The following is a 55,717-nucleotide window of genomic DNA, read 5'->3' as shown; positions in this document are numbered from 1 at the left end:
GGCCTTTACCGGCGAAGCGGCTTTCCGGCAGCTGGTATTGCTCAACGTCATCCTGATTCCGCTGTCGTTCTTCCTGAACGTCAGCCGTGTCGAGCAAGCGCTGCTGATCGCCGTGTGCTTGCTGGCCTTGATCGTCGAATTGCTCAATTCGGCGGTGGAAGCGGCCATCGACCGAATTTCCCTTGAGCGGCATCCGCTGTCGAAGAACGCCAAGGACATGGGCAGCGCCGCGCAATTCGTGGCGTTGACCATGATTGGCCTGGTGTGGGCATTGATTCTGCTTTAAGCGATTGTCGGCAACACGATCTCGTCGCTGCGCTGCACCCCGGCGGTGAACGCGCGGCACAGATCGAGGAACTCACGCATCGCTGAGGTCTGGTATTTCTGTTTGTGCCAGATGAAGTAGAACTGCCGCGCCAGGTCCAGGTCCGGTGTTTCCACCGGCACCAGGCTGCCGCGACGGAATGCGTCCCGCAGCGCCAGGCGCGAAATGCAGCCAATCCCCAGACCCGATTCCACCGCGCGCTTGATCGCTTCAGTGTGTTCAAGCTCCAGGCGGATGTTCAGCGAACTTCGGTGATGACGCATGGCCTGATCAAATGTCAGTCGCGTGCCCGAACCTTGCTCACGCAAAATCCAGGCTTCATGGCTCAGCTCATCCATGGTTGCGGTGCCGCGTAGCGCCAATGGATGCTGCGGTGCGCAAAACACCACCAGCTCATCTTCGACCCAGCTCTGCACTTCGATGTCCGGGTGGCTGCAATCGCCTTCAATCAGACCCAGATCAATTTCGTAGTGGGCAACTTGTTGCACGATATTGGCAGTGTTCTGCACATGCAGCTTCACCTGGCTTTCCGGGTGGCGCTGCATGAAGCTGCCGATCAGCAACGTCGCCAGGTAATTGCCGATGGTCAGGGTCGCGCCCACGGCCAATGAACCAAAACCGGATTTGCCGTTGAGCAGGTCTTCGATCTCCTTGGCCTGGTCAAGCAGGGCCACTGCTTGCGGCAACAGCTGTTTGCCGAGGGCGTTGAGGCTCAGCCGTTTACCGGCACGGTCGAATAACTGGCAGCTGCACTGGCGCTCCAGTTCGGTGATGGAAGTGCTCGCCGCCGATTGCGAGAGGTTGAGCAGGCCCGCAGCACGGGATACGCTTTCCTGCTGGGCGACGGCGACGAATACTTGAAGTTGACGGAGAGTAAATCGCATATCGATATAACCGATAACCCTTATCTTAATAATCCATTTAACAGATATTGTTACTGCTATTAGAATGCGATGCAATTGCGCACCGCATCTTTAGCAGCGCATGCGCAGACCAATCTCCAGGAGTCCCACGTACATGAGCAACATGAACCACGAGCGTGTCCTCAGTGTTCATCACTGGAACGACACTCTGTTCAGCTTCAAGTGCACCCGTGATCCGGGGCTGCGCTTCGAGAACGGTCAGTTCGTGATGATCGGCCTGCAACAGCCCAACGGCCGCCCGCTTATGCGCGCTTACTCGATTGCCAGCCCGAACTGGGAAGAGCATCTCGAGTTCTTCAGCATCAAGGTGCCTGATGGTCCGCTGACTTCCCAGTTGCAGCACCTGAAGGAAGGCGACGAAATCATCATCAGCAAGAAGCCTACCGGCACGCTGGTGCTCGATGACCTGAAGCCTGGCAAACATTTGTACCTGCTCAGCACCGGCACCGGTCTGGCGCCGTTCATGAGCGTCATCCAGGACCCGGAAACCTACGAGCGTTTCGAAAAAGTGATCCTGTGCCACGGCGTACGTTACGTCAACGAAGTCGCTTACCGCGAGTTCATCACCGAGCACCTGCCGCAGAACGAGTTCTTCGGTGACGCGCTGCGTGACAAGTTGATCTACTACCCGACCGTGACCCGCGAGCCGTTCGAGAACGAAGGTCGCCTGACTGACCTGATGCGCAGCGGCAAGCTGTTCAGCGACATCGGTCTGCCGCCGATCAACCCGCAGGACGACCGCGCGATGCTGTGCGGCAGCCCGAGCATGCTCGACGAGACCAGCGAAGTGTTGAACAGCTTCGGCCTGAAAGTCTCGCCGCGGATGCGCGAGCCGGGTGACTACCTGATCGAGCGTGCGTTCGTCGAGAAGTAATAAGCGGCGAAACTGAAAAGCCCGCGTTGCCTTAAGGCAGCGCGGGCTTTTTTGCTTCCCTGTAGGAGCTGCCGAAGGCTGCGATCTTTTGATCTTGCTCTAGATCTATAAATCGCGACTGAAGATTAAAGTCAAAAGATCGCAGCCTGCGGCAGCTCCTACGTGTTGGCTACGGGGATGATTTCGAGAACGCGGATCAGCTCCGGCGTCGGGTAGTGCCAGCGCACATCGACATCCCAGAACTGCGCGCCGTACTCCCGTTCCGGCGCGGGCGTCTGGTACGCCGGGCGCGGATCTTGTGCCAGGCATTGCTCGATCAATTCGACCAAGGGCTCTTCCAGGCGCTGAGCGTGCCCGTGAGCCTGTTGCAGTGCGGCATCCGTCCACTGCACGGCAATCAGCTGCGGCGCGGCGCTGGCGATGCTGTTGGAGGCGCTGTCGATGATGTCGGCGTAAGGCACGTAGGGTTTGATGTCGATAATCGGCGTACCGTCCAACAAGTCGATGCCGGATATCCACAGGCGATTGGCTTCGACCTTGTCCAGTTTGACCACTGACTGGCCAATACCATTCGGGCGATGGGTTGCGCGGGTGGCAAACACGCCCATGGATTTGTTGCCGCCCAGGCGAGGCGGGCGGACTTTGAGGCGTGGTTTTTCTTCCAGCGCCTGATGAAACAGGAACAGCAGCCAGACATGGCTGACCTGCTCCAGCCCTTGCACCGCATCGCCCTGATCGAATGGCGCCACCAGTTCCAGAACACCGCGCGCGGCCGGAGCCAATTGCGGTTGGCGCGGGATGGCGAACTTCTCCTTGAAACAGGAGCGCACGAAGCCGATGGGGGAAACGCTGTAGGTCATGGTTTGAAGTCGAGGCGGAATCAGGTAGGGCATGATGCCGCAAAGATCAAAAGATCGCAGCCTTCGGCAGCTCCTACAGAGGAATTCGTTCGGTGTAGGAGCTGCCGCAGGCTGCGATCTTTTAAAGGCTGAACCCACCATCCAGCGGAATGACATTCCCGGTCATGTACGCTCCAGCCGTACTCGCCAGGCTGATCGCCAGCGCCGCCATTTCTTCCTCGCGCCCCCAGCGCTTCATCGGGATCAACGCCGTATCCTCGGCCAATGCCTGTTCATCATTGCCGATGTGCTGAGTCATCTTGCTGGGAAAGCGCCCCGGTGCGATGACGTTGACGTTGATGTGCTGGGTCACCAGTTCCCGCGCCAGGATTCGCGACAGTTGATGCAATGCCGCTTTGCTCGGCCCGTAGGCATACGCCTGCTCGCCGAACGATGAAATCCCTGCGACCGAACCGATGTTGATGATCCGCGCCGGATTCGCTTCGGAACCCGCTTTGCGCAGCAGCGGCAGGAATTGCTGGATGCAGTTGAACACCGACGTCACGTTGAGCTGCATGACCTTTTCCCAACCCTTGATCGGGTAGCTCTCCAGTGGCGCGCCCCACGTGGTGCCGGCGTTGTTCACCAGAATGTCGAGATGGCTGATTTGCTCACCAAGTCGTGTGGCCAATTGCAGCACGCCTTCTTCGGTGGCGAGGTTGGCCGCCACGCCGTGGCAGCGTCCGAACGCACCGAGTTCATCAGCCGTTTGCTGGCAGGCTTCGGCATCGCGGGCGCAGACGTAAACGGTGGCGCCGGCCTCGACGTAGGCCTTGGCGATCATTTTGCCGATGCCGCGGGTGCCGCCGGTCACCAGAGCGGTGCGGCCTTGCAGAGAAAAGTAAGGGTGCATGACGAGTCCTGAGAACTGAGGGTCTATACACCCTAGTCGTCAGCCGCCAGAAGCGGAGCCACTATTTTTGAGCGGAATGAGAGGCCATATGGCCAGGCCTTGAGCTGCGCGTTTGCAGCCCAAGGAAGGCGCGGGGCTTACTGCGGACGCACGCGCAGGGTCAGGCCCTTGAGGAAATTACGCAGCAACTGGTCACCGCACGGGCGGTAGTTGGTGTGGCCGAACTTGCGGAAAAGTGCGCTCAGCTCAGGCTTGGACACCGGGAACTCGGCAGCCTTGAGGATCGCGTGCATGTCGTCCTCCTTGAGTTCGAAGGCCACGCGCAGTTTTTTCAGGATGATGTTGTTGGTCACCGGCACTTCGATCGGCTGCGGTGGACGGCTTTCGTCCTTGCCGCGCTTGAAGATCACCAGGCCATCGAGGAAATGCGCCATGACTTCGTCGGGGCAGCGCACGAAGCCTTCCTCGTCTTCCTCTTTCTTGTCGAGGTAGGTCAGCAGGTCTTCGAGTTTCACATCCATGCCACCGAGCTTGATGATCTCGATGACTTTCTTGTCGCTGATGTCGAGCATGTAGCGCACGCTGCGCAGTACGTCGTTATGAATCATGTGGGCAGTCCTGATATTCAGCTGTGGGCGTCGCGGCCAGGCGCGACGCCGAAATGTGTGGCGGCGTGAAAAGCCTTAGAACTTTTCTTTGCCGGACATGTAGCGCCATTGCCCCACGGGCACTTTGCCGATGGACACGCCGCCGATGCGGATGCGGCGGATGCCCACGACCTTCAGGCCGACGGCCTGGCAGAACAGGGCGAGGATGCCCGGCTGCGGGTTCTTCATGGCGAAGCGCAGGCGGTTTTCGTTCTGCCAGCTGGCCTTGACCGGCGGCAGTTCCTTACCTTTGTAGGTCAGGCCGTGCTGCAGGCGGTTGAGGCCGTGTTCGACCATGTTGCCTTCGACTTCGACCACGTATTCCTGCTCGATCTTGTTGGAGTCGGCAGTGAGCTTGCGCAGGATCTTCCAGTCCTGGGTGAACACCAGCAAACCGCTGGCATTGGCTTGCAAGTCAGTGCTGGCGGTCAGGCGCTGGAAGTGGCCCTTGAGCGGACGTTTGCCGTAACGGTGTTCTTCGCTCAGGGTTTCGGCGGTGATGGTCGCCATGGCGGTGTCCGCGTCCATGCCGGCGGGCACGTTGAACAGGATGGTCACCGGTTCCGGCGCAGTGGCCTTGGCCTCTGGATCCAGCTCGACTTTTTGCGCGTCGACCTTGAACTGCGGCTCGTCGATGACTTCGCCGTCCACGGTGACCCAGCCGCCCTCGATGAACAGCTCAGCCTCCCGACGGGAGCAGCCGACGAGTTCGATGAGGCGTTTGGAGAGACGAATCGGGTCAGTCATGACAGGGCCGTAACAAAAAAGGGGTGGGCATTGTACCTGCCTGGCGCCGGTTAAGCCCGGTTCCATTTCAATGCGCTTGCATTTCCTGTGGGAGCTGGCTTGCCAGCGATTGCATCACCTTGGCGGATCAGGATGGACCGCAGCGTCTGCATCGATGGCAAGCCAGCTCCCACAGGGTTCAGTGTTAGGTCAGCCGTGCTGTGAAAGTGTCTGGTTCTGGCGCATCCGCATGTGCAACAACGGATACGGCTGCCCCATGCCGTCGACTTCCGAGCGGCCGATCACCTCAAAACCCAGCTTGAAATAAAACCCAAGGGCCTGAGGGTTCTGTTCGTTGACGTCCAGCTCATCGGCGTTGAGGTTTTCCATCGCGTAGCGCAGCAGTTTCTTGCCCAGTCCCTGGCCGCGATGTGCCGGGTCGATGAAGAGCATTTCGATCTTGCCCGCCGCGACCCCGGCGAATCCGGTAATGCGCTGGCTGGAATCCTTGGTGCAGATCAGCATCACCGCGTCCAGATAGCGGGTCAGCACCAGGTTCTTCAGCAGTTCGATGTAGCTGTCCGGCAGGAAATCGTGGGTGGCGCGGACCGAGGCCTCCCAGACCTGGGTCAATTCTTCGTAATCACTTTGTTTCGGTGTGTGGATGACCGAATGTTGGCGCATGCCCGCCTGCTCCTTATTTTTGCAACCGGTTATAGAAGATGAGAATCCGTTCCTCACCAAACGATAGCCGTAAAAAAGCCCCGCATCTCGTAAAAAAGAGCGGGGCTTTGGTATTCAGCGCAATTCCTGTAGGAGCTGTCGAGTGACACGAGGCTGCGATCTTTTTTCAAGATCAAAAGATCGCAGCCTTCGGCAGCTCCTACAGTCGCTTGCGCGTCAGATCTGTTCAGCCCACAGGTCGTATTCGTCGGCGTCGGTCACTTTGCACCAGACTTTGTCGCCGGGCTTCAGGTTGCTGCCGTTGTCGATGAATACGTTGCCGTCGATTTCCGGGGCATCGAAGAAGCAGCGGCCAACCGCGCCTTGCTCGTCGACTTCATCGACCAGCACTTCGATTTCACGGCCGATGCGCATTTGCAGGCGCGCCGAGCTGATGGCCTGCTGGTGCGCCATGAAGCGGTCCCAACGGTCCTGCTTGACGTCATCCGGAACAACTTCCAGATCCAGGTCGTTGGCCGGAGCACCATCTACCGGCGAGTACTGGAAGCAGCCGACGCGGTCGAGCTGGGCTTCGGTCAGCCAGTTCAGAAGGTACTGGAAGTCCTCTTCGGTTTCGCCGGGGAAGCCGACGATGAAGGTCGAACGGATGATCAGGTCCGGGCAGATCTCGCGCCAGTTCTTGATGCGCGCCAGGGTTTTGTCTTCGAACGCCGGGCGTTTCATCGACTTCAGCACTTTCGGGCTGGCGTGCTGGAACGGGATGTCCAGGTACGGCAGGATCTTGCCGGCGGCCATCAGCGGGATCAGCTCGTCGACGTGCGGGTACGGGTAAACGTAGTGCAGGCGAACCCAGACGCCGAGGGTGCTCAGGGCTTCGCAGAGTTCGGTCATGCGGGTTTTCACCGGCGCGCCGTTCCAGAAACCGGTGCGGTATTTCACGTCGACGCCGTAGGCGCTGGTGTCTTGCGAAATCACCAGCAGCTCTTTGACGCCGGACTTGACCAGGCGCTGCGCCTCGTCGAGAACGTCGCCCACTGGGCGGCTGACCAGTTTGCCGCGCATCGACGGGATGATGCAGAAGCTGCAGCTGTGGTTGCAGCCTTCGGAAATCTTCAGGTAGGCGTAGTGGCGCGGGGTCAGCTTGATCCCTTGTGGCGGCACCAGGTCGATCAGCGGGTTGTGGTCTTTACGCGGCGGCACGACTTCGTGCACGGCGTTGACCACTTGCTCGTACTGCTGCGGGCCGGTCACGGCCAGCACGCTCGGGTGTACGTTGCGGATGTTGCCTTCTTCGACGCCCATGCAGCCGGTCACGATGACCTTGCCGTTTTCCTTGATGGCTTCGCCAATCACTTCCAGGGATTCAGCCTTGGCCGAGTCGATGAAACCGCAGGTGTTGACCACCACGACATCGGCGTCCTGATAAGTGGACACGACGTCATAGCCTTCCATGCGCAGCTGGGTAAGGATGCGCTCGGAGTCGACCAGAGCTTTCGGGCAACCCAGGGATACGAAGCCAACCTTTGGATTGGCTGGCGCAGGAGTGGTGGACATGTCTAACCTCGGTATTTTGTGACGCCGCTTGCCGGGGTGGGCAAAACCGACGGACGGGCGCTTGAACTGCGCCTCTGATCAAAAAGTGCGCAATTCTAGCGATGAGACGTTCACTTGACCAGCTTTATGCAGGGAAATGCGACGAGTGCTGCGCTATGCTTCGCGCCGTTGGGCTTTACCGATTTTTTACAGTCAACAAAACGTCTGTAACGTGAAGTAAAACAGCGCATGCTGCGTGACAAAGCATAGTGCTTCGTTTGAAGAAGCCGGTCTGGGAATCAGGAGTGTTGGATGGGTCAGGCAAGTAGTCAGGCTGAGGGAGCCGGTCATTCGGCGGCCAAGCCGATCGGCATGCTGGTCGCGGCGGTCGGGGTGGTTTATGGCGATATCGGCACCAGTCCGTTGTACACCCTAAAAGAAGTGTTCTCCGGCGGTTACGGTGTGCCGGTCAACCATGACGGCGTGTTGGGAATTCTGGCGCTGATCTTCTGGTCGCTGATTTGGGTCGTCTCGATCAAGTACATGATGTTCGTGCTGCGTGCCGACAACCAGGGCGAAGGCGGCATCATGGCCTTGACTGCGTTGGCGCGGCGAGCGGCGGCAGGGCATGCCAAGCTGCGCGGCTTTCTGGTGGTTTGCGGGTTGATCGGTGCGGCGCTGTTCTATGGCGACAGCATGATCACCCCGGCGATTTCCGTGTTGTCGGCAATTGAAGGCTTGGGGCTGGCGTTCGACGGCATCGACCATTGGGTGGTGCCACTGTCGTTGATCGTGCTGGTGGCGTTGTTTCTCATCCAGCGTCATGGCACCGCGCGCATCGGCATTCTGTTCGGACCGATCATGGTGACCTGGTTTGTGGTGCTGGGGGCATTGGGTGTCTACGGCATCATTCAGCACCCGGAAGTGCTGCAAGCGATGAACCCGGTGTGGGGCGTGCGTTTCTTCATCGTTCATCCCGGCATGGGCGTGGCAATCCTTGGCGCAGTGGTACTGGCGTTGACCGGTGCTGAAGCGCTGTACGCCGACATGGGCCACTTCGGCCGCAAGCCGATCGCGCGCGCCTGGTTCATCCTGGTGCTGCCGGCGCTGGTGCTGAACTACTTCGGCCAGGGCGCATTGCTGCTCGGTGATCCGGAAGCTGCGCGCAACCCTTTCTATCTGCTTGCGCCGAGCTGGGCGTTGATCCCGCTGGTAGGCCTGTCGACCCTGGCGACGGTAATTGCTTCGCAAGCGGTGATTTCCGGCGCGTTCTCCCTGACGCGTCAGGCGATTCAGCTCGGCTACATTCCGCGCATGCACATCCAGCACACCTCCAGCGCCGAACAGGGCCAGATCTACATCGGTGCGGTGAACTGGTCGCTGATGGTCGGCGTAGTGCTGTTGGTGCTTGGCTTCGAATCTTCCGGTGCCCTGGCCTCGGCCTACGGCGTGGCGGTGACGGGGACCATGCTGATGACCAGCATTCTGGTGTCGGCGGTGATCCTGCTTCTGTGGAAATGGCCGCCGGTCCTTGTGGTGCCGGTGTTGCTGGGGTTCCTGTTGGTCGACGGTTTGTACTTCGCCGCCAACGTGCCGAAAATCGTTCAGGGCGGTGCGTTCCCGGTGATTGCGGGTCTGGCCCTGTTTGTATTGATGACAACCTGGAAGCGCGGCAAACAGTTGCTGGTGGATCGTATCGATGAAGGTGGTCTGCCGCTGGAGATTTTCATCAGCAGTATCGCCGTGCAACCGCCGCATCGGGTCCAGGGCACCGCCGTGTTCTTGACGGCGCGCCCGGATGCCGTGCCCCATGCGCTGTTGCACAACCTGCTGCACAACCAGGTGCTACACGAGCAAGTGGTGTTGCTGACGGTGGTCTACGAAGACATTCCGCGGGTGCCACCGTCACGGCGCTTCGAAGTGGACTCCTACGGCGAAGGCTTCTTCCGGGTCATCCTGCACTTTGGTTTCACCGACGAGCCGGACGTACCGAAAGCGCTGAAGCTGTGCCACCTTCAGGAGCTGGACTTCAGCCCGATGCGAACCACCTACTTCCTCAGTCGCGAAACGGTCATCGCCTCCAAGCTCGAAGGCATGTCGCGCTGGCGTGAGGCGCTGTTCGCCTTCATGTTGCAGAACGCCAACGGCAACCTGCGCTTCTTCAACCTGCCGTTGAACCGGGTGATTGAGTTGGGGACGCAGGTGGAGATGTAAGCCTCCAACAAAAAGCCCCCGCAACCTAACGGCTGCGGGGGCTTTTTGCAGGTGCGGCTCAGATCACTCCTGAGCTTCGGTTTCCTGCGCCTGACGCTTCTCGATCACGCCCACCAGCCGCTGTGCCAGCGCCGGGTAGTTCTCATCGAAGTGGTGGCCGCCAGGCAGTTTGATGACTTCGCCGACGGCGCTCTTGTCGGTGCAGCCGCTTTCGTCGACTTCTTCTTCACCGTAGATGCACACCACTTTGGCGGCAGGTAGCTTGGCCATTTCCGGGCCGGTGGCGGCTTCTTTGCCGGCGTTGCCGAGCCAGCCTTCGACTTCGATTTCGAAGCTGCCGGTGCGGGCGAAGGCCAGCAGGATGATTGCGTCGACGCGATTCTGTTCCGATTCGGCCAGGCGGTTGTAGATCGCTGGCAGTACGTCGGCACCGAACGAGTAACCGGTCAGGATGAAGCGCTTGGTGCCCCATTTCTGCCGGTAATGCTGCATCAGTTCGGCGAGGTCCAGGGCGCTTTGCTCGGGACTCTTGTGTTGCCAGTAGTAGCGCAGGGTGTCGATGCCGACCACTGGATAGCCGATTTTCGCCATCTCGCCCGCAACATCGCGGTCGAGATCGCGCCAGCCGCCATCACCGGACAGGAACAGAGTCACGGTGTCCTTGGCCTGACCGGCGGGCACTTCGACCACTGGAATCTGCAGGCCGCCCGCAGCTTTGTCACCGCCGACGAGGATTTTGCGCAGTTCGTTGTTCAGGACTTGCGGCAGGTTGATGTCGTAGTCGCTGATGCTGGTTTCGGCGTTGGGCTGATCGCGCACGAAGCCGGCGCTGGTGTCATCCGGGTTGTCGTTCCACGCCACCAGCCAATGGCCGTGTGCGGCGCTTTTCGGCAGCAGGTGAGTGCAACCACCGGGTTTCTCCAGGGCCAGGTCCACCGAAACGGCCTGTGCCTTGTCGTTCTTCTGTTCCGACAACCAGCGCCAGGCCAGCACGGCGCCCGGGCCGATGCCGCTGACCAGCGTGGCCGGGCCTTTCAGTTCGCGCAGACCTGCTTGCAGGGCGCGACTTTGCAGCAGGCAGTCCTTGGGCAGGATCACCTGGACGATTTGCGCCGAAGCGCTGCGGCTCAGGGTGCTGAGTTGCTTGTCATTGAGCTTCTGGTCGTCGTTGACCGCCACCAGCACCTGAGCCTTCGGCGTGGTGCCGGGAATGACGCGGGTCATGGCGGCGCCATCGGCCGGGGTGAGCTGTTCGAGAGTCGGTTCCGGTGCCGGGCGTTTGAGGTACCAGAAACCGCCGCCGAGAATCACGGCCAGCACAATCAGTGCGGCCAGGATGTACTTCAGGGAGCGTTGAATCATCAGCGTTTCACCAATCCAGTCAAGCCGCCCGCGATCAGGGCAGCAGTGTCGGCCAGGGCAACCAGCGGATCGAGTCCGGCGGGCACGGCCATATAACGGGGTTCCCAGTCAGGCTGGAACTTGTCTTTGAAGCGGCGCAAGCCTTGGAAGTTGTAGAGCTGCTCACCACGGCGGAATACCATCGAACCCAAGCGCTGGGTCAGCGGTGCGCCGCGACGGGGTTGCAACCCCGACAACGGCACCATGCCCAGGCTGAAGCGCGCGTATCCGTGACTCTTATAATGTTGAATCAGGCCGACCATCATGAACTCCATGGTCAGCTTGGGGGCGTCCGGGTGCGCACGCATCAGGTCGAGGCTGGCCAAGTCATGGCCGTAGGTCTCGAGCAGGTTGGCGAACGCCACCGGGCGCCCTTCGAAACGGATCACCGCAATGCGGAAATGCTTGAGGTAATCATCACTGAAGCGGCCGAGGGAGAAGCCTTTCTCGCGCACGTTCTTGCCGGTCAGCCAGGCGTCGGAAATCACCTTGAGCTCATCCATCGGCGCCTGGCCCGGCTCATGGATCTCCAGCGACAAACCATCGCGGGTGCCACGGTTCCAGGTGTAGCGCAGGTCTTTCATCTCTTTGCCCTTGGCTTCGAGATCAAAACGCTTGAGGTCGACCCGGGCTTCTTCACCGAGCTTGATCGCGGTCAGGCCGATGTCCATGTAGTACGGCAGGTTCTCCGCGCGCACTTGATAGAACACTGGGCGGGCGTGATGGATGTCGCACAGGTCGCGGAACTGCCAGATCATTTCCGCTCGTTGCTGGCCCGGCCCGATCGGGTCATACAGCGCCACCAGACTGCGTCCACGGCGGGCGTACATCAGGAACGCTTCGTCGTTGGGGTGAAACAGCAACGCCTTGTCACCGGTCAGGGCCAGGCCGCCGTCCGGTTGTGCCGACGCCATGAGGATCTTGCTGGCGCGTTCCAGTTCATCGGGTGTTGGCAGGTGGATCACCGGGCGTGCGGTGCGCAGCAGCCAGGTCAGGGACACCACCACCAGCAACACGGCGGCGCCGAGCAGCGAGCGCAAGCCACGTGGGGCGTCGGCGTCGAGGGTGAACTGCCACCAGAGTTGATGGCTGTACGGCACGTCCTGATAGGCGAACAGCAGCAGCCACATTGAGGCGCCGAGTACGCACAGGCTCGCCACCAGGTACAGCGGCGAGAACGGCAATTCAGTCAGGCGGCTGGGGCGATAGAACGAACGCCGGAAGACCCCGAGCAGGCTCGCCGTCAGCACCATCAGGCTGGCTTCTTCCCAGTCGAACCCCTTGAGCAAGGAGAGCAGGGCGCCGACCAGCAACAGAATGGTGGTCAGCATCCACGCCGCCGACAGTCGCCGACGCAGGCCCTGGGCCAGCAACAGGCAAAGCACGCCGACCAAACTGGCACCAAAGTGCGAAGCGTCGACCAGACGGTGCGGGATCAGGAAGCCGATGTGTTCCAGACGGGTGTCGATTTCCGGGGTGGCTCCGGAGAACAGCAGCACCACGCCCGACAGGAATACCAGCACCGCGAGGATCGGCGCGGCGAGGCCGGAGGCTGCGCGCAGGGTCTGGCGGGTCTGAAACAGGCGCTGCCCTTCGTTGATCAGCAGCAGCAGGCAAGCCACCAGCATCGGCAGCACCACATATATCAGGCGATAGAGCAGCAGCGCGGCCGCCAGGGGCGCAGCGCCGAGCTTGTCGGAGAAGGCTGCGAGCAAAATCGCTTCGAACACCCCGACACCGCCCGGCACATGGCTGAGCACGCCGGCGGCCAGCGCCAACAGGTAAACCAGCAGGAATGCACCGAAGGGCGGCGCTTCCGGCAGCAACAGATAGAGCACGGCGGCGGCGGCTGCCACGTCCAGCGCGGTAATCACCAGTTGCAGGAAGGTCAGGCGGCGACCGGGCAGGCGCAGAGTGCGACGGCCGATTCTGACCAGCAGGTTGTCGGCGTAAGGTTGCTCCGGCAGGCGCCGACGGTAAATGCCGATGGCTACGACGGAAAACAGTACCAGCACGGCGCCCGCAACGGTGCCCAGCAAGGTTTCGGAAAGACCCAGGGCGGCAGAGGCGGCTGGCAGGTTGCTGAGCGTGGCGAGAGCGGCGAGCGGCGGCAAGGCGCAGCCGAGCGAAAGGCTGGCGAACAGCGTCATGTGGGCGACTTCAGTGGCCCCCAACCCATGGCGTGCATATAGACGGTAGCGAACCGAGCCGCCCGACAGCATCGAAAGGCCGATGGCATTGCCGATGGCAAAAGCGGTGAACCCGCCTAGCGCCAGAGTTCGCGGTGCCAGGGTTACGCCGGCGTAGCGACTGGCCGACCATTCGTAACCCAGCAGGATGATGAAACCCACGACGGTCGCGCCGAACGCACCGAGCAAGGCCGGTTTGGGGACTTCGAGGATCGAGTCGTGCAGAGCGTCCAGATCGAGCTCGCTCAGCAGGTGACGACAGGCAATCAGCGCGATCGCAAACAACAGCAGCGTGATCGCCAGTCCGATGGGCTGACGGTATTTGCTGACGCGATCAAGCAAGCGCAACCGCTCGGCCTTGATCGGTTGTGTTGCTGTGACGGTGTCTTGTGAATCAGACGAGTTGGCGCGCATCAATCACCTCTTGGATTGTGCGCGACAGGATGGAGGTATCCAGCCAAGTTACCAATCCCTGTAGAAAAAAATAATCACAAATATTAACGCCAATCACCGGCGGTCGGTGATTGCACATCATCAGTCGAAGAGGGCTGAGTCTGCGATTGAGCATAGACTGAACTCGGCGCATTGGTGACCCCCAACGGCTCACCACACGGTGACAGATCATTGTTGCGAAAGGACTTTTTCAACAGATACAAAAAAGGCCACTCTTTCGAGTAGCCTTTTTTGATGTTTGGTTGCGGGAGCCGGATTTGAACCGACGACCTTCGGGTTATGAGCCCGACGAGCTACCAGACTGCTCCATCCCGCGTCTGTGTGGCGGCATTCTATAGAGATACGCCGGGGTGTCAACCGTTAAAACCGAACTAGGTCAAATAAACGTATAAGCGCGGCAAACGGTCGCAGGGTCGGCCTAAGTTTCGGAATCTGAACGAATTCTCATTTCGGCAGTGCGGACTCATGAAGTCGTGTTCTGCAAAACAGACGCGCACAAAAAAGGCCACTCTTTCGAGTAGCCTTTTTTGATGTTTGGTTGCGGGAGCCGGATTTGAACCGACGACCTTCGGGTTATGAGCCCGACGAGCTACCAGACTGCTCCATCCCGCGTCTGTGTGTCGGCATTCTACAGAGGATCGACGGGGTGTCAACCGCCAATCTCGGTAAAACCTCTTCAGGTTCAATCGCTTAGGTCTTCGGCCACAGGATGGATTAGCCTGAGAGGCAGGCGTAGCAAGGCTTCTGGCTCTATTAGCGCCTGCTGTGCGATTGAAAAAATAAATTCAGCGTGGTTTTCCTACAGCGGGAAAAGAACATTCACACTACTGGTGCTATATACAGGTGTCAGTGAGATACTGCTTTTCTGACACGGCATGCCGCCATTTCTTCTTCCTTAAACTGCTTTGATATGACCCAGCGAAAAATCATCCACGTCGATTGCGACTGTTTCTACGCCGCCATCGAAATGCGTGACGATCCGAGCCTCGCCGGCAAACCACTGGCGGTAGGCGGCTCGGCGGATCGGCGCGGGGTGATTGCTACCTGCAATTATGAGGCGCGGGCCTATGGCGTACGTTCGGCCATGTCATCCGGTCATGCGTTGAAGCTGTGCCCGGATCTGACCATCGTCAGGCCGCGCATGGATGCCTATAGAGAAGCGTCGAAGGAAATTCATACGATCTTTCGTGATTACACCGATATCATCGAGCCGCTTTCCCTCGACGAGGCCTACCTCGATGTGTCGGACTGCGCGCATTTCGGCGGTAGCGCTACGCGCATCGCCCAGGACATCCGTCGCCGGGTGTCGAATCAGCTGCACATCACCGTTTCAGCCGGCGTGGCGCCGAACAAGTTTCTCGCCAAGATCGCCAGCGACTGGAAAAAACCCAATGGTCTGTTCGTCATTACACCGGATCAGGTCGAGGATTTCGTCAGTGGTCTGCCGGTCAGCAAGCTTCACGGGGTCGGCAAAGTCACCGCTGACAAGCTGGGCAAATTGGGCATCGTCGACTGTGCGCAATTGCGCGAGTGGGACAAGTTGGCGCTGGTGCGCGAATTCGGCAGCTTTGGTGAGCGAATGTGGAGCCTGGCCCGTGGGATCGATGACCGCCAGGTGCATAACGACAGTCGCCGGCAGTCGATCAGTGTCGAAAATACATTCGATGTCGATCTGCCGGATCTGCGCAGTTGCCTGGATAAGCTGCCGGAATTGCTGGAAACCCTCAAAACCCGCATGGCACGAATCGATAGCAGCTATCGACCGGGCAAGCCGTTCGTCAAAGTGAAGTTTCATGATTTCACCCAGACCACGCTGGAGCAGGCCGGAGCAGGGCGGGATTTGGGCAGTTATCAGCTATTGCTGACCCAGGCGTTCAATCGTGGGGGCAAACCGGTGCGATTGTTGGGGGTGGGGGTCAGGCTGGAGGATTTGCGGGGCGGGTTTGAGCAGATGGAGTTGTTTGAGCGTTGATGATTAAAAGCAAAAGATCGTCCGAACGCGGCCCGAGCCTCCGGCAGCTCTAGGGGAATGCGTTCCTCTGTAGGAGCTGCCGAAGGCTGCGATCTTTTTAGGAGCTTAATTCGGTCCCGGATCCGCCACCAATCGCCCGGCATCCCTGGTCAAGGACTTGAGAAACTCGGTCTGCAGTTCAGGATCGTTGCGAGTCAGTTCGATCAGGCTCTGTTCCAGCTCGCTGGCTTCTTCCTCCAACCCCAATTCCGACAGGCGTTTGACCCGGTGCACCCACTGGCTCACTTCGTCGTCTTCGAGGTCGTCGTAAATCAGCCCATGGGCTTCGAGCAGTTTGCCGCGCAGGCTGCTGCTGAGTGCCAGGGATGAGTCGCTATGCACGTCGTCCTTGGCATCCTCGACATTGATCTGCAGCTTGCTCAGATGATTGAGGTCGTGTTCCGCGAACGGGCTGTCCAACAGGTTCAGGCGCAAGACGCCATTTTTGTCGGTGCTCAGTTCGAAGGTTTCCTTGCCGGCCTTGACCTCGACCGGACGCTCGCTCCACGGCAGGCTCGAGTATTCCGTGCGCTTGTCGCGCTGGACTTCGTCGATTCCGGCCAGGTTCTGCTGCGCACGACCGTTGGATTGTACGTTCATGAACGGGTTGAGCCCGGCAAAGCCGTAACTGAACCAGTCCTTGGTCACGCTATCCGGAAGATTGCCGAGGGCGAACACGTTGACCACGTTCGCACCGACACCACCGACCACCGCCACCGCACCCAGCGGGATCTCGTAGATCTCCCGCCAGGGTTGGTACGGCGTGTAGCGATCGTAATGGCGCGTGACTTCGAACTCGGTGACTTCGAAAGTCTTTTGCTCGTGGATTTTCACCCGGCGTTGCGGCAGCTCAAGCACCTTGGGCTCACCAACATCGATCTGCAGGCTGTGATCGAGCAGTTTGCGCTCGACACGTTCCTCGTGCTCGCTGCGTTGCGACATGTGATTGGCACAGCCGCTGACCAGCAGGGTGCCGCACAGGGCGGCACCACCGAGGCCTAAGGTGTTTCGCTTGAACATGACGTCTCTATCTGGTTTCAGCGGCGGATACGGGCCTGAAGGAAGGACAGTACGTCAGCGACCGGCAGCGCTTGCGGCTCGGCCTCGGTACGGCTCTTGTATTCCAGGTTGCCATCGGCGAGGCCGCGGTCGCTGACCACGATCCGGTGTGGAATGCCGATCAGCTCCATGTCCGCGAACTTGATGCCCGGGCTGGTTTTCTTGTCGCGGTCGTCCAGCAGCACTTCGAAGCCTGCTGCCGTCAGTTCGGCATACAGCTTGTCGGTGGCTTCGCGAACCAGGTCGGTTTCGTAGCGCAGCGGCACGAGGGCGATCTGGAACGGCGCCAGGGTGTCGCTCCAGATGATGCCTTTGTCGTCGTTGTTCTGTTCGATTGCAGCTGCAACCACGCGGGAAACGCCGATGCCGTAGCAGCCCATTTCCAGAGTGACCGGCTTGCCGTTCTCGCCCAGCACTTCGCACTTCATCGCCTTGCTGTACTTGTTGCCCAGCTGGAAGATGTGCCCGACTTCGATGCCGCGCTTGATTTCCAGGGTGCCCTTGCCGTCCGGGCTTGGGTCGCCGCTGACCACGTTACGCAGGTCGGCAACGGTCGGAACCGGCAAGTCGCGCTCCCAGTTCACGCCGAAGTAGTGCTTGTCGTCGATGTTGGCGCCGATGCCGAAGTCGCTCATCAGCTCGACGGAGCGGTCGATGATGATCGGCAGTGGCAGGTTCAACGGGCCGAGGGAACCGGCGCCCGCGCCAATGGCGTCACGCAGTTCGGCATCGCTGGCCATGACCAGCGGACTGGCCACGCCTGGCTGGTTCGCAGCCTTGATCTCGTTGAGCTCGTGGTCGCCACGGATGATCAGGGCAATCAACTTGCCTTCTTCCTCGGCATGCACGATCAGGGTCTTGATGGTCTTTTCAATCGGCAGATTGAATTTTTCCACCAGTGCGGCAATGGTTTTGGTGTCCGGAGTGTCGACCAGACGCAGCTCTTCGCTCGGTGCAGGACGCGAAGTCTCGCGTGGCACGGCTTCGGCTTTCTCGATGTTCGCCGCGTAGTCGGAACCGTTGCTGAAAACGATATCGTCTTCACCGGATTCGGCCAGCACGTGGAATTCGTGGGAACCGGCGCCACCGATGGAGCCGTTGTCAGCTTCCACTGGGCGGAACTTCAGGCCCAGACGGGTGAACACGTTGCAGTACGCCTGGTGCATGCGGTCGTAGGTGACCTGCAGCGAAGGCTGGTCAGCGTGGAACGAGTAGGCGTCCTTCATGATGAATTCACGGCCGCGCATCAAGCCGAAGCGTGGACGGATTTCATCACGGAATTTGGTCTGGATCTGGTATAGGTTGATCGGCAGCTGTTTGTAGCTGCTCAGCTCGTTACGCATCAGATCAGTGATGACTTCTTCGTGGGTCGGACCGGCGCAGAAATCGCGACCGTGGCGATCCTTGAAACGCAGCAGTTCAGGACCGTACTCTTCCCAGCGACCGGATTCCTGCCACAGTTCAGCCGGTTGAGTGCTCGGCATCAACACTTCGAGCGAGCCGGCGGCGTTCATTTCTTCGCGAACGACGGCTTCGACCTTGCGCATGACTCGCAAGCCCATCGGTAGCCAGGTGTACAGGCCCGAGGCGAGTTTGCGGATCATGCCGGCGCGCAGCATCAGCTGATGGCTGATCACGACCGCGTCGGAAGGCGTTTCTTTCTGTGTGGCGAGCAAAAATTGACTGGTGCGCATGGTTGGCCGTTATCGATTGCTGATGACGAGAAATGACGGAGCATTGTACGGGCGAGATCCGCTGTCGTACAGGCGTGCGGTCGGCGGTGTGGCAGGAGGGCGGGAATCGTTCCGTCCTCCGCGTTGTTTCCTACAGATGCTTCCTACGATTCTTCTGCGACCTGGGTCGGTACGGGTTCCGGCGTGGGAGTCGGACCTTCGCGGCGGCTCTCCTGGAACCAGTGCAAGGCGATCAGTACCAGTGTCGGAACACCCAGCAGCGCAGTGATCAGGAAGAAATTGTGATAACCGAATTTCTCCACCATGACCCCGGAGTAACCGCCGATCAGGCGTGGCAGCAAGAGCATGATCGAGCTGAGCAGGGCGTATTGGGTGGCGGAGAATTTGAGGTTGGTCAGGCTCGACAGGTAAGCCACGAACGCCGAGGTCGCCAAACCGGAACTGAAGTTGTCCAGGGAAATGGTCAGGATCAGCATGTTCAGGTTGGCGCCCATGTCGGCGAGCATCAGGAACAGGATATTGGTCGCTGCGGAGGCTACACCGCCGATGAACAGGATCGGCAAAATACCGAAGCGCACGATCAACAGGCCGCCCATGCCGGCGCCGACCAGGGTCATGATCAGGCCAAAAATTTTACTGACGCTGGCGATCTGGTCCTTGGTGAAACCCTGGTCGATGTAGAACACGTTGGCCATCACGCCCATGACCGTATCGGACATCCGATAGGTGGCGATCAGCCCGAGCAGCAGCAGCGCTTGCCAGCGATAACGCAGAATGAAGTCATTGATCGGGGTCAGCACGGGCGCCAGTCCGCGACGGCCCATGGCTGACAGACACAGGGCAGTGAGCGTGGTGTAGAGGATCGCTCGCAGGAAGGCTCGGTCCTGCAGCAGCAGGTCGAGCAGGCTCACGCCTTCGAACAGCACGCTGGCGAAGTCGGTGTTGTAGAGTTGGGTGAACATGGCCGGCACGGACACCAGCAATACGATCAGCACGAATACCGAGGCCAGTTGATGCACGAAGCTGTAGCGCCCGGCCTGCAATTGCGTGCGCAGCGGCACCGGCGGTTCGCGCATGAACAGGGAGGTCAGCAGCGCCGGGACCATCAGCACCCCGAACAGGATGTAAGTGCCGGCCCAGGCGGAATGCTTGTAGTTGAAACCGGTGGAGCCGAAGCCTTCGGCGAAGTACAGCGCGCCCGCCGTGGCCAGCAGCGCTGCGATTCGATAGCCGGACATGTAACTGGCGGCCAGCGCGGCCTGGCGATTGTCTTCGGCGATTTCCAGGCGATAGGCGTCTACGGCGATGTCTTGCGTCGCGGAGGCAAAAGCGACGACCACAGCGATGGCGATCAGCCAGGACAAATGCTTTTGCGGGTCGCAGAAACCCATGCCGATCAGGCCGAGGATCACCAGTGCCTGGGAAAGCACCAGCCAGGAGCGGCGTCGACCGAGCTTGCCGAGCAGCGGCAGGCGCCATTGGTCCAGCAACGGTGACCAGACCCATTTAAAGGCGTAGGCCAGACCGATCAGGCTCGCATAGCCGATGGTTTCGCGCGCCACACCGGCTTCACGCAACCAGACCGACAGTGTCGAGAACACCAGCATGTAGGGCAGGCCGGCAGCGAAACCCAGCAATAGCAGTACAAGCGTCGAGGGGCTGGCATAGGCAGCAAGCGCGGCGCGCCAGGTTTTACGGGGCATGGGCTGGAGTCTGCCTCAAGAAATACGGAAACAAAGCGCGCACTCTAACCGCTGTGCTCTACCGGGCGCCACCCATGGCGCTGAATATCAACACGATTATTCAGGATACTGATGCCCTCCATGCGCAATCGCGCGCGTTGTTCGTCCCCGGATGGGCTGCCAACTGGCAGGCTGATGCGCCCGCCGGCGCCGAGCACGCGGTGCCAAGGCAATTTGCTGTCGCCGGGCAGTTGGCTCAAGGTCCGACCTACCCAACGGGCGGCACGCCCCAGACCGGCCAGCTCTGCCAATTGACCATAACTCACCACTTTGCCTTCTGGCACTTGCGCCAGGGTCAGGTAGAGCGCCGTGCGTCGGATTTGTGCAGGGCTTTCTGGTTCAGCGTTGGGTTCGATCACGTGCCGTTCCTAAAACAAATGTGCCTGAAAAAATTCACAGTACCGTCCGTAGAGTAAATCCTGGATCGCCAGTTGAGAAATGAACTCAATAGAAATAGTCGGGTCAGTCCTTGCTAGGGCCTTATTCCTGCGGATAATGCCGACTTTTTTTCGCGAACCTGAGCCTGTATTTGCTTATGTTGTCCAGAACCCTGCTGTGCCTCGCTGTCGTCAGTGCTTCCACTCCCTTGCTCGCGGATACCGTCTGGTTGAAGAACGGTGACAAGTTGAGCGGCAAGATCATTCTGTTCGATGGCGGCAAGCTGTTGGTTCAGACCGAGTACGCCGGCGCCGTGCCGATCGATTGGAGCAAGGTGAAAACCCTGGAGAGCGATCAGCATCTCTTGGTCAAACAGGATGCCTATACCGGCGAAGTGGCCAAGTCGCTGCATGCGGCGGAGGATGGCAAGGTGACCCTGGCCAACGGTGACGCACCGAAAACCGTGGAGCTGGCGAGTATCCAGCAGATGCTCAAGCCCAAGCCGGTGGTCGAAGATCTAGTGTGGAAGGGCAACATCGACGCAGCACTGGATTACCAGCGCGCCGACAAGGACACCGACGATTACGACATCGACTTCAAGACCACTGCTCGCCATGGTCGTTGGCGGCACACGGCGGAAGGCGAGTACAACCGCGAGTTCCAGGATGATGTGGTCACCACGGACAACTGGCGAGCCGAGTATTCGCTTGACCGCTTCCTGACGGAAAAATGGTTTTGGCAGGGTCGCTTGGTCTATAAGCGTGACAAGGTCGAAGATCTGTCGCGTCAGCGCACGGTCGGTACCGGTCCGGGTTATCAGTTCTGGGATGACGAGTTGGGAGCGTTCTCCCTCGGCTCGCTGGTCAACCGCACGGATTATGAATTCGCCGACGGTAGCAAAGAGAACTTCTATTCCGTGGCCATGAAGTGGGATTACAACCGCTACCTGATTGGCAAGAAAGTCGAGTTCTTCACCAATGGCGAAGTGGGCAAGCCGCTGTCGGGCGTGGCCGAATATGCGTTGGATGCCGAGATGGGACTGCGCTATAAGGTGACGGATTGGGCTTCGCTCAATCTCAAGGCTGAACGCGACATCATCGACGGCACCGACGATGCTGATCTGGACAAGACTCGCTACACCGCTGGCTTTGGCGTGACCTGGTAAACGTCAAAAGATCGCAGCCTTCGGCAGCTCCTACAGGCGTACACATGACCTTGTAGGAGCTGCCGAAGGCTGCGATCTTTTTTGTTCGGGCAAAAACACTTGCCCACAAAAAAGCCCCGCTTTTGAGGGCGGGGCTTTTTACTAAAGCAAGTACAAGTTAGATAACTTGAACTTCTTCAGCTTGCATGCCTTTCTGACCGCGGGTAGCGATGAAAGAAACCTGTTGGCCTTCTTTCAGGCTTTTGAAGCCGTCGGATTGGATAGCTTTGAAGTGAACGAACAGGTCGTCACCGGATTGTGGAGTGATGAAGCCGAAGCCTTTTTCATCGTTGAACCACTTAACGGTACCGGTTTGGCGATTAGACATGGTGTAACTCCTTGAACAAAGATAACTGCGACTCAGGAAGAACCCTGGCCGAGACTGAGTGCAAAGAGCAGGAAAAATTCTTGTAGATGGTTGGATCGAAATTCAACATATCGTGTAGAGATTCTCAGTGACACAAGCAGCACAGTGGCGCCACCTTAACCCTTTTTCCGGGACGTGCCAATGCTTCTTGCGAAGGTTTCTCGGTTTTCATGATCGACGGTGCACCGTATTGCTTCAAAGCTGCGCAAATCCGGCAGTATCGTCGAGAATTGTGTCCGGCACTTTGAACCCGGCGGCGCGCCCCGGTAAGATGCCGGACAGATTTTTCCACCTCGCTATTCAGGACACCCGCCATGAGCATCAAATCGGACAAGTGGATTCGCCGCATGGCGCAAGAGCACGGCATGATCGACCCCTTCGTCGAGCGCCAGGTGCGTGGCAGCGACGATAGCCGTGTGATCTCCTACGGCGTGTCGAGCTACGGCTACGATGTACGTTGCACGAATCATTTCAAGGTGTTCACCAACATCAATTCGGCCATCGTCGACCCGAAAAACTTCGACGCCGGCAGCTTCGTCGATATCCACAGCGACGTGTGCATCATTCCGCCGAACTCCTTCGCCCTGGCCAGCACCGTTGAATACTTCCGTATTCCGCGCAATGTATTGACCATCTGCCTGGGTAAAAGCACCTACGCGCGTTGCGGCATCATCGTCAATGTCACCCCGCTTGAGCCTGAGTGGGAAGGCCACGTGACCCTGGAGTTTTCGAACACCACCAACCTGCCGGCGAAAATCTACGCCAACGAAGGCGTGGCGCAGATGCTGTTCCTTGAGTCTGACGAAGAATGTGAAGTGTCCTACAAGGACCGTGGCGGCAAGTATCAGGGCCAGCGTGGCGTGACTCTGCCGCGGACCTGAGTCAGCCGTCTGACAAACCGTGGGAATTCCTGAGCGAGCGTACACTCTATGGAGTGTACTGCTCCGATTCGCGCAAGGCGGATCGGGCCATCGCTCAGGAGTGCGTTATGAAGATCGATCCGCGAATAAGTGCCGAACTGGCAAGGCTTGAACCCAATCAAGTGGGCGTGCTGGCCTGGTCCTTGTTGGCGCAGCCCTCGGTCGTCCAGGCTGGCGGGATTCCCGGTCAACCCGACCCCGATACCCCGAACGAGCAACCTACCGAGCCTGGCGAGCCAACGTTGCCGGATGAGCCGCCTCCTGCCCCTGTCGCCTGAATCCTGCTCGTAACAAGGCCAGTGCCCCGAGGTCGTCGTCGATCTCGGGGCGTTGGCCTTGTTTGCGTTTTCCGTTTATCAAACGGTCGCCGTTTTCAGCTCTGATCCTGACTTCTCATATTCGGAAATAAGTGTGTTCGCCGCTGAAACCAATCGGCGGAATAGCCGTGTTTTCATTTCGGCCTTCCACACGCCCAAGGCCTTGTGAAGGCCTGCGCACAACAATATGAAAAAGGAATTTCAGGATGAGTACGAATCGAACAGGACGTTTGAGTGCCGATGTGATCGCTGCTAACGGGGCTGTAAAGTTTCAGGTGACGCAAGGGCTGTATTACTACGAACGCAATGGTCTGCACTGTATCGAGGCCAGTAACGGCGAAGGGAAAGAGTTTTACGTGTATCTGCCGGTCGAAATCCAAACTGGAATCTTCGGTTTGGGGCTGAGTGAACGGTCACCCATGATTATTCATGTGACAGATAGTTCTGAAGCGGAGCTGTATCGAGGCACGCTTGAGCTGACAGTGGGCGGGGATGCGCAATTTGCCGGCAGCTTCAGTGGGCTGGATGCCGATGGCGTGGAGGTGGAAAACGGCAGCTTCAGGCTGGAGAACTAAGTAAGTATCTGATCCTGAGCTGCCGCAGGCTGCGATCTTTTGATTTTTTCAAGATCAAAAGATCGCAGCCTGCGGCAGCTCCTACCAAGGCTTATTACTTCAGATTGCCGCTCAGGAATTGCTTCAACCGCTCACTCTTCGGATTACCCAACACGTCCTCTGGCGCACCCTCTTCCTCGACCAGGCCCTGATGCAGGAACAGCACCTGGCTCGACACTTTGCGTGCGAAGCTCATTTCGTGGGTAACCATGATCATGGTCCGGCCTTCTTCGGCCAGTCCCTGGATCACCTTGAGTACTTCACCCACCAGTTCCGGGTCGAGGGCCGACGTCGGTTCGTCGAACAGCATGACTTCCGGTTCCATGGCCAAGGCCCTGGCAATCGCCACACGCTGTTGCTGACCGCCGGAGAGGAACGCCGGGTACTGATCTGCCACTCGCGCCGGCAGGCCGACCTTGTCGAGGTAGCGGCGTGCACGGTCTTCGGCTTCCTGCTTGCTGCAACCCAGCACCCGGCGCGGGGCCATGGTGATGTTTTCCAGCACGGTCATGTGGCTCCACAGGTTGAAGTGCTGGAACACCATGGCCAGGCGGGTGCGGATTCGTTGCAATTCGTCGGGATCGGCGACGTGCATGCCGTGGCGATCCTTGACCATGCGGATCGCCTGGCCGTCGAGGCTCATGGCGCCGTCGTTGGGCTGTTCGAGAAAGTTGATGCAGCGCAGAAAGGTACTTTTACCCGAGCCGCTGGCGCCGATCAGGCTGATGACGTCGCCGGTGTTGGCCTTGAGCGAAACGCCTTTGAGCACCTCATGATCGCCATAGCTTTTATGCAGGCCTTCAATGGTCAGTTTGTACATGGAACAAGCATCCTCAAGGCGAAAGTAGGTAGCCGCTGCGATAGGCTTCGGCGCCCGCGACGTGGGCGATCACCATGCCAGCGGTGGCCATGCGGCGCAGCGAGCGGGCGTACATCAACCCGGCGGCGGTGCAATGGACAGGCGTGACACGGTCAAGGATCGGGTCGATGATTTCGGCGATCAGTTGCCCGGCTTCCAGGTATTCCCCTGGCAGTGCGGTGAACACCAACAGTCCGCCGACCGGCGTTGCTACGGGTTCAACACCGGCCAGCGGTGTAGCTGGGTAGGGCAGGTCGGGCAGTGGCGCCGGTTCGCCGGCAATCGCGCCGAAGTGAATCAGGTAGTCGATCAGCGCCTGGCTATCGAGACTGGCCAGCGGGTGATTGACGTCGCCTTGGCCGCGCAGTTCGACCGTCACCGAAAAACTCCCCGGTGGAATGTCGAAGTGTTCACCGAAGCGCTCTTTGAGCTGCCACCAGAGCAAGGTGAAGCATTCATCGAACGACTGACCGCCGGAATCAGTGGCCAGCAGGCTGGCCTCTGCGCCGATGTAGCGCGCCAGCGGCTCGACCTGTGGCCAGGCCTCGGGCGTGGTGTACAGGTGCGCGACGGCTTCGAAATCACAATGCAGGTCCAGCACCATGTCGGCATCGCAGGCCAGCCGTTGCAGGGTCAGGCGTTGGGATTGCAACTGGGTGCTGGCAGTCTGGCGGGCCAGTGCATTGCGCAGGCTGCTGCGGATGAGTTCGAGGTTGCGCTGCGAGTCGTCACCGAGTTGGCCTTCGATCTCGTTGCCGACCTCTTCGCTCAGGTCCACGAACCAGCGGTTGAAGTTCTGTCCGCTTTCCAGCTCATAGCGGCCCAGCGGCACGTCCATCAGCACTTGTTCGAGGCCCACGGGATTGGCCACCGGCACCAGGACGATTTCGCTGCGCAGGCGGCCGGCGGCTTCCAGCTCCGCCAGGCGCTGCTTGAGGTGCCAGGCCACCAGCATGCCGGGCATTTCATCGGCGTGCAGGGAAGCCTGGATGTAGATTTTGCCTTGGGCCGATGCAGGCCCGAAGTGGAAGCTGTGGATCTGTCGTGCTGTCCCCGGCAGCGGGGCCAGCAGGTCATGAATCTGGTGGCGCATTGCGAAAAATCCTAGTGGGTCGGCCCAAGGAAGGCTAGCCAGCGACGTTCGGCGAGACGGAACAGGCCGACCAACGCAAAGGTGACGGTCAGGTAGATCAGCGCGGCGATGCCGAACGACTGAAAGGTCAGGAAGGTCGCCGAGTTGGCGTCCCGAGCGACTTTCAGGATGTCCGGGATGGTCGCGGTGAACGCCACGGTGGTCGAGTGCAGCATCAGGATCACTTCGTTGCTGTAGTACGGCAACGAGCGACGCAGTGCCGAAGGCATGATCACGTAGGCATACAGCTTCCAGCCTGTCAGACCGTAGGCCTTGGCCGCTTCGACTTCACCATGGGCCATGCTGCGAATCGCCCCGGCGAAAATCTCCGTGGTGTAGGCGCAGGTGTTCAGGGCGAATGCGAGGATGGTGCAGTTCATCGCATCGCGGAAGAAACTGTCGAGCACCGGTTGCGCGCGCACGGCGGCCAGGCTGTAGATCCCGGTGTAGCAAATCAGCAACTGGATGTAGAGCGGCGTACCACGGAACAGGTAGGTGTAGAACTGCACCGGCCAGCGAATGTAGAAGTGCGGCGAAACACGGGCGATCGACAGCGGAATCGAGACGATGAAACCGATGAAGATCGACGCGCTGAGCAACCACATGGTCATGGCCAGACCGGTGATGTTCTGGCCGTCGGTGTAAAGGAAGGCTTTCCAGTATTCCTGCAGAAGTTCGATCATCGTACGGCCTCCCGGGTCCCGGCGGCGTAGCGGCGTTCGAGCCAGCGCAGAATGAAGTTGGAGGCACTGGTGATCAGCAGGTAGATCAGCGCAGCGAGCACCAGGAAGTAGAACAGCTGATAGCTGCTTTTACCGGCGTCCTGGGCAGCCTTGACCAGATCGGCGAGGCCGATGATCGACACCAGCGCAGTGGCCTTGAGCATGACCATCCAGTTGTTGCCGATACCTGGCAGGGCAAAGCGCATCATCTGCGGGAACACCACGATGCGGAACCGCTGACCGCGCTTGAGACCGTAAGCGGTGGCCGCTTCGACCTGGCCGCGAGGCACGGCGAGGATCGCGCCGCGGAAGGTTTCAGTGAAATACGCGCCGTAAATGAAGCCCAGGGTCAGGACCCCGGCGCTGAACGGGTTGATCTCGATGTATTCCCATTCCATGTAGTCGGTGAGCGACGTCAGCCAGGTTTGCAGGCTGTAGAAGATCAGCAGCATCAGCACCAGGTCCGGCACCCCGCGAATCAGCGTGGTGTAGCACTGGGCAACCAGGCGCAGCAGTTTGACTTTTGACAGTTTGGCACTGGCGCCGAGCAGGCCGAGCAACACGGCCACCAGCAGCGACATCGCCGATAATTTGATGGTCATCCAGGTGCCTTCCATCAGCAAAGGACCGAAGCCCTTGAGGCTGAAGGCTGAGAGCCCCAGATTTTGTAGGAGGTTTTCGAACATAAATCAGCAACCTGATCGGATGAAAAAAGCGCCCATCTCGCGATGGGCGCCGGGCATTATTTGCCGCTGTACAGATTCAGATCGCCAAAGTGTTTCTTCTGAATGGTGGCGTAGGTGCCATCATCGTGTAACGCTTTGATACCTTTATCCAAAAGTGCTTTCAGCTCGGTGTTACCTTTCTTAATACCGACCGCTGTTTTGGCTGGCAGCAGTTCGCTGTCGACCGGCTTGCTGATTTCGTAATCGGCGCCGTTTGGCGACTTCAGGAAGCCCAGTTCAGCTTGCAGCATGTCCTGGATGCCAGCGTCGAGACGGCCGGAAGTCAGGTCGGAATACACCTGGTCCTGGTTCTGATAGGCCTGGGTTTTCACGCCAGCCTTGTCCAGAACGGCTTTGGCATAGGCTTCCTGGATGGTGCCTTGCTCGTAGCCAACAGTTTTGCCTTTCAGCGAAGCGACGTCGGCGGTGATGCCGGAGCCTTTCTTGGACACGTAAGCGGTTGGGCCGGAGAACAGTTCGCCGGAGAAGTCGATGACTTTTTCGCGGGCCGGGGTGACGGTCATCGAGGAGATCACGCCGTCGAATTTATTGGCCTTGAGGCCAGGAATCATCCCGTCGAAATCGCTTTCGACCCATTTGCACTTGACCTTCAGCTCGGCACAGATTGCGTTACCCAGATCGATGTCGAAGCCCACCAGGCTGCCGTCGGCCGCTTTCGACTCGAACGGTGCGTAGGAAGGGTCAACGCCAAAACGCAATTCTTTGTATTCCTTTGCCATGGCGGAGCCAGCGGCCATGCACAACGCCAGTGCAGAAAGGGTCAGCAATGCTTTTTTCATTATTTATTCCCTAAAACCAATATGAGCGCTTGTGGCGCAGAATTATTGTTACTGGTAAGCGTAAGACCTAATGAAAGTAGCAATTTCCGAACCAGAGTGCCGAACAAGCGTTTAACAGGCATTCAGGAAATCGCCGGGATGGGATTAGTGCACGAAAACGGGCGCCGTGGAAGACCCGCACTCTTTTGGTTCTTCGGGAAGCCGATTACCCGAGCAGATCCTGCAGTGTTCCCAGATGGTCAGCCTCTTCGACCGCCTTGTCCTGGCGCCAACGCAGCATTCGCGGAAACCGCACCGCAATCCCGCTTTTATGCCGCTTGGACAGGGCAATGCCCTCGAAACCCAGTTCAAACACCAGGCTCGGTTTGACGCTGATCACCGGGCCGAATTTTTCGACGGTGGTTTTACGCACGATGCTGTCGACCTGACGCATTTCTTCATCGGTCAGTCCGGAATAGGCTTTGGCAAAGGGCACCAGTGTGCGCTCGCTGGCGTCGGGCGGGCCATCCCAGACCGCGAAGGTGTAATCGCTGAAAAGACTGGCCCTGCGCCCATGACCGCGCTGCGCATAGATCAGCACGGCGTCGACGCTGAACGGGTCGACTTTCCATTTCCACCAGACGCCCACATCCTTGGTTCGACCCACGCCGTAGAGTGCGTTGCGAGCCTTGAGCATCATGCCTTCGACGCCGAGCCGACGAGACGCTTCGCGCTGCCGGGCGAGATCGAACCAGTCCTCGCCGGTCAACAGTGGCGAAACCAGCAACGCCGGGTGATTGCAGTGGGCAATGAGCTGCTCCAGTTGCGCCCGCCGCTGCACTTGCGGCTGATTGCGCCAGTCCTCACCTGCCCACTCCAGCAAGTCGTAAGCGAGGATGACAACGGGAACGTCGCTGAGAATTTTCTTGCTGAGGGTTTTACGGCCGATCCGCTGCTGCAAGAGGGCGAAGGGCTGCACGGCGGGCGAGGTCGGCATTTGTGGATCGAAGGCGTCTTCGGTTTCCGGTGAAGCGCTTTTCCAGGCAACGATTTCGCCATCGATCACCGTGCCATCGGGCAGGCAACTGACCAGGTTCTGCAGTTCGGGAAACCGCTCGGTCACCAATTCTTCACCCCGTGACCAGACCCATAGTTGTCCGGCGCGCTTGACCACTTGGGCGCGGATGCCATCCCACTTCCATTCAACCTGCCAATGGCTGGCGGGGCCGAGCACCGCCTCGAATTGTTCGACCGGTTGCGACAGGGCATGGGCGAGAAAAAACGGATACGGCTGTCCGCCACGCTGGGCATGTTCGTCGTCCGATTCAGCGGCGATCAACTTCAAGTAGCTGGCGGCGCTCGGGCGGTTGGACAGGTCGGTGTAGCCCACCAGGCGCTGCGCCACGCGTTTGCTGTCCAGATGAGCCATGGATGCGAGCGCGCGGGTCACCAGCAGTTTGGAGACACCGACGCGAAAACTGCCGGTGATCAATTTGATGCAGAGCATCAGGCTGGTGCGGTCCAGTTGCGACCAGAGCCGGGGCAGTTGTTCGGCGAGTACCTCAGGGGATTCACCGCGCAACGGCAGCAACTTGTCTTCGATCCACGTCGCCAGACCGTCAGTGGACGCGTGGGGAGCATCGGGCAGTATCAGCGAAATGGTTTCCGCCAGATCGCCGACGGCTTGATAACTCTCTTCGAACAACCAAGGCGATAGCCCTGAATAGGCCACCGCCAAATCTTGCAAAACGCGCACCGGCACCAATTGCCGCGGTCGCCCCCCGGACAGGAAATACACCGCCCACGCGGCATCTTGCGGTGCGGCTTGCGCGAAGTAGCGTTGCATCGCCGCCAGTTTGGCGTTGCTTGAGGTCGTGGCATCGAGCTCGGCGTACAACTCGGCAAATGCCTTCATGGCAGCGTCTCGGCCGGCGCGGGTTCGGTGGTCGCCGGTTCTTCTTCGTCATCGCCGTATTCGGTATCGAAGGCCTGGGCGTCGAGACCTTGCTCGCGCAGGTGGCGTACCAGCACGGCGACAGAACCGTGGGTGACCATCACGCGTTCGGCTCCACTCTGTTCGATGGCCCACAGCAATCCAGGCCAGTCGGCGTGATCGGAGAGTACGAAGCCGCGATCCACACCGCGTCGCCGACGCGTGCCGCGCAGGCGCATCCAGCCGCTGGCGAAGCCGTCACTAAAATCGCCGAAGCGACGCATCCAGGTGCTGCCGCCGGCGGACGGCGGGGCGATGACCAGCGCTTTGCGCATTATCGGGTCGCTCTTTTTGACTTCGCCGGCGTAGATCGTGGGTGGCAGGTAAATGCCCGCTTCGCGGTAAACCCGGTTCAACGGCTCAATCGCGCCATGGGTGAGGATCGGGCCGAGGCTGGCGTCGATACCGTGGAGAATGCGCTGGGCTTTGCCGAAGGCGTAACACAACAGAACGCTGGTCTTATCTTCGGCCGCATTGGCTTGCCACCACTGATTGATCTCGGCGAAGACCTGCGCCTGGGGCGGCCAGCGATAAATCGGCAGGCCGAAGGTCGACTCGGTGATGAAGGTATCGCAACGCACCGGTTCAAACGGGGCGCAGGTGCCGTCAGCTTCGATTTTGTAATCGCCGGAAGCGACCCAGACTTCGCCGCCATGTTCCAGTCGCACCTGGGCCGAACCGAGGACGTGTCCGGCGGGATGAAAGCTCAGGGTGACGCCGTTGTGCATCAACCGCTCGCCATAGGGCAGCGTTTGCAGGTTGATGTCTTGGCCCAATCGCGCGCGCAGCACCCCTTCACCTGGGGCCGCCGCCAGATAGTGGCGGTTGCCGGTGCGCGCATGGTCGCCATGGGCGTGGGTAATGACCGCCCGTTCGACCGGTCGCCACGGATCGATGTAGAAATCGCCAGCGGGACAGTACAAGCCTTCGGGACGCGCGATGACAAGATCCATGGCATTGCCCAGTGGAGGGACTTGTTAGCTATGAGGTTGGCGCGGGGAGAGAAGTTCTATCGATTTTCCGAGATCAAAAAGCAAAAGATCGCAGCCTGCGGCAGCTCCTACACCGATCTCTGCAGGAGCTGCCGCAGGCTGCGATCTCTTGATCTTATTTGCCCGGTGTCAGGGTCAATCGTTTGGTTCCGTACACCTTGTCAAAGTTCTGTGGCTGCATCGGCAAGCTCTGGTACTGACCTTTAAGCCACGGATCGATGCTGTTCAGGTAGTTCGGGCTGGCCGGGTTGCCGGACTGGCCGGTGGCGTTCTGGCCCATCAGCGGTTCGGGCTGGCCGAAGTCGACGATAAAGCGCATGGCCGGTGCCAGCGTCGTATTGAAGTCCTGACCCCAAGCGAACGCGGCGGTATTGAGCGTGGTGTGATCGCCGCCGGCCGGCAGCGGGCCGCGTACGGTCTGGCCATTGGCGTTCTTCCATTCATAGCGATGCAATTTGCCCCACTGCCAGGCTTTGTGATCGCCACCCAACTGGCTGTCGCCGGCGGTAATTGCCGCTGCGAGGCTGCGAGCGAGGATCGCCGGTTTGTCTTCTTTCTGCGCGGTGCGTGCATCGTCCCAGAACGGACTGTCTTCGCGGCCTAGTAAGTGATCGGCCTGGGCGGCATAGGACAACTTGCCGTTGGCGACGAAGGCTTTCCAGGCCGGGCTGCTTTCCGGACCCAGTTCATCGAGGAAAATCTGCTTCATGCTTTCTTGCAGGAACAGCTCGTAGATCGCCGCGTCGGTGGAGGTCGGGGCCAGTTTGCCGTCGAACGCCATCAAGCGAGTCAACGCCTCGCGCGCCTTGCCACGATCCGCCACCGGCAGGGCTTCGATCGCCTGTTTGAGCGGCTGGGCCATGCCCGGAGCTTCGAACATTTTCTTCAGCTTGGCGGCGAAGGTCGTGGTCTGATCGTATTGCATGGCGATCAGGCTGCGGGTGTCGTGTTTGCCCACACCGGCCAGTTCGGCCAAGCGCTCGCCGCGCTCCGGGGCGGACCAGGAGTTGGACAGCTGCATGCCGTAGCCATGGGGAATGACCCGCTGGTTGGCGGTGCCGAGCCAGCCTTGCGCCGGGTCCTGATCGTAAGGGTGCAGCATCGGGTCGGCGTAACCGTCCCAATCGTAGCGATCTTCCCAGCCCGGCGAGGGCAGCAGGCCTTCGCCTTCGCGGCGATTCGGGTAGCGGCCGGTGACTTGCCAGCCGATGTTGCTGGCATCGGCAAACACCAGGTTCAAGGCGATGGCGCGGATCTCGCGGCTGGCGTCCGAGGCCTTCTCGACGCTCTGCGCACGGGACAGGTCGAAAAACGCATCAAGAGATTTGTCGTCAGTGAAGTTCGGTGTCTGCAACGCCAAACCGAAACCGCTGCCCTGTGCCAGGCCTTGGGCGCTGTTGAGCAATGGGCCATGGCGTGTTTCGTACACGGCTTCGCGAATCGGCCGCTGGCCTTTGACGAAATAGGTTTCGTTGCGCACGATCGCCGGCTGCCATTTGCCGTTGGTTTCGTAGGCGAGACCGTTGCCCTGGCGGCGGATTTTTTCCAGGAACAAATCCTGGTTGTCGCCCATGACGCTGGTCGTGCTCCACGCCACTTTGCCGTTGAATCCGCCCAGCACCATTGGCAACCCGGCGATGGTCACGCCGGAAGCTTGATACTTCGGCGCGCGAATCTGCACATAGGTGAACAACGACGGCACGCCCAGCGGGCCATGGCTGTCGCTGGCCAGCAGACTTTTACCGCTGCGGCTGCGTTGCGGGGCGATCGCCCAGTTGTTCGACGAAGTGGCGCCGAGCAGATTCAGGTCAGAGAGCTGGCCTGTGGCTTTGCTGATGTCAACCAGTCCCGGAATTTGTCCATTGAGCTTGATGCCTTGCAGCTTTTCGCTTTCGGCCAATGGCAATTTTTCGTCGGGAGCGGACGGCGTCAGCCACGGCAGCTTGTCGGTGGTGAGCGTTTGCGCGAGCACCAGCGCGGAAATCTCTTCCGGCAGGTTGGCGGACTGGCTGAAGTTCAGCAGGCAGAAAATCAGCGCCGAATCTTCCGGCTGCCAGTATTCAGGCTTATAGCCGCTGGCGGCGAGGTCCGCCGGCAACTTGTCGCGGTAGCGGAACAGGTAAGCGTTGACCCCGCGAGCATAAACTTCAAAGAAGCGCTTGAGACGCGGCGAAGACGCCTTGTACAGCTCACCGGCGCTTTTCTTCAGGTTGACGGCGCGCATGTAGCGGTCGGCGTCCAGCAGGTCCGCACCGTGCATTTCGGCCAGACGACCTTGGGCGAGCAAGCGCAGGGTGACCATTTGCGTGATGCGGTCGCTGGCGTGCACATAACCGAGGCTGAACAGCGCGTCGTGGAACGTGCTGCTTTCGATCAACGGCATGCCCATGGCATTGCGGCGCACCGAAACATTCTGCGCCAGACCCTTCAGCGGCTGTACACCGGAGGTCGGTGCAAGGGTGTCCTGGGCGTTGAAGCTCTGACAACCGGTCAGGCTCAAAACCCCCGCCACTGCTGCGGCAACGCCGAACCGGGGTAGAAAATGTGTAAGGGCTGGCGAGGCCATGGCAAAGCTCCTGCGGGGATAGCGTCAGTAAAGGCGCTACGTTAGTGAGCGGGAGGTGGGCGCGCAAGCGGGGTACAAGGTTATTTCAGGATTTGTCTGATAAGTTCAGCGACCAATGGTCAGGGAGATTCGTCGATATGCAGTTAACGGCAAACGCAACGCTGATCATCATCGATCAACAGAAAGGCATCCTTCACCCCAGGCTCGGCCGCCGGAACAACCCCGAGGCCGAGGAACGCATGCTGGAACTGCTGGGCCATTGGCGGCGCAACGGGCGGCCAATCGTTCATGTGCAACATCTGTCGCGATCGGAAGATTCAGTGTTCTGGCCGCAGCAGTCGGGCGTGGAGTTTCAGGAACGATTTCTGCCATTGTCGGGTGAACATCTGATTCAAAAACAGGTGCCGGATGCGTTTTGTTCGACGGGGCTGGAGGCTCTGTTGCGCGAGACGGGGATCGGGCAATTGATCATCGTTGGCGTGGCGACCCACAACTCGGTGGAATCCACGGCGCGTACGGCGGGCAATCTGGGGTTCGATGCCTGGGTAGTCGAGGATGCGTGCTTTACCTTCGACAAGGCCGACTTTTTCGGGCATGCCCGCTCAGCTGAAGAGGTGCACGGGATGTCGCTGGGGAATTTGCATGGGGAGTATGCGACGGTGGTCAGTAGTGCGACGATTTTGCAGGCAGGCTGAGAAACCTGTGGGAGCGAGCCTGCTCGCGATGGCGATTCAACCGGCGAAGAACCTCTTCGCCCGAAGCATCAAGCGCCGTGGCACTTCTTGAATTTCTTGCCGTTGCCGCATGGGCAAGGGTCGTTGCGGCCGACGTCTTTCAGGGCGTTGCGCACCGGTTCCTGGTGGGCGTGGCCGCAGTTCGGGCCGTGGACATGGCCATGGTCGTGATCATGGTGGTCATGATCGTGGTTGCAGTCAGGGCCATGGACATGGGGTTGCTGGGTCATCGGGGTTACTCCGGAATTAGATCGGCGGGGATTATCACGCCATTACGCGCCAGGTGCACGTAGTGAGCGATGAATAAACCGGTTTCCATCTCACCTTCCAGACGATAGGGAATGGCCTGCTCGGGGTTTTTCAGCTGTTTGACCAGATCCTTGACCTTGGGCCACAGATTAGTGCGGATCGGCACCCGGTAAGAACGGCTGGCCTTGGGGCCGATGGTAATCCAGTGTTCGTGCGCGCCATCGGCCAGCAGGATGCCGCCCAAGTGAATGCGATATTCCAGGCCGCGTACGGTCAGCTCGTTTTCGCTGCGGTTGTCGATGCGAAAGTGCAGGATGAAACGCTGCTCCAGCAGCTTGGCCCGCACCACCTCAACCCTGGCCAGATGCACCTCGGGGTCTGGCTCGTCATTGCTGAACCAGGACGCGCAGCCGCCGAGCGCCAGACAAAAGGCAAGCGTGAGCAGACATTGTGCGAGTCGCCGGGTGATCATGGTCGTTCCTCTCCCTTGAACCTGTAGCAGCTGCCGAAGGCTGCGTCCGGCTGCGAAGCAGTCGCGAAACCTGCATACACGATTCTCCTGAAACTCCACACTGTCCTGTTGGCGGGTGCTTCGCATTCGAACGCAGCCTTCGGCAGCTGCTACAGGGGGTCACCTCAACCGCCGAAATACCCCGAACAGCACTTCTTGAACTTCTGCCCGCTAGCACATGGGCAGGCGTCGTTGCGTCCGATGTCGAGTGCTACGGTGGGGTCGATGAAGTACCAGCGCCCGGCGTTCTGCACGAACGATGAACGTTCGCGATGACTGTGTTCCCCGCTGCCGTCGTGCCAGCGCGCGGTGAATGTCACGAAAGCGTGTTCCGGCTGGCCGCCGAGCACTTCCGAGTTTTCCACCTCAAGGCCGAGCCAGGTGCTTTGCGCGCTCCAGTCGCTGATCGATTGCCGATCGAGCCCGGCCTGCTGAGCGGGCAGGGTGGTCGCCACCAGGTAATCAATCAGGCCCAGCACATAAGCGCTGTAACGCGAACGCATCAGGGCTTGCGCGCAAGGGGCCGGGTGACCGGCATGGTAATGACCGCAGCAGGCGTCGAGCAGGGTGCCGCTGCCGCAAGGGCAAATGGATGTACTCATTGCGTTACCACCAATATTTCCCGAAGTTTTCCGGATTGGCCCAGAACCGTGAATTGAGCCAGTCGGGTACTTGTTTGTAGTCAAGCAGATCATAGGTGAACAGGGTCAGCACTTGATCATCACGCTGGAAGCGCTCACTGGCTTGCAGGGCCAGGGAGAAAAAATCCGTTTCCAGCCAGCCGCTGGCGGGCAAGTCCGCCAACACCGCTATTCGGCTGGCGTTGAGGTTGCGGATGCCGCCCAGCAAATTCAGACCGTCGCGTTTGGGCAAGTGTTCGAGGCAATCGACCACCAGCGCCAGGTCAAACCGGCGGGCCGCCAATTCGGCGGGCAACGGCCCGGGCGCCGCGTGCGCGATACAGCTGTCCGGGTGCGCGAGCTTGAAAGCTTCGAGCGCGGGGAACTCGCTGGCGCCGATCAGCAACAGGCGCGAAGGGGCGTAACGGTCCAGCAAAGCGGCCAGCGCCTGTTGCGGCGTACGCGAAGAAATACCTGCAATCATTGAAGATCCTCACTCAGATCTGCCAAGACTAGCCTGCCCGCCAGTTCGAGCCTAGAGCGGGTTTGCCGTAAAAGTGACGATCTCCCGTGAATACGGGATAAATCTGCAATGGCCTATTGCTGGCGGAGAACTAAACTCCGGTCTTTACTCCCTGAATCGGTTCTAAGCCGATCCTTCAGGAGAAAACTAGATGAGCATAGTTCGGACAGCATTACCCCTGGTTCTGCTAACCAGTGTGTTGACTGGTTGCGCAGGTTTGCAGAAAACCGACTGGCCGACCTGTGCGGCGGTCGGTGGTGTTGTAGGTGCGGGTCTCGGCGCGACCGAGAGTTCGTCGTGGGCAGGTTGGGGCGCACTGGTTGTCGGTGGTACTGCTGCCGCCTATTGCTGGGTTCACGGCGATGGCGACGAAGACGGCGATGGTGTGCCGGATAGCCGCGACAAGTGCCCGGGCACGCCTAGAGGCGTACAGGTCGATGCCGATGGTTGCCCACCACCAGCACCTGCTCCAGTGGTTGAAGAAGTTGTGGTAGTCAAGGAAGAAACCATCGTCATTCGTGATGTCCACTTCCAGTTCGATAAAGCTACATTGACCCAGGCAGACAAAGGCGTGCTCGACAAGATCGCCACTCGCCTGAAAGGGGAAGCACCTAACGCCCAACTGACGGTAACCGGTCACACCGACAGCGTGGGCAGTGATGCTTACAACCAGAAACTGTCGGATAAACGCGCCCACTCGGTGGTTGAATACCTGATCCAGGAAGGCGTGCCACGCAGCAGCTTCGTGTCTGTTACCGGTGCCGGTGAAAGCCAGCCGGTTGCCGACAACAAAACCGCTGACGGCCGCGCGATGAACCGTCGCACCGAAATCAAAATCAACCGCTAGGTCCCTCGCATCCGCGGCTTGTGCAGTCGCGGATGCGGGTCTTTACTCCTGTGTAACCGGCATTGGCCGGTGACACAGGAGCTTTCAACATGACCAATCTCACACGGACCGTCTTGCCGGTTCTGCTGCTTGGCAGCCTGTTGACCGGTTGCGCTACTCACAGTGATGGCACTGCCCCCCTCAATCAACGTACCTGGCCGATTTGCAGCCTCATTGGCGGACTGGTCGGTGGAGGTCTGGGCGCTATCGAAAGTGCCGGTTGGGCGGCCGGTGGAGCGGCGCTCGGTATCTTGACCGGTGGTTTGATCTGTTACGCCCAGGATGGCGATGAAGATGGCGATGGCGTTTTCGACCGCCGTGATCGCTGCCCCGACACTCCGGCCAATACGCCTGTGGAACATCACGGTTGCCCGCTGCCGCAATACCCGGCCAGCGTGAAACCTGCCGAACCGGTTGCGCCTGAAGTCATCACGTTGAGCAATGACGTGTTTTTTGGCTTCGATAAATCGGACCTGACCCCGACCGCGCAAAGCGAGCTCGATGCGATCATGAGCAAGTTGCTGGACGCCAACGTGGTGAGCATCAAAGTGATCGGGCATACCGACAGCGTGGGTGCGGATACTTACAACCAGGCCCTGTCGGAACGTCGCGCCAACAGCGTTGCCGAGTACCTGCTGAGCCAAGGCGTGGCGCCGAGCAAACTCACCAGCGAAGGCAAAGGTGAAAGTCAGCCGGTGGCCGACAACGAAACCGAAGAAGGTCGCGCAAAAAACCGTCGCGTGGAGTTGCATATCAATCGCTGAACCGCGGAATAGAGCCGTCGAGCGCGGATTCGCAGCGTTTCGACGGCCATTCGGCGATCTTCATGAAGATTTTTCGTTTGCCCTCTGGCTTATCCCGCGTGGAAGCCGTTACTGTGCGCGCAAAGAATAATTCTCATCGAGGGGCGTATGAAGGTGATATGGGGGCTGGGGAAGCTGTTGACCCTGCTGTTCTGGGCGGTGGTGCTGGTCAATCTGCTCATGCCGTTTATCCATCCGCTGCACCTGCTGACCAATCTGGCCGGCGGTGTTCTGGCGATCTTTCATTTGCTTGAAGCGCTGCTGTGCAATCGCAGCCTCAAGGGTCGCGCCCATCCTTGGGTCGATCGCCTGAAGATCTTGATTTTCGGCGTTTTCCATCTGCAAACCATCCCCGCTGCCACCGCATCTAAGGCTTCCCATGCGTAAACTCTGTCTGCTCGCCGCCCTCATCAGCCCACTGGCCTGCGCTCAGGTAGTGAGCGTCGAAACCAACTCGTTGATGCGCCTGCCCAACACTGCCAGCACCCTGCAACTGGAACGCCTGGAAGTGGCGGACTATGGCACGTTGCTGATTCCCTCGAACGTGACCGAAGTGACTGTTGGCGAACTGCACCTGGGCCGTGACGCGCGAATCGCGATAGTGCCCAGTGAGCAGGCGCTGGAGCTGAAAGTCAGCCGTGCAGCGTTGTCCGAAGGCAGTCAGATCACCGCTCGCGGCGCGCCGGGCACATATCTGAAGGCTGCTCGCTCCGGACGCAATCTGAACCTGCAGATCAAGACCCTGAACGCACCGCAATTGCTGGTCGACGCGCGCGGTGGTGCGGGGGCGCCAGGATTTGTCGGCCTCGACGGAGCCAATGGTCAGGCGCCGGGTTGTACCTGGGGTCAGGCCGGACGAGGTGCCGACGGCAGCGACGGCAGTGATGGTCAACCAGGCGCGCCGGGGGCCTTGGTCAAACTGGCGGTGCCGCGTGATTACCCGGCAGAACAGATCAAGGTGCAAGTGGCCGGTGGCGCCGGTGGCCTGGCGGGTCCTGGCGGTAAACCGGGAGCGGGCGGCAAGGCCAAGGGCTGCTTTATCTATACAACCGATGGCGGCAAGGGCGGCAAACCTGGTACCGACGGGCAACCGGGGCCTGCCGGCGCGGCGGGTTCGGTGGTGGTGCAGCGGTTGTAATCCATTTCTTGCCTGGCGATTTTCCCTGTAGGAGCTGCCGCAGGCTGCGATCTTTTGATCTTGTTTTTAAAGGCAACATCAAAAGATCGCAGCCTGCGGCAGCTCCTACAGTGAGATTGCCTAGATCGTTGGCCGCACCGCAGCAATCACGATGACGACCAACCCCACCAGCAAATTAATCCCCACCAACCGCCGAATCCTCCCCAGCACCGCAGCCCCCGCCGGCCAGTCCTGCGCTTCAACGGCCGTGCGCAGTTCCGGCAGCATCAACGCCTGAATCCGGATAAACAGCGCGGTCATCACCACGTACAAGCCCATCATCACCTGCACATAGCGCGGCGCGTGTTCAAAACCGCTGAAGTTCAGGTTCAGCATGATCACGCCACTGACCGGCAACAGCACGACCGCACCCCAGACCCAGCGGAAAAAACCTTGAAACACTTCTACCCACAGCTTCAATCGGGCAGGGCCCTCCAGTGCTGTGATCGCCGCGGGGCGCAAGACCATCCAGGCGAAAAACATGCCCCCCACCCACACCAGTGCGGCGAGGACATGCAGGCTATAAACCAGGCTAAAAGCGGTCATTCGGGTACTCCGTTCTGCGCGGGATTCATTAGCGGGGTATGATAGCGGCCGAACCGAACTACTGAAAATTTATCCAGCGTTTTTGCGCCCGAAAATTCATGATCAGCACTGAACTCAAAACCACGATCCAGGGCGCCTACTCGCGTTTTCTCGAAGCCAAGAGCCTCAAGCCGCGCTACGGCCAACGCCTGATGATCGCCGAAATTGCCAAAGTCCTCGGTGATATCGACACCGACGACGAAGGCCGGCGCAGTGGCGACCCCGCGATTGTCGCGGTGGAAGCCGGCACCGGTACCGGTAAAACCGTGGCCTACAGCCTGGCAGCGATCCCGACGGCCAAGGCTGCGGGCAAGCGCCTGGTGATCGCCACCGCGACCGTCGCCCTGCAAGAGCAGATCGTCTACAAGGATTTGCCTGACCTGATGCGCAACAGCGGGCTGAACTTCAGCTTTGCCCTGGCCAAGGGGCGCGGGCGCTACATGTGCTTGTCCAAGCTCGACATGTTGCTTCAGGAAGGCCACGCACAAACTGCCACAGCGCAGCTGTTCGAAGAAGAAGGCTTCAAGATCGAGGTCGATGAAGCCAGTCAGAAGCTGTTCACCAGCATGATCGAAAAACTGGCCGGCAATAAGTGGGACGGTGACCGCGACAGTTGGTCCACGGCCCTGGAAGACGCAGACTGGGCGCGCCTGACCACCGATCACAGCCAGTGCACCAATCGCCATTGCCCGAACTTCGGCCAGTGCGCCTTCTACAAGGCCCGCGAAGGCATGGGCAAAGTCGACGTCATCGTCACCAACCACGACATGGTCCTGGCCGACCTGGCCCTGGGCGGCGGCGCCGTATTGCCAGACCCGCGCGACACCATCTACGTGTTCGACGAAGGCCACCACCTGCCGGACAAGGCCATCGGCCACTTCGCCCATTACACACGCCTGCGTTCCACCGCCGACTGGCTGGAAACCACCGCCAAGAACCTCACCAAACTGCTGGCCCAACACCCGTTGCCGGGCGACCTGGGCAAGCTGATCGAACAGGTGCCGGAGCTGGCGCGAGAGATCAAGACCCAGCAGCAGTTCATGTTCACCGCCTGCGAGCAAGTTGCCGACTTCAAACCCGGCGAAGACGTCGAAGGCCGCGAACGGCCGCGTCACCGTTTCGTCGGCGGGGTGATTCCCGAGCACATGCGCGAAATGGGCATCGAACTGAAGAAAGGCTTCGCCCGTCTGACCGACGTGTTCACCCGCCTGACCGAACTGCTCAAGGAGGGCATGGACGGTGAGGTCAACATCGGTATCGCCAGCAACCAGGCCGAAGAGTGGTATCCGTTGTTCGGCAGCCTGTTGTCCCGTTCTTCCGGCAATTGGGAGTTGTGGACCGCCTTCACCGTCGAAGACCCGGAAGACAACCCGCCCATGGCGCGCTGGCTGACTCTGGCCGAAAGCGGCTCGCTGTTCGACATCGAGGTCAACGCCAGCCCGATCCTCGCGGCGGAAATGCTCCGGCGCAATTTGTGGAACGTGGCGTATGGGTGTCTGGTGACCTCGGCGACCTTGACCGCCCTCGGCACCTTCGACCGCTTCCGCATGCGCGCCGGCCTGCCGAAAAAAGCCGTGACCGCTGTGGTGCCGAGCCCGTTCCATCACGCCGACGCCGGTGTGCTGCGGGTGCCGAACCTGAACGCCGACCCGCGCGATGCGGCGGCACACACGGCGGCGATCATCCGCGATCTGCCTGATCTGGTCGAAGGCTCGCGCGGGACGCTGGTGCTGTTCTCGTCGCGCAAACAGATGCAGGACGTGTTCGACGGTCTCGACCGCGACTGGCGCAAGCAAGTGTTCATTCAAGGCAACCTGTCGAAACAGGAAACCCTGAATAAGCACAAGGCGCGGGTCGATGGCGGCGATTCGAGCGTGTTGTTCGGCCTCGCGAGTTTTGCCGAAGGGGTCGACTTGCCCGGCGCGTATTGCGAGCACGTGGTGATCGCCAAGATTCCGTTCTCGGTGCCCGACGATCCGGTCGAAGCGGCGCTGGCCGAATGGATCGAAGCCCGGGGCGGCAATCCGTTCATGGAAATCTCGGTGCCGGATGCTTCCCTGAAACTGGTTCAGGCCTGCGGGCGCTTGCTGCGCACCGAAGAAGACCGCGGCACCATCACTTTGCTCGACCGGCGGCTGGTCACCCAGCGCTATGGCAAAGCGATCCTCAATGCGTTGCCTCCTTTCCGACGTGAAATTTCCTGAAACACCGGTGGGCAGTTTTGCCCGCCGCGTTGTCTATCTTTCAGCCATCGCTTTTCCACTGGCCCATTGAAGGTCGTTAGGGAGAATTTCGTTCTCATGATTCGCCGTTCGTTGCCTGCCGTTTTTGCCTTGTTGTTCGCAACGCCTTTGCTGGCCGCACCCGCCGGGCAGCAGACGCTGTTCAACTTTGTGCGCCCCGCCGATGTGGTCCAGGTGGCGACTCAGGACGCCAGCCTGCCGCAATCCAACGCCGAACAAACCGCCGAAGGTGAAGTGCTGCGCCGGGTGACGTTCAACCCGGTTGCAAAGCCAACCCTGCGCCTGACGCCGCAGACCGGCGCCTGGGACTGGTCGCAATCGGGCGTCATGAGCCTGCGGATCCAGAGCGCCATGGACTGGGCCGTGACCCTGTACGTGACCATCCAGAGCAACGATGGCAAGACGCTGGTCAGCCGTGTCGATTTGCCGGCCGGCCCTGCGCAAACCCTGTTGGTGCCATTGCAACCGACGACGCCGCTGAGCCAGGGCATGAAGGCCGGGCCACCGATGCCCATGACCGTCGACGGTCAGCGCATCCTGTTGACCAGCAGTGCCGGTGAACTGGATCGTAGCCAAGTGGTGTCGGTGAGCGTGTCCATGGACCAACCGAAAGTCGCCCAGAGCATCTTGCTCGAGCGCTTTGGCGTTCAGGACAGCGAGTCCGTCACTCAGGCCGTGTATGGCGGATTGGTGGACGCCTTTGGCCAATCGACCCGGGCCAAATGGCCGGAGAAAGTAAGTAACGATGAACAACTGAAAAGCGCCGCCGCCAAGGAACAGCAACAGCTGAAAACCTGGCTGGCCGAGCGCGAAAAATCGTCGCTGGACAAGTTCGGCGGCTGGAGCAAAGGCCCGGCGTTCAAGGCCAGCGGCTTTTTCCGCACCGAGAAGCGTGACGGGCGCTGGTATCTGGTAACGCCAGAAGGGCATCCGTTCTATTCGCTGGGGGTCAACACCGTCACGGCGGACGTCAACCAGACGTACATTGCCGGTCGCGAGTCGATGTTCGAATCACTGCCCAAGCCTGACGAGCCTTTGGCCAGCCACTACGGTGAAGGAGATAACCGCGGCGGCAACGGCGTTGATCAGGGCCGGGGTTTCAACTTCGGGCGCTGGTACGATTTTTATGGCGCCAACCTGCAACGCCTGTACGGCGACCCTTGCGCACTGGGCAGCGATACCAAGGCCGGAGTCGCCGCAGCGGCCAAGGCTGATGCGGTAGAGGCCACGGCAGAAAAAGCCGCCGAGCAGCCGGTGGCGCCTTCGAGTGCTGAGTCCGATATTGCCGAAGCGGCCAAAACCGATGCCGTCGACGCGACCGCAGCCAAAGCGGCCGAGCCGGCACCCGCCGAACCCTGCAAAGTGGTATTTGACGAAAAACGCTGGGCCAGCCACACGCTCGATCGCCTGCAAGCGTGGGGTTTCAACACTGTCGGTAACTGGAGCGCGCCAGCCTTGGCCAACGCTGACCGCGTGCCGTACACCTTGCCGCTGTCGATCGTTGGCGATTACGCCAGCATCAGCACCGGCAGCGATTGGTGGGGCGGCATGCCCGACCCGTTTGATCCACGTTTCGCCATGGCCACGGAACGCGCCGTGGCCATTGCTGCCCGCGACCATCGCGACGATCCATGGCTGATCGGGTACTACGCCGACAACGAACTGGCGTGGGCCGGTCCGGGCGATGACCCGAAAGCCCGCTACGCCCTGGCTTACGGCACTTTGAAAATGACCACCGACGTGCCGGCCAAGCGTGCCTTCCTCAAGCAACTGCGCGACAAGTACCGCAATCAGGCGGGTCTTTCCAAAGCCTGGGGCATTGATCTGCCAGCCTGGGAATTGATGGAAGATCCGGGTTTTGTGCCGCCGCTGCCAAGCCCTGAACATCCGGAAATCGAAGCGGACTTCAAATACTTCCAGAAGGTCTTCGCCGACACTTACTTCAAGACCATATCCGACTCGCTCAAGTGGCACGCGCCGAACCAGCTGTTACTGGGCGGCCGCTTCGCCGTCAGTACGCCAGAAGCGGTCGAATCCTGCGCCCAGTATTGCGACGTATTGAGTTTCAACCTGTACACCCTGCAACCGCAGGACGGTTACGACTTCGCCAAACTGCGCAGCCTCGACAAACCGGTGCTGATCACCGAGTTCAACTTCGGCTCCGCTGATCGCGGCCCATTCTGGGGCGGCGTGACGCAAGTGGCGAAGGAAGAAGACCGTGGCCCGGCCTACGCGAACTTCCTCAAACAGGCGCTGAGCGAACCGTCGATTGTCGGTGTGCACTGGTTTCAATACCTCGACCAGCCTGTGACCGGGCGTCTGCTGGATGGCGAAAACGGCCACTTCGGCCTTGTGGGTATTACCGATCTGCCATTCCAGGGTTTCGTCGACAGCGTGCGCAAGAACAACCTCGCGGCGGTTGACCAATTAAGCAAAGAAGCCGAGAAGGCCGCCGCCGAGGCGAACAAGGCCAGTCACGACGCCGAGGGCGGCAGAGAGGCCGAGGGCGGCAGAGAGGCCGATGCCGGCAAAGGGCCAGGGAAGGGCGCGGGTGGACATTCCGGTAAAGGTCATTAAAAGCTGATGCCGCCAAGATCGCAGCCTGCGGCAGCTCCTACAGGATGAACGCATTGTCATTGTAGGAGCTGCCGCAGGCTGCGATCTTTTGATCTTGGTCTTCAATTGACCGCCCGGCCCGCCCCTGTTCCCAAAACCCTCAAGGGCTGGAACAATGCGGGCCACTTTGTAGAGCGTTTATCCGGGGAGTTGCGGGTGCAGATTCAGGGTCATTACGAGCTTAAGTTCGAGGCAGTGCGTGAGGCATTCGCGGCGCTGTTCGACGATCCCCAGGAACGTGGCGCGGCGTTGTGCATCAAGATCGGTGGCGAAACCGTGCTCGACCTCTGGTCCGGCACCGCCGACAAGGATGGCGCCGAGGCCTGGCACAGCGACACCATCGCCAACCTGTTCTCCTGCACCAAGACCTTCACCGCCGTGACCGCGCTGCAACTGGTCGCCGAAGGCAAGCTGCAACTGGATGCCCCGGTGGCCCGCTACTGGCCGGAGTTCGCTGCGGCTGGCAAAGAGGCCGTGACCCTGCGCCAACTGCTCTGTCATCAGGCCGGCCTGCCGGCACTGCGCGAGTTGCTGGCACCTGAAGCGCTTTACGACTGGCAAACCATGGTCGACGCCCTGGCCGCCGAAGCCCCGTGGTGGACGCCGGGAGAAGGCCATGGCTATGCGGCCATCACTTACGGCTGGTTGGTCGGCGAGTTGCTGCGCCGGGCTGACGGTCGCGGACCGGGTGAGTCCATCGTCGCGCGGGTCGCCAAGCCGTTGGGCCTGGATTTCCACGTCGGCCTGGCCGATGAAGAATTCCATCGCGTGGCGCACATCGCCCGCGGCAAGGGCAACGTCGGCGATGCCGCGGCCCAGCGTCTGCTGCAAGTGACCATGCGCGAACCGACCGCCATGACCACTCGCGCATTCACCAATCCGCCGTCGGTGCTGACCAGCACCAACAAGCCGGAATGGCGGCGCATGCAGCAACCCGCGGCCAATGGCCACGGCAACGCCCGCAGCCTGGCCGGGTTCTATGCCGGCCTGCTGGACGGCAGCCTGCTGGAAAGCGAGATGCTCGACGAGTTGACCCGCGAGCACAGCCTCGGCGAGGACAAGACTCTACTGACCCGGACCCGTTTCGGCCTGGGTTGCATGCTCGATCAACCGGATGTGCCCAATGCCACATTCGGCCTGGGTCCGCGAGCGTTCGGGCATCCCGGCGCAGGTGGTTCCATCGGTTTTGCTGACCCGGAGCACGATGTGGCTTTCGGTTTTGTGACAAATACACTGGGGCCGTACGTCTTGATGGATCCGCGCGCACAAAAGCTTGTGCGGGTACTGGCCACTTGTCTGTAAATCCCGCTGGAGGGTCCCAGGTCAGGAACCCGATAGCCTTTTCAGTTTCAAAGCGTCTGTTTATGCGGGCCGATCCGGCCTGATTTTTTTATGACCTCATTTTTGTGGATATCCAATGTCAACCAAACCAACCCTCGCCTTGGCACTGTGCTTCGCTATTACCGGTTGCGCACAGAATCCGAAAAATGATGCGGACGGCGGCAGCTGGTGGCCGTTTGGTTCGTCCGACAAAGTCGCCGCCAAAGAACCGGCCCCGGCACCCTTGAAACCCGCCGTAACTGCTCCGGTGGCAAAGGCTGACAGCTCCAACCCGTGGTACTGGCCGTTCGGTTCCGAGGAAGTTCTCGACAAAAAACCGGAGATCAAGCCGGAGATCAAGCCTGTCGAAGTCGCCAAGGCTGACGCGCAAACAGGTGGAAGTTGGTGGTGGCCGTTCGGCGGCAAAGAGCAAACCACCGCCAAAGCCGTGCCGATGCCGGATCCAAAAGTCACTCAAGCCTGGCTCGACGACTATGAACCGCGCCTGCGCACAGCGATCAAGGACAGCAACCTGCAACTCGAACGCCGTGAAAACGTGTTGGTGGTGATCGCGCCGGTCGAAGGCTCGTTCAACCCTGATCGCCCGGCCATGCTGTTGCCGGTGACCCTCGGTCCGTTCACCCGTGTTGCGAAAATCCTTGAAGTCGATCCAAAGACTGCCGTGTTGGTGCTGGGTCACAGCGATACCTCGGGCGCCGCGCCGGCCAACGTCAAGTTGAGCCAGGAACGTGCTCAGGCCGTCGCAGCGATTTTCCGTCTCAGCGGCTTGCAGCGTGATCGTCTGATGCTGCGCGGTATGGGCAGTGAAGCCCCGCGCGCCGCCAACGACAGCGTTGAAGGGCGCGCGTTGAACCGCCGTGTGGAACTGCTGGTGACCCCACAAAACACCATGGTCGCGTTGCTGAGCAAGTACAACATGCCAGCCCCGGCACCTGTGCGCATGGTCGCTGCCCAGGACATCAAGCCGGTTGCCAAGCCAGTGACGCCTGCACCCGCCGATGCAAAGAAAGCGGCTGCACCTGTGGCGAAAAAAGCGCCAGCCAAGAAAGCTGCCAAAGCACCAGCGAAAAAAGCTCCGGCTAAAACCGCGACTCCGGCGAAAAAGACTGCACCGGCCAAGGCCGCTGCCGACACCAAGAAAGTCGCCGCCGCCGATACCACAAAGAAGTGATTCGTTAACCAAAAGGAATGCGCCATGACCAAGGCCCTGGCTGATATGCGCCGCGACTACACCCGTGATGGCCTGACCGAGGCGCAAGCCCCGGCCGAGCCGTTTGCGCTGTTTCACCAATGGTTCGCCGACGCGGTGAAAACCGAACAGGCGCCGGTGGAAGCGAACGCCATGACCTTGGCCACGGTCGACCCGGACGGTCGACCGCATTGTCGCATCCTGCTGCTCAAGGGCCTGGATGAGCAGGGTTTCACCTTCTTCACCAATTACGACAGTGCCAAGGGCCAACACATCGCCGCGAACCCGTTTGCGGCCATGACGTTCTTTTGGCCGACCCTGGAGCGCCAGGTGCGCATCGAAGGGCGAGTGGTGAAAGTCACTCCTGAAGAATCCGATGCTTACTATCAGGTTCGTCCACTGGGCAGCCGCCTCGGTGCCTGGGCATCGCCGCAAAGCCGGGTGATCGCCGACCGTGCTGAGCTTGAGTCTTTGCTCAAGGACACGGAGCAGCGGTTCAGTGACAGTCAGCCGCATTGCCCTGAACACTGGGGTGGTTATCGTTTGCTACCTGAGCGCATCGAGTTCTGGCAGGGCCGTTCGAGCCGTCTGCACGATCGCCTCAACTATCGTTTGCAGGGCGCCGACTGGATTCTTGAACGCCTGGCACCCTAAGCAGTCTACCGCTCGAGATAGCCTGCCGCAGCGGTCTCCAGCCACTGCGGCAGGTCTCGACGCTTGATCTTCTGCGCTTGAGCGTTCGCCAGTTGCTGGAGCATGAACACTTTTTTGAGTTCGTCGCCGCCAGCCAACGCCAGTGCCAGGTCGCGGTCCATCCAGCGTTTGATCCGTACGTACAGCCACCAGTGGAAGTACAGACCGGCAGCGGTAGTGACGACGATGATAAAGTAATCCATGAAAATCCTCGGCCAGCGGCGCAGATTGCCGAATTTGCCGCTAATGTGTGGTGAGTTCGCGCGCGGGGCCTGTACTGGAACTGAATGAAATCATTTTTATCCGGGCGATGCCGTGACAGGCGTCAAGCCGCGGAGTTTAATGAATACCTGTCCTTTGGAGTTGATGCTATGCGTAAGTCTGTCCTGCTGGTTGCTTCCTTTTCCACGATGGCGATGTTGCTCACCGGTTGCCAATCGAGCCTGACCGGTGACTCCTACTCCCGTGACGAAGCGCGTCGCGTGCAGACCGTTCGCATGGGCACCATCGAAGCACTGCGCCCGGTGAAAATCGAAGGCACCAAAACCCCGATCGGCGGCATCGCCGGTGCAGCGGTGGGCGGCGTTGGCGGCAGCGCCATCGGTGGCGGTCGCGGCAGCATCGTGGCTGCGGTCATCGGCGCCGTTGCAGGCGGCCTGGTCGGCTCCGCAGCTGAAGAAGGCCTGACCCGTACCCAGGGCGTGGAAATCACCGTCCGCGAAGACGACGGCAGCATGCGCGCCTACGTGCAACAGGTTCAGGAAAATGAAGTGTTCCGTGTTGGCGAGCGTGTACGGATTGCCACGGTTGATGGCACCAGTCGCGTTACGCACTAAGCGGGAATTTGGGTAAAAGAAAACCCCGATCAGGTAGCTGGTCGGGGTTTTTTGTGGCAGTCGCTTACGGTTTGTCTGATCCAAATAGTTAGTCTTGGCAGAGCCCCAAGTAGTACGCCAAATCATCTCTGAAGGGGGCGCCAATCAGTTCCATAATCGCACTAGCCTGATTTGGAGATAACAGATGCTCGCCTATTGGGACATCCGTCATGGTTTTCCAGCCCATGACGTTAAGCACTGCCGCCTCTAAGGCTTGAGGTACATCCTTTTCATATTGCAATGAATTATCAGGGTTTGGTTCGAGGAAAAATCCGCTGATTTCTATAAATATCATTCTTATTCCTAATCATTACTTTGTTGATGTCCGCCTTTCAGGTCTTGCTTTACCAGTCTGTTCGCCCGTATTTGCATCAAATTCCCCCAAGTGATCCCCCGCCCAGTTGTACACTTCGACGGCGCCATGTCGGTAGTCCCACTCATAGATGCGTTTCTTACTTTCCCAGCGTCTTCGGTTTCCTTTGGTCTGAACGCGAACGGCATCGGGGAATGCCGACAGAGCTCTTGGCGGAGGGTGATAGTCATGGTCACCACTGATAGGTCTTGCAACCACCACGTATAGAGGCTTTACACCAGAGTTCGCCGGAAACACAAGAATGAAATCCTTGTACTCAGGCGGATAAATCGGGTTGACGATGATGCCGTCCGCCTGTTTCGTCGGCGGATAGACCCAGATATGTGGGGCTTGTGGCGCCGCTTCCAGCGCGGGGATGCCTCGGATGTCGGAGCCATCTTCGGCTGGGGTCCAGATCAGTTCGATGCCGTCGCCGAGGTCGGCGACGTATTGGCTGTCTCGCAAAGCGATCTGCACGACATCGACCATTTCCCAATCGCGATTCTTGCCGGTGTAGAAGCCGTAACCCTTGAGGCTGCCGTCGGCTTGTTGTTCAACGCTGAGGCGAACGCGGGTGCGGGCCTGTTTGAGGGCGCGGAGTTGATCTTCGGTGTAGAGGGCGCTGTCGCCGAGGCTGGGTGTCCAGAAAATCGCGACCAGACCGCCAAGAGCAGCGGAGACAGCAGGCCCGGCGGCACCTATTGCCGGGACGACAAGAGAGGGAACGCGTAGCGCCAGTTGGCCGATGCCAAGCGCAACGGAGCTCCCACTGATCGCTTTCAGGTTCAGCAAACCGCCATCGTCTGCCTCGCGAGCCCCGAGCCAGGCGATCTCGCCGTAGTCCTTCAGGCTATCGGTCGGCACCATTCCAGAGGGATTCGTGTAGTTGATGACCGCGTCGGGCAGCTTGCAGGATTTGGCGAACACGCACCCGACTTGAACAGGTTTCTGTTCGGCATCGGTAACCTGGCGCTTGCGCATGTAGTCGTCTTGCCTGGCGAGCATGGCCTGGTAGGCAATTTGCCGAGCTTCGCGCTCAGCCAGTTCGCTGGTCGTCATGAAGCGATAGCTGACGTGATGCCCGTCACCTGACGGCGGGTTTCTAACCCGGGGGATGTCCTTGTTGACAGCCACTGATTGTCCTTGTGTGTTCTTCCATCGGCAGCCCTGCGAAAGGGCTGCACGACGTTAACGAACGGGACAAAGCGTGGCTGTAGGACGCGTCTTGAAAGACGTTAGGAGTTGTCCCTGTTTCTCAGGAGGGCAGGGCAGTGTTCTTGCGACTTGCCATCGCTGTCACCGCATAACCGATCAATGCAGCCAGAATCGAGCCAGTCAGAATCCCCATGCGGTCCATTCCGGCGTAGTCGCTGACACCCGGCTCGAAGGCCAGGGAGCCGACGAACAGGCTCATGGTGAAACCGATGCCGCAGAGAATCGCCACACCCAGTATCTGACCCCAATTGGCGCCTTGGGGCAGGGCGGCGATGCCGATTTTGACTGCCAGCCAGGTCAGGCCGAACACGCCGACGGCTTTGCCCAGCAGCAGGCCGACCGCGATGCCCATCGGTACGTCGTGGGTGAAGCTGTCGAAGGTGACGCCGCTCAAGGACAGGCCTGCGTTGGCGAAGGCGAACAGCGGCAGAATTCCATAGGCCACCCACGGGTGCAGTGCGTGTTCGAGGGTCAGCAGCGGCGAAGGCTCGGCGTTTTTCGTGCGCAACGGAATGCAGAACGCCAGGGTCACACCGGCCAGCGTGGCGTGCACACCGCTCTTGAGTACGCAGACCCACAGGATCAAGCCAATGATCATGTACGGCCCGAGCTTGACCACGCCGAGCCGGTTCATGCCGATCAGCGCCGCGATGCAGGCTGCGGCCAGCGCCAGGGACAGGGTCGACAGCGCGCCGGAATAGAAGATCGCAATGATGATGATCGCGCCGAGGTCGTCGATGATCGCCAAGGTCATCAGGAACAGCTTCAGCGACACCGGAACCCGTTTGCCCAACAGCGCCAGCACGCCAAGGGCGAAAGCGATGTCGGTGGCGGTCGGGATTGCCCAGCCGCTCAGGGCCGCCGGGTTATCGCGGTTGAGGAACCAGTAGATCAGCGCTGGCACGACCATGCCGCCGATCGCCGCTGCACCGGGCAGGACAATCTGTGACGGCTTGGCCAGTTGTCCGTCGAGTACTTCGCGTTTCACTTCCAGGCCGATCAGCAGGAAGAACATCGCCATCAGACCGTCGTTGATCCACAACAGCAGTGGCTTGGCGATCTTCAAGGCGCCAACCTGGGCGACCACCGGAGTTTCAAGCAGGCCGTTGTACAGCCACGACAGTGGCGAGTTGTTGATGATTAGAGCCAGAACTGCCGCAGCGATCAGTAACAGACCGCTGGCAGCTTCCAACTGAAAGAAACGCGTGAAAGTGCTACGCAGAGGCAAGGTCGCTCTCCATCTGTGAATTCAAAAGGTGTTACACCCTAACAATTCCTGTTAGTTGTTAAAACAAAAGTTATATTCTTTTTTGTTATATGTCGTTACAAGACGATTTGGGGCTACGGACCTGAGCCTAGCAGTTGCCAAGCGTATTGGACCTCAGCTGTATCTGTGCGTGATGTAGGTTTTTTCCTAAGCTTGAAGGCTGAGCCTTGCACCGAGAGGCCAACTCCTGCCCGATTCAACGAGAAAACCATCATGAGCGATAACCGACAGTGGGCTCGCGAAGCCATCCGGATCATCGAAGCCGACTTCCAGCGCAGCGCCGACACCCACCTGATCCCGTTGCCGCTGCCGGGTTTTCCGGGCATCGAGTTGTACTTCAAGGATGAATCCAGCCATCCCACCGGCAGCCTCAAGCATCGGCTGGCGCGTTCGCTGTTTCTTTATGCGTTGTGTAACGGCTGGCTCAAACCTGGAGCGCCGGTCATTGAAGCGTCCAGCGGTTCGACGGCGATTTCCGAAGCGTACTTCGCGCGCATGTTGGGCTTGCCGTTCATTGCGGTGATGCCGGCAACCACGTCCAAGGAAAAGATCGCCCAGATCGCCTTTTACGGTGGGCAAAGCCATCTGGTGGACGATCCGACGCAGATCTACGCTGAATCCGAGCGTCTGGCCCGTGAGCACGACGGGCATTTCATCGACCAGTTCACCTACGCCGAGCGCGCCACTGACTGGCGGGCGAACAACAACATCGCCGAGTCGATCTTTCAGCAGATGCGTTTCGAACAGCATCCGGAACCGAGCTGGCTGATTTCCAGCCCCGGCACGGGCGGCACAACCGCGACGCTTGGCCGATACGTGCGTTATCGCCAGCATTGCACCCGCGTGCTGTGCGCCGATGCCGAACGTTCGGTGTTCTTCGATTATTACCAGACCGGCGATGCCAACCTGCGTCTGGATCACGGCTCGCGCATCGAAGGCATTGGCCGGCCGCGGGTGGAAGCGTCGTTTTTGCCCAAGGTGATCGACGCGATGGTCAAGGTGCCGGATGCGTTGTCGCTGGCGGCGATGCATTACCTGGCGGAGCGCTTGGGTCGGCACGTAGGCGGATCAAGCGGGACCAATCTGATCGGCGCATTGATGGCCGCTCAGCACATGAAAGCGGCGGGGGAGTCGGGGTCGATGGTGGCGATTCTGTGTGATAGCGGCGAGCGTTATGCCACGACCTATTACGATCCGAAATGGCTCGAGGCACAGGGGTATGAGTTGAGTGGGTTGATTGATGCGGTGAGGGCGACGGTGGAGCGCGGGGAGGCGCTGCCGGCTTCGGTTTTGCGCGCCAACATCTGAACTGATAGACGCTGAGTAAACCTGTGGGAGCGGGCTTGCCCGCGATGGCGGCATCAAATCCAACAAATTTGTTGGCTGATCTAACGCTATCGCGGGCAAGCCCGCTCCCACAGGGTTTTGTGTTGTATCAGATAGTGTTTATCAGGCTTCGAGGCCCAGGATATCCCGCGCCACAGCCTCGGCAATCCGAATCCCGTCGACACCTGCCGACAGAATCCCGCCCGCATAACCCGCGCCTTCACCGGCCGGGAACAAGCCCTTCACGTTCAGGCTCTGCATCGACTCGTTGCGGGTAATCCGCAGTGGCGACGAAGTACGGGTCTCGATCCCGGTCAACACCGCGTCGTGCAACGAGTAACCGCGAATCTGCTTCTCGAACGCCGGCAATGCTTCGCGAATTGCTTCGATAGCGAAGTCTGGCAAAGCCAAGGCCAGATCGCCCAAGGCGACACCCGGCTTGTAGGACGGTTCGACGCTGCCCAGCTCGGTGGACGGCTTGCCGGCGATGAAGTCGCCAACCAGTTGCGCCGGAGCTTCGTAGTTGCTGCCGCCCAGCACAAAGGCGTGGGACTCCAGGCGCTCCTGCAACTCGATGCCGGCCAGCGGGCCGCCCGGATAATCGACCTCCGGGGTGATCCCGACGACGATCCCGGAGTTGGCGTTACGTTCGTTACGCGAGTACTGGCTCATGCCGTTGGTCACGACACGGTTCGGCTCGGAAGTCGCCGCCACCACCGTACCGCCCGGGCACATGCAGAAGCTGTAGACCGAGCGGCCGTTCTTGGCGTGGTGCACCAGCTTGTAGTCGGCGGCGCCGAGTTTCGGGTGGCCGGCGTACTTGCCCAGGCGCGCGCGGTCGATCAGCGACTGCGGGTGTTCGATGCGGAAACCCACTGAGAACGGCTTGGCCTCCATGTATACACCGCGACCGTGGAGCATGCGGAAGGTGTCGCGGGCGCTGTGGCCGAGGGCCAGGATCACGTGTTTCGAGTGGATCTGCTCGCCACCATGGAGTTCGACGCCGACCAGTTGGCCGTCTTCGATCAACACGTCGGTGACGCGCTGCTGGAAGCGCACTTCACCGCCGAGGGCGCGAATCTGCTCACGCATGTTTTCCACGACACCGGTCAGACGGAACGTGCCGATGTGCGGTTTGCTGACGTAGAGAATTTCTTCCGGCGCGCCGGCCTTGACGAACTCGTGCAGGACTTTGCGGCCGAGGAATTTCGGGTCCTTGATCTGGCTGTAGAGCTTGCCGTCGGAGAAGGTCCCCGCGCCGCCTTCGCCGAACTGCACGTTGGACTCGGGGTTCAGCACGCTTTTACGCCACAGGCCCCAGGTGTCTTTGGTGCGCTGGCGCACTTCGGTGCCGCGTTCGAGGATGATCGGCTTGAAGCCCATTTGCGCGAGCAGCAGGCCGGCGAAAATTCCGCACGGACCGAACCCGACGACGATCGGGCGAGCGTTCAGATCGGCCGGTGCCTGGCCGACTTCCTTGTAGCTGACATCCGGTGCCACGTTGACGTTACGGTCATCGGCGAACTTGTGCAGCACCGCCGCCTCATCGCGAACGTTGAGGTCGATGGTGTAGATGAAACACAGTTCGGAGGACTTTTTGCGCGCATCGTAGCTGCGCTTGAACAAGGTGAAATCGAGCAAATCATCGCTGGCGATGCCCAGGCGTTGCACGATGGCAGGGCGCAGGTCTTCTTCGGGATGGTCGATAGGCAACTTGAGTTCGGTAATTCGTAACATGGCAGGATCCGGTTCGCGGGGCGCACAACTGCGCCAGGGCGTTTGAAGCCGGCGATTATAAGCTCCAACGGTCCCGCCACGTGAGGCTTAAACGATCAGTCGTCGCGCGATCCGCCGAAATACCCGCAACCGCGCTGCACCTGGCCATCGATACGCAGTTCGGCTGTCATGTGCTGAATGCTGCCGGTGCTGCTGTCGACGCAACGTTGCGGTGCAACCCACAGTTCGATGTGCTGATTGTTGGTTTCGGTGCTGAGGTTGAAGCGGCCATCGCCCAGTTGCTCTTCGACGTAGGGCACGGCCAATGGCGGCTGGCCCGCGCGGTCGATAACCATGCCTTTGCCACTGACTCTCACGTTCCACTCCGGGGTGTGGCCGGCGGCGCGCAGGATCAGCAGTTTGAAATTGGGATCTTCACAGGCAATGCCCGAACGCTCGACACGGTACAGCGTTTCCAGATCGAGCTGGCCATCGCCGTTGCCGGCAACGATCCGCCCGCGCACATCGGCGAACAGTTTGCCCTGGGTATCAGCGAGGCTCGCAGCCTGTTGCAGCACGCTGGTGCCGCCCGTGTCGTTGACCACATAACGACGCTGGTCGCCGCACGGCTGGAACAACAGCTTGCCGTCCGCCGCCGTCAACTGGCCCTGCATGCGGGTCTGGCCGACGTGGGAGGCGCTTTCATGCGAGCCATCCAGCAACTGGCAAGCGGCGAACAGCGGAAGCAGGGCAACGAGGACTAGGGAACGGGCAACACGCATCTTGGGGTCTCCTGACAAGTGCCGCCACGTTACTCAGCCTGACCGTTCATCACAACCCCGCCGACTTTTTACGTCTTGTTGTCGATCACCCCCGTAGGAGCAAAGCTTGCTCGCGATGGCGATCTCGAGGAAGTCATCGCCGGCAAGCCGTGCTCCTACGGATCGCGTCGTGCTCAACTCACGTGAAATGTCTGACCTGTCTGCAAGCCTTCAACACTT

General features: G+C 60.0%; 54 protein-coding genes and 2 tRNA genes (2 of these 56 cut by a window edge). 20 read left to right on the top strand and 36 right to left on the bottom strand.

Annotated features, from left to right (window positions below; genetic code table 11):
- Positions 1–286 carry the 3' portion of a diacylglycerol kinase gene (locus tag ACM110_RS12855; protein ID WP_338585078.1) on the top strand. Its footprint begins 77 nt before the window's first position, so only the last 286 of its 363 coding nucleotides appear in the window; its start codon lies off the left edge, out of view; its stop codon occupies positions 284–286.
- On the opposite strand, the gene ACM110_RS12850 is transcribed toward ACM110_RS12855, so the two are convergent.
- Positions 283–1,209, bottom strand: a complete 927-nt coding sequence (locus ACM110_RS12850) for a LysR family transcriptional regulator (RefSeq protein WP_416128054.1) — start codon at positions 1,207–1,209, stop codon at positions 283–285. The genes ACM110_RS12855 and ACM110_RS12850 overlap by 4 nt on opposite strands.
- Before the next feature lie 133 nt (positions 1,210–1,342).
- On the opposite strand from ACM110_RS12850, the gene fpr reads away from it, so the two are divergent.
- On the top strand, positions 1,343–2,122 hold the full coding sequence (gene fpr / locus ACM110_RS12845; RefSeq protein WP_008054100.1) for a ferredoxin-NADP reductase: 780 nt from the start codon (positions 1,343–1,345) through the stop codon (positions 2,120–2,122).
- A gap of 158 nt (positions 2,123–2,280) precedes the next feature.
- On the opposite strand, the gene tsaA is transcribed toward fpr, so the two are convergent.
- From tsaA to rimO, 6 genes are all read right to left on the bottom strand, one after another.
- Entirely contained in the window at positions 2,281–2,982 is a 702-nt protein-coding gene (gene tsaA, locus ACM110_RS12840; RefSeq protein ID WP_416128053.1) for a tRNA (N6-threonylcarbamoyladenosine(37)-N6)-methyltransferase TrmO, read from the bottom strand.
- 121 nt (positions 2,983–3,103) lie between these two features.
- Entirely contained in the window at positions 3,104–3,874 is a 771-nt protein-coding gene (locus ACM110_RS12835; protein ID WP_416128052.1) for an SDR family oxidoreductase, read from the bottom strand.
- Positions 3,875–4,011: 137 nt separating this feature from the next.
- Positions 4,012–4,482 carry a DUF1456 family protein gene (locus tag ACM110_RS12830; protein ID WP_338585081.1) on the bottom strand — a complete coding sequence of 157 codons (471 nt, stop codon included), beginning with the start codon at positions 4,480–4,482 and terminating at the stop codon, positions 4,012–4,014.
- Positions 4,483–4,557: 75 nt separating this feature from the next.
- Positions 4,558–5,268 carry an rRNA pseudouridine synthase gene (locus ACM110_RS12825; protein WP_338585082.1) on the bottom strand — a complete coding sequence of 237 codons (711 nt, stop codon included), beginning with the start codon at positions 5,266–5,268 and terminating at the stop codon, positions 4,558–4,560.
- Positions 5,269–5,457: 189 nt separating this feature from the next.
- On the bottom strand, positions 5,458–5,931 hold the full coding sequence (locus tag ACM110_RS12820) for an acetyltransferase (protein ID WP_416128051.1): 474 nt from the start codon (positions 5,929–5,931) through the stop codon (positions 5,458–5,460).
- 216 nt (positions 5,932–6,147) lie between these two features.
- A complete protein-coding gene (rimO, locus tag ACM110_RS12815; protein ID WP_338585084.1) occupies positions 6,148–7,485 on the bottom strand; it encodes a 30S ribosomal protein S12 methylthiotransferase RimO in 1,338 nt (445 codons plus the stop codon).
- A 291-nt stretch (positions 7,486–7,776) separates the two neighbouring features.
- On the opposite strand from rimO, the gene ACM110_RS12810 reads away from it, so the two are divergent.
- Complete coding sequence (locus tag ACM110_RS12810) at positions 7,777–9,678, top strand: potassium transporter Kup (protein ID WP_416128050.1); 1,902 nt, start codon at positions 7,777–7,779, stop codon at positions 9,676–9,678.
- Positions 9,679–9,741: 63 nt separating this feature from the next.
- Here ACM110_RS12810 and ACM110_RS12805 read toward each other — a convergent pair whose 3' ends face one another.
- The 4 genes from ACM110_RS12805 to ACM110_RS12790 all read right to left on the bottom strand — a co-directional run bounded on the left by ACM110_RS12805 (position 9,742) and on the right by ACM110_RS12790 (position 14,333).
- Positions 9,742–11,040, bottom strand: coding sequence for an AcvB/VirJ family lysyl-phosphatidylglycerol hydrolase (locus tag ACM110_RS12805; RefSeq protein ID WP_416128049.1), 1,299 nt, complete (start codon positions 11,038–11,040; stop codon positions 9,742–9,744).
- Complete coding sequence (mprF, locus tag ACM110_RS12800; RefSeq protein WP_416128048.1) at positions 11,040–13,682, bottom strand: bifunctional lysylphosphatidylglycerol flippase/synthetase MprF; 2,643 nt, start codon at positions 13,680–13,682, stop codon at positions 11,040–11,042. Before mprF ends, ACM110_RS12805 begins: the two co-directional genes overlap by 1 nt.
- A 278-nt stretch (positions 13,683–13,960) precedes the next feature.
- Positions 13,961–14,037, bottom strand: a tRNA-Met gene (locus ACM110_RS12795).
- 219 nt (positions 14,038–14,256) lie between these two features.
- Positions 14,257–14,333, bottom strand: a tRNA-Met gene (locus ACM110_RS12790).
- Positions 14,334–14,631: 298 nt separating this feature from the next.
- Here ACM110_RS12790 and dinB point away from each other — a divergent pair.
- Positions 14,632–15,693 carry a DNA polymerase IV gene (dinB, locus tag ACM110_RS12785; RefSeq protein ID WP_416128047.1) on the top strand — a complete coding sequence of 354 codons (1,062 nt, stop codon included), beginning with the start codon at positions 14,632–14,634 and terminating at the stop codon, positions 15,691–15,693.
- 105 nt (positions 15,694–15,798) lie between these two features.
- Here dinB and ACM110_RS12780 read toward each other — a convergent pair whose 3' ends face one another.
- The 4 genes from ACM110_RS12780 to ACM110_RS12765 form a co-directional block, all read right to left on the bottom strand.
- Entirely contained in the window at positions 15,799–16,752 is a 954-nt protein-coding gene (locus ACM110_RS12780) for a hypothetical protein (RefSeq protein WP_338585090.1), read from the bottom strand.
- Positions 16,753–16,769: 17 nt separating this feature from the next.
- A complete protein-coding gene (locus ACM110_RS12775) occupies positions 16,770–18,485 on the bottom strand; it encodes a proline--tRNA ligase (protein ID WP_416128046.1) in 1,716 nt (571 codons plus the stop codon).
- A gap of 143 nt (positions 18,486–18,628) precedes the next feature.
- Complete coding sequence (locus ACM110_RS12770) at positions 18,629–20,188, bottom strand: AmpG family muropeptide MFS transporter (RefSeq protein WP_416128045.1); 1,560 nt, start codon at positions 20,186–20,188, stop codon at positions 18,629–18,631.
- Positions 20,189–20,232: 44 nt separating this feature from the next.
- On the bottom strand, positions 20,233–20,586 hold the full coding sequence (locus tag ACM110_RS12765; RefSeq protein ID WP_416128044.1) for an MGMT family protein: 354 nt from the start codon (positions 20,584–20,586) through the stop codon (positions 20,233–20,235).
- 176 nt (positions 20,587–20,762) lie between these two features.
- Here ACM110_RS12765 and ACM110_RS12760 point away from each other — a divergent pair, with 176 nt between their 5' ends.
- The gene (locus ACM110_RS12760; RefSeq protein WP_416128043.1) at positions 20,763–21,770 is read left to right on the top strand and encodes a DUF481 domain-containing protein; all 1,008 of its coding nucleotides are present in this window, start codon (positions 20,763–20,765) and stop codon (positions 21,768–21,770) included.
- 157 nt (positions 21,771–21,927) lie between these two features.
- On the opposite strand, the gene ACM110_RS12755 is transcribed toward ACM110_RS12760, so the two are convergent.
- Positions 21,928–22,137, bottom strand: coding sequence for a cold-shock protein (locus ACM110_RS12755; protein ID WP_002554837.1), 210 nt, complete (start codon positions 22,135–22,137; stop codon positions 21,928–21,930).
- Between the two features lie 353 nt (positions 22,138–22,490).
- On the opposite strand from ACM110_RS12755, the gene dcd reads away from it, so the two are divergent.
- The 3 genes from dcd to ACM110_RS12740 all read left to right on the top strand — a co-directional run bounded on the left by dcd (position 22,491) and on the right by ACM110_RS12740 (position 23,988).
- On the top strand, positions 22,491–23,057 hold the full coding sequence (gene dcd / locus ACM110_RS12750) for a dCTP deaminase (RefSeq protein WP_046816561.1): 567 nt from the start codon (positions 22,491–22,493) through the stop codon (positions 23,055–23,057).
- A gap of 107 nt (positions 23,058–23,164) precedes the next feature.
- On the top strand, positions 23,165–23,374 hold the full coding sequence (locus ACM110_RS12745) for a hypothetical protein (protein ID WP_416128042.1): 210 nt from the start codon (positions 23,165–23,167) through the stop codon (positions 23,372–23,374).
- 245 nt (positions 23,375–23,619) lie between these two features.
- Complete coding sequence (locus ACM110_RS12740; RefSeq protein ID WP_416128041.1) at positions 23,620–23,988, top strand: hypothetical protein; 369 nt, start codon at positions 23,620–23,622, stop codon at positions 23,986–23,988.
- A 94-nt stretch (positions 23,989–24,082) separates the two neighbouring features.
- On the opposite strand, the gene ACM110_RS12735 is transcribed toward ACM110_RS12740, so the two are convergent.
- The 8 genes from ACM110_RS12735 to ACM110_RS12700 form a co-directional block, all read right to left on the bottom strand.
- Complete coding sequence (locus tag ACM110_RS12735) at positions 24,083–24,847, bottom strand: ABC transporter ATP-binding protein (protein ID WP_056856146.1); 765 nt, start codon at positions 24,845–24,847, stop codon at positions 24,083–24,085.
- Positions 24,848–24,860: 13 nt separating this feature from the next.
- Positions 24,861–25,979 (bottom strand): succinylglutamate desuccinylase/aspartoacylase family protein, encoded by a 1,119-nt coding sequence (locus ACM110_RS12730; RefSeq protein WP_338585097.1) that lies wholly within the window; start codon positions 25,977–25,979, stop codon positions 24,861–24,863.
- Between the two features lie 11 nt (positions 25,980–25,990).
- Positions 25,991–26,701, bottom strand: a complete 711-nt coding sequence (locus tag ACM110_RS12725) for an ABC transporter permease (RefSeq protein ID WP_338585098.1) — start codon at positions 26,699–26,701, stop codon at positions 25,991–25,993.
- A complete protein-coding gene (locus ACM110_RS12720; RefSeq protein ID WP_338585099.1) occupies positions 26,698–27,426 on the bottom strand; it encodes an ABC transporter permease in 729 nt (242 codons plus the stop codon). Before ACM110_RS12720 ends, ACM110_RS12725 begins: the two co-directional genes overlap by 4 nt.
- Positions 27,427–27,482: 56 nt before the next feature.
- Positions 27,483–28,265, bottom strand: coding sequence for a transporter substrate-binding domain-containing protein (locus tag ACM110_RS12715; protein ID WP_338585100.1), 783 nt, complete (start codon positions 28,263–28,265; stop codon positions 27,483–27,485).
- Between the two features lie 205 nt (positions 28,266–28,470).
- Complete coding sequence (locus ACM110_RS12710; protein WP_416128040.1) at positions 28,471–30,159, bottom strand: ATP-dependent DNA ligase; 1,689 nt, start codon at positions 30,157–30,159, stop codon at positions 28,471–28,473.
- Positions 30,156–31,190: a ligase-associated DNA damage response exonuclease gene (locus ACM110_RS12705; RefSeq protein WP_416128039.1), complete on the bottom strand. Its 1,035-nt coding sequence runs from the start codon at positions 31,188–31,190 to the stop codon at positions 30,156–30,158. Before ACM110_RS12705 ends, ACM110_RS12710 begins: the two co-directional genes overlap by 4 nt.
- A gap of 154 nt (positions 31,191–31,344) precedes the next feature.
- A complete protein-coding gene (locus ACM110_RS12700) occupies positions 31,345–33,795 on the bottom strand; it encodes a penicillin acylase family protein (RefSeq protein ID WP_416128038.1) in 2,451 nt (816 codons plus the stop codon).
- Positions 33,796–33,932: 137 nt separating this feature from the next.
- Here ACM110_RS12700 and ACM110_RS12695 point away from each other — a divergent pair, with 137 nt between their 5' ends.
- Complete coding sequence (locus ACM110_RS12695) at positions 33,933–34,490, top strand: cysteine hydrolase family protein (RefSeq protein WP_416128139.1); 558 nt, start codon at positions 33,933–33,935, stop codon at positions 34,488–34,490.
- Positions 34,491–34,558: 68 nt separating this feature from the next.
- Here the strand turns inward: ACM110_RS12695 and ACM110_RS12690 are convergent, their stop codons facing one another.
- The 4 genes from ACM110_RS12690 to ACM110_RS12675 all read right to left on the bottom strand — a co-directional run bounded on the left by ACM110_RS12690 (position 34,559) and on the right by ACM110_RS12675 (position 36,393).
- Entirely contained in the window at positions 34,559–34,759 is a 201-nt protein-coding gene (locus tag ACM110_RS12690; RefSeq protein ID WP_034146774.1) for an SEC-C metal-binding domain-containing protein, read from the bottom strand.
- A 5-nt stretch (positions 34,760–34,764) separates the two neighbouring features.
- Positions 34,765–35,250: an LEA type 2 family protein gene (locus ACM110_RS12685; protein WP_416128037.1), complete on the bottom strand. Its 486-nt coding sequence runs from the start codon at positions 35,248–35,250 to the stop codon at positions 34,765–34,767.
- A gap of 164 nt (positions 35,251–35,414) precedes the next feature.
- Entirely contained in the window at positions 35,415–35,891 is a 477-nt protein-coding gene (locus tag ACM110_RS12680) for a YchJ family protein (RefSeq protein WP_416128036.1), read from the bottom strand.
- A gap of 4 nt (positions 35,892–35,895) precedes the next feature.
- Positions 35,896–36,393, bottom strand: a complete 498-nt coding sequence (locus tag ACM110_RS12675) for a DUF6231 family protein (RefSeq protein ID WP_416128035.1) — start codon at positions 36,391–36,393, stop codon at positions 35,896–35,898.
- Positions 36,394–36,583: 190 nt separating this feature from the next.
- Between ACM110_RS12675 and ACM110_RS12670 the strand changes: the two genes are divergently transcribed.
- The 4 genes from ACM110_RS12670 (at position 36,584) to ACM110_RS12655 (ending at position 39,259) form a co-directional block, all read left to right on the top strand.
- Positions 36,584–37,279, top strand: a complete 696-nt coding sequence (locus ACM110_RS12670) for an OmpA family protein (RefSeq protein ID WP_416128034.1) — start codon at positions 36,584–36,586, stop codon at positions 37,277–37,279.
- Positions 37,280–37,368: 89 nt separating this feature from the next.
- Positions 37,369–38,082: an OmpA family protein gene (locus ACM110_RS12665; protein WP_416128033.1), complete on the top strand. Its 714-nt coding sequence runs from the start codon at positions 37,369–37,371 to the stop codon at positions 38,080–38,082.
- 147 nt (positions 38,083–38,229) lie between these two features.
- On the top strand, positions 38,230–38,508 hold the full coding sequence (locus ACM110_RS12660; RefSeq protein ID WP_416128032.1) for a DUF1145 domain-containing protein: 279 nt from the start codon (positions 38,230–38,232) through the stop codon (positions 38,506–38,508).
- Entirely contained in the window at positions 38,501–39,259 is a 759-nt protein-coding gene (locus tag ACM110_RS12655) for a collagen-like protein (RefSeq protein WP_416128031.1), read from the top strand. Before ACM110_RS12660 ends, ACM110_RS12655 begins: the two co-directional genes overlap by 8 nt.
- Positions 39,260–39,379: 120 nt before the next feature.
- On the opposite strand, the gene ACM110_RS12650 is transcribed toward ACM110_RS12655, so the two are convergent.
- Positions 39,380–39,844, bottom strand: coding sequence for a CopD family protein (locus ACM110_RS12650; RefSeq protein WP_416128030.1), 465 nt, complete (start codon positions 39,842–39,844; stop codon positions 39,380–39,382).
- 98 nt (positions 39,845–39,942) lie between these two features.
- Here ACM110_RS12650 and dinG point away from each other — a divergent pair, with 98 nt between their 5' ends.
- The 5 genes from dinG (at position 39,943) to pdxH (ending at position 47,926) form a co-directional block, all read left to right on the top strand.
- Positions 39,943–42,087, top strand: coding sequence for an ATP-dependent DNA helicase DinG (gene dinG, locus ACM110_RS12645; protein WP_416128029.1), 2,145 nt, complete (start codon positions 39,943–39,945; stop codon positions 42,085–42,087).
- Between the two features lie 96 nt (positions 42,088–42,183).
- Positions 42,184–44,703, top strand: coding sequence for a beta-agarase (locus tag ACM110_RS12640; RefSeq protein WP_416128028.1), 2,520 nt, complete (start codon positions 42,184–42,186; stop codon positions 44,701–44,703).
- A gap of 195 nt (positions 44,704–44,898) precedes the next feature.
- Positions 44,899–46,044 carry a serine hydrolase domain-containing protein gene (locus ACM110_RS12635; RefSeq protein ID WP_416128138.1) on the top strand — a complete coding sequence of 382 codons (1,146 nt, stop codon included), beginning with the start codon at positions 44,899–44,901 and terminating at the stop codon, positions 46,042–46,044.
- Positions 46,045–46,159: 115 nt separating this feature from the next.
- Positions 46,160–47,254: an OmpA family protein gene (locus ACM110_RS12630; RefSeq protein WP_416128027.1), complete on the top strand. Its 1,095-nt coding sequence runs from the start codon at positions 46,160–46,162 to the stop codon at positions 47,252–47,254.
- Between the two features lie 24 nt (positions 47,255–47,278).
- Positions 47,279–47,926, top strand: a complete 648-nt coding sequence (gene pdxH, locus ACM110_RS12625) for a pyridoxamine 5'-phosphate oxidase (protein WP_416128026.1) — start codon at positions 47,279–47,281, stop codon at positions 47,924–47,926.
- 5 nt (positions 47,927–47,931) lie between these two features.
- On the opposite strand, the gene ACM110_RS12620 is transcribed toward pdxH, so the two are convergent.
- Positions 47,932–48,168: a hypothetical protein gene (locus tag ACM110_RS12620; RefSeq protein ID WP_416128025.1), complete on the bottom strand. Its 237-nt coding sequence runs from the start codon at positions 48,166–48,168 to the stop codon at positions 47,932–47,934.
- A 168-nt stretch (positions 48,169–48,336) separates the two neighbouring features.
- Here ACM110_RS12620 and ACM110_RS12615 point away from each other — a divergent pair, with 168 nt between their 5' ends.
- Positions 48,337–48,801, top strand: a complete 465-nt coding sequence (locus tag ACM110_RS12615; protein WP_416128024.1) for a glycine zipper 2TM domain-containing protein — start codon at positions 48,337–48,339, stop codon at positions 48,799–48,801.
- Positions 48,802–48,889: 88 nt separating this feature from the next.
- Here ACM110_RS12615 and ACM110_RS12610 read toward each other — a convergent pair whose 3' ends face one another.
- From ACM110_RS12610 to nhaA, 3 genes are all read right to left on the bottom strand, one after another.
- Complete coding sequence (locus ACM110_RS12610; RefSeq protein ID WP_416128023.1) at positions 48,890–49,135, bottom strand: pyocin S6 family toxin immunity protein; 246 nt, start codon at positions 49,133–49,135, stop codon at positions 48,890–48,892.
- Between the two features lie 15 nt (positions 49,136–49,150).
- Entirely contained in the window at positions 49,151–50,326 is a 1,176-nt protein-coding gene (locus ACM110_RS12605; RefSeq protein ID WP_416128022.1) for an S-type pyocin domain-containing protein, read from the bottom strand.
- A gap of 121 nt (positions 50,327–50,447) precedes the next feature.
- Positions 50,448–51,635, bottom strand: a complete 1,188-nt coding sequence (gene nhaA / locus ACM110_RS12600) for a Na+/H+ antiporter NhaA (RefSeq protein ID WP_416128021.1) — start codon at positions 51,633–51,635, stop codon at positions 50,448–50,450.
- Between the two features lie 249 nt (positions 51,636–51,884).
- On the opposite strand from nhaA, the gene ACM110_RS12595 reads away from it, so the two are divergent.
- Positions 51,885–52,982, top strand: a complete 1,098-nt coding sequence (locus ACM110_RS12595) for a PLP-dependent cysteine synthase family protein (RefSeq protein WP_416128137.1) — start codon at positions 51,885–51,887, stop codon at positions 52,980–52,982.
- A 141-nt stretch (positions 52,983–53,123) separates the two neighbouring features.
- On the opposite strand, the gene ACM110_RS12590 is transcribed toward ACM110_RS12595, so the two are convergent.
- The 3 genes from ACM110_RS12590 to ACM110_RS12580 form a co-directional block, all read right to left on the bottom strand.
- A complete protein-coding gene (locus tag ACM110_RS12590) occupies positions 53,124–54,737 on the bottom strand; it encodes an NAD(P)/FAD-dependent oxidoreductase (RefSeq protein WP_416128020.1) in 1,614 nt (537 codons plus the stop codon).
- 95 nt (positions 54,738–54,832) lie between these two features.
- Positions 54,833–55,498 (bottom strand): COG3650 family protein, encoded by a 666-nt coding sequence (locus ACM110_RS12585; RefSeq protein WP_416128019.1) that lies wholly within the window; start codon positions 55,496–55,498, stop codon positions 54,833–54,835.
- Positions 55,499–55,671: 173 nt separating this feature from the next.
- Positions 55,672–55,717, bottom strand: the final stretch of a protein-coding gene (locus tag ACM110_RS12580) for a short chain dehydrogenase (protein ID WP_416128018.1). Its footprint extends 554 nt past the window's final position; 46 of the gene's 600 nt are visible here — the last part of the coding sequence; the start codon falls outside the window, past its right edge; its stop codon occupies positions 55,672–55,674.

Origin of the sequence: Pseudomonas sp. NFX98, from assembly GCF_047784845.1 — a bacterium.
Classification (GTDB): domain Bacteria; phylum Pseudomonadota; class Gammaproteobacteria; order Pseudomonadales; family Pseudomonadaceae; genus Aquipseudomonas.
Note: the sequence above shows the minus strand (reverse complement) of the source record. Positions and strands in the feature narration are given on the sequence as shown.

Excerpts from the sequence above, each read along its gene's own strand:
- ACM110_RS12850 (WP_416128054.1), bottom strand. The coding sequence starts at position 1,209 with ATGCGATTTACTCTCCGTCAACTTCAAGTATTCGTCGCCGTCGCCCAG.
- fpr (WP_008054100.1), top strand. The coding sequence starts at position 1,343 with ATGAGCAACATGAACCACGAGCGTGTCCTCAGTGTTCATCACTGGAAC.
- tsaA (WP_416128053.1), bottom strand. The coding sequence starts at position 2,982 with ATGACCTACAGCGTTTCCCCCATCGGCTTCGTGCGCTCCTGTTTCAAG.
- ACM110_RS12835 (WP_416128052.1), bottom strand. The coding sequence starts at position 3,874 with ATGCACCCTTACTTTTCTCTGCAAGGCCGCACCGCTCTGGTGACCGGC.
- ACM110_RS12830 (WP_338585081.1), bottom strand. The coding sequence starts at position 4,482 with ATGATTCATAACGACGTACTGCGCAGCGTGCGCTACATGCTCGACATC.
- ACM110_RS12825 (WP_338585082.1), bottom strand. The coding sequence starts at position 5,268 with ATGACTGACCCGATTCGTCTCTCCAAACGCCTCATCGAACTCGTCGGC.
- ACM110_RS12820 (WP_416128051.1), bottom strand. The coding sequence starts at position 5,931 with ATGCGCCAACATTCGGTCATCCACACACCGAAACAAAGTGATTACGAA.
- rimO (WP_338585084.1), bottom strand. The coding sequence starts at position 7,485 with ATGTCCACCACTCCTGCGCCAGCCAATCCAAAGGTTGGCTTCGTATCC.
- ACM110_RS12810 (WP_416128050.1), top strand. The coding sequence starts at position 7,777 with ATGGGTCAGGCAAGTAGTCAGGCTGAGGGAGCCGGTCATTCGGCGGCC.
- ACM110_RS12805 (WP_416128049.1), bottom strand. The coding sequence starts at position 11,040 with ATGATTCAACGCTCCCTGAAGTACATCCTGGCCGCACTGATTGTGCTG.
- mprF (WP_416128048.1), bottom strand. The coding sequence starts at position 13,682 with ATGCGCGCCAACTCGTCTGATTCACAAGACACCGTCACAGCAACACAA.
- dinB (WP_416128047.1), top strand. The coding sequence starts at position 14,632 with ATGACCCAGCGAAAAATCATCCACGTCGATTGCGACTGTTTCTACGCC.
- ACM110_RS12780 (WP_338585090.1), bottom strand. The coding sequence starts at position 16,752 with ATGTTCAAGCGAAACACCTTAGGCCTCGGTGGTGCCGCCCTGTGCGGC.
- ACM110_RS12775 (WP_416128046.1), bottom strand. The coding sequence starts at position 18,485 with ATGCGCACCAGTCAATTTTTGCTCGCCACACAGAAAGAAACGCCTTCC.
- ACM110_RS12770 (WP_416128045.1), bottom strand. The coding sequence starts at position 20,188 with ATGCCCCGTAAAACCTGGCGCGCCGCGCTTGCTGCCTATGCCAGCCCC.
- ACM110_RS12760 (WP_416128043.1), top strand. The coding sequence starts at position 20,763 with ATGTTGTCCAGAACCCTGCTGTGCCTCGCTGTCGTCAGTGCTTCCACT.
- ACM110_RS12755 (WP_002554837.1), bottom strand. The coding sequence starts at position 22,137 with ATGTCTAATCGCCAAACCGGTACCGTTAAGTGGTTCAACGATGAAAAA.
- dcd (WP_046816561.1), top strand. The coding sequence starts at position 22,491 with ATGAGCATCAAATCGGACAAGTGGATTCGCCGCATGGCGCAAGAGCAC.
- ACM110_RS12745 (WP_416128042.1), top strand. The coding sequence starts at position 23,165 with ATGAAGATCGATCCGCGAATAAGTGCCGAACTGGCAAGGCTTGAACCC.
- ACM110_RS12740 (WP_416128041.1), top strand. The coding sequence starts at position 23,620 with ATGAGTACGAATCGAACAGGACGTTTGAGTGCCGATGTGATCGCTGCT.
- ACM110_RS12735 (WP_056856146.1), bottom strand. The coding sequence starts at position 24,847 with ATGTACAAACTGACCATTGAAGGCCTGCATAAAAGCTATGGCGATCAT.
- ACM110_RS12730 (WP_338585097.1), bottom strand. The coding sequence starts at position 25,979 with ATGCGCCACCAGATTCATGACCTGCTGGCCCCGCTGCCGGGGACAGCA.
- ACM110_RS12725 (WP_338585098.1), bottom strand. The coding sequence starts at position 26,701 with ATGATCGAACTTCTGCAGGAATACTGGAAAGCCTTCCTTTACACCGAC.
- ACM110_RS12720 (WP_338585099.1), bottom strand. The coding sequence starts at position 27,426 with ATGTTCGAAAACCTCCTACAAAATCTGGGGCTCTCAGCCTTCAGCCTC.
- ACM110_RS12715 (WP_338585100.1), bottom strand. The coding sequence starts at position 28,265 with ATGAAAAAAGCATTGCTGACCCTTTCTGCACTGGCGTTGTGCATGGCC.
- ACM110_RS12710 (WP_416128040.1), bottom strand. The coding sequence starts at position 30,159 with ATGAAGGCATTTGCCGAGTTGTACGCCGAGCTCGATGCCACGACCTCA.
- ACM110_RS12705 (WP_416128039.1), bottom strand. The coding sequence starts at position 31,190 with ATGGATCTTGTCATCGCGCGTCCCGAAGGCTTGTACTGTCCCGCTGGC.
- ACM110_RS12700 (WP_416128038.1), bottom strand. The coding sequence starts at position 33,795 with ATGGCCTCGCCAGCCCTTACACATTTTCTACCCCGGTTCGGCGTTGCC.
- ACM110_RS12695 (WP_416128139.1), top strand. The coding sequence starts at position 33,933 with ATGCAGTTAACGGCAAACGCAACGCTGATCATCATCGATCAACAGAAA.
- ACM110_RS12690 (WP_034146774.1), bottom strand. The coding sequence starts at position 34,759 with ATGACCCAGCAACCCCATGTCCATGGCCCTGACTGCAACCACGATCAT.
- ACM110_RS12685 (WP_416128037.1), bottom strand. The coding sequence starts at position 35,250 with ATGATCACCCGGCGACTCGCACAATGTCTGCTCACGCTTGCCTTTTGT.
- ACM110_RS12680 (WP_416128036.1), bottom strand. The coding sequence starts at position 35,891 with ATGAGTACATCCATTTGCCCTTGCGGCAGCGGCACCCTGCTCGACGCC.
- ACM110_RS12675 (WP_416128035.1), bottom strand. The coding sequence starts at position 36,393 with ATGATTGCAGGTATTTCTTCGCGTACGCCGCAACAGGCGCTGGCCGCT.
- ACM110_RS12670 (WP_416128034.1), top strand. The coding sequence starts at position 36,584 with ATGAGCATAGTTCGGACAGCATTACCCCTGGTTCTGCTAACCAGTGTG.
- ACM110_RS12665 (WP_416128033.1), top strand. The coding sequence starts at position 37,369 with ATGACCAATCTCACACGGACCGTCTTGCCGGTTCTGCTGCTTGGCAGC.
- ACM110_RS12660 (WP_416128032.1), top strand. The coding sequence starts at position 38,230 with ATGAAGGTGATATGGGGGCTGGGGAAGCTGTTGACCCTGCTGTTCTGG.
- ACM110_RS12655 (WP_416128031.1), top strand. The coding sequence starts at position 38,501 with ATGCGTAAACTCTGTCTGCTCGCCGCCCTCATCAGCCCACTGGCCTGC.
- ACM110_RS12650 (WP_416128030.1), bottom strand. The coding sequence starts at position 39,844 with ATGACCGCTTTTAGCCTGGTTTATAGCCTGCATGTCCTCGCCGCACTG.
- dinG (WP_416128029.1), top strand. The coding sequence starts at position 39,943 with ATGATCAGCACTGAACTCAAAACCACGATCCAGGGCGCCTACTCGCGT.
- ACM110_RS12640 (WP_416128028.1), top strand. The coding sequence starts at position 42,184 with ATGATTCGCCGTTCGTTGCCTGCCGTTTTTGCCTTGTTGTTCGCAACG.
- ACM110_RS12630 (WP_416128027.1), top strand. The coding sequence starts at position 46,160 with ATGTCAACCAAACCAACCCTCGCCTTGGCACTGTGCTTCGCTATTACC.
- pdxH (WP_416128026.1), top strand. The coding sequence starts at position 47,279 with ATGACCAAGGCCCTGGCTGATATGCGCCGCGACTACACCCGTGATGGC.
- ACM110_RS12620 (WP_416128025.1), bottom strand. The coding sequence starts at position 48,168 with ATGGATTACTTTATCATCGTCGTCACTACCGCTGCCGGTCTGTACTTC.
- ACM110_RS12615 (WP_416128024.1), top strand. The coding sequence starts at position 48,337 with ATGCGTAAGTCTGTCCTGCTGGTTGCTTCCTTTTCCACGATGGCGATG.
- ACM110_RS12610 (WP_416128023.1), bottom strand. The coding sequence starts at position 49,135 with ATGATATTTATAGAAATCAGCGGATTTTTCCTCGAACCAAACCCTGAT.
- ACM110_RS12590 (WP_416128020.1), bottom strand. The coding sequence starts at position 54,737 with ATGTTACGAATTACCGAACTCAAGTTGCCTATCGACCATCCCGAAGAA.
- ACM110_RS12585 (WP_416128019.1), bottom strand. The coding sequence starts at position 55,498 with ATGCGTGTTGCCCGTTCCCTAGTCCTCGTTGCCCTGCTTCCGCTGTTC.